We start from the raw sequence: 57,671 nt of genomic DNA, 5'->3' as shown, positions 1-57,671 counted from the left end.
GTTAACTTCCGATTACTCATCAAGGTCACCACAAATGGCTTCGACTGCTTCCCTAACGAAATGAGTTCTGCACCGTTTTGTGGATAGCGACTCGCCACGCGTTTCCCATTAACCGCTAACTGGAGTTTCTGGTTGGGACTAACCCGTTGCAAATCAAGGTACTGGGGTCCCGAAAGGGTTGGTGTTACCCGAACCCGATACTTAAATTGACCCCCCTGCTGGTGCTTTTGTAATGTTTGGACCCGATTAGGGTGGAAAACAGTTTGTTTCGTGTTACTTTCTGCTTGAAAGAGGCGGTTTAAGTTTCCGTACACGTCCTGATTAACCAAGCGGACGTGGGCACTGCCAGCTGCGACGGCATAGCCCAGTCCCGTATTTTGTGCATTTTCTGTAATGGTGCGGTGTCCCTGCTGGTCAATATCAACCTGCCGCCCCACGCTTAACAGTTGTGCCGTGACCGGCGTTAGCCCCCGCACACTAACCCGCCGTTCGTTACGACTGTACAAGCCGAGGTTCGTGAGCGCATCGTGGGTGTGCACGTTTAAGGATGACGTGTAACTGTTGACCCCATAAAAGTTAAATAAGAGTGAGTCATTATACTGGTTGTAATTAATGTTAAAACTATGCGTATAGAGCTGATTATTAACGTCGAGCCGGGTAAAGCGATCGTTCCGTCGGGCGGTCTCCACTAGCCGGGTAGATTGCTGAAAGTGGCGGGCAAACCGAGGTTGGTTCCCATATTCATTGGTCCCACCGAGAGCTAACCAGAAGTTGGTGCCCATTTCCACGGCTACGACCACTAAGATTAATGGCCACCACCGGGGGTGCTTTTGACTAAGCAAAATCACCCCGACCGTAACTCCCAGGAAGACGAGGGCGATAATCCAGTTCCAGTAACTAGTAACGTAAAACGGGGTGGACCAGTGCACGGCACGGGCAATTCGGATTTCTAAAAAGGCCGCTCCGTAGCCCAGCGTCAAGAGCCCAGCTAAAACCACGGCTGCTTGAACCACCACTGTGCGGGATTGAAAGGCCCCCCGTTGCCAGGCTTGGTACCCCAACCAAATCATCACAAAGCTCAACATATAAACTTCCCGGAAGGGGAACCCAGCTGGCATCTGGAACATGTGCCAAATGGTATCAAAGGTGGCAATTAACATCCCAATAAAAATGGCTCCGACTAACCAGACGGACGCCCGTTTTTCGTGCCGAGTAATCCGGGGGCTTAACCAAAAGACCAGCATCCCCAACGCAAAAAAACTACCTACGAATAACGAGGGCTCGTGGTTTAAGCGCCCCACAAAGTTGGTCGCTCCCACGCCGAGGCTCAAAAAGTCCGATGGAAGAAAGCGCACGATGGGGAGGAAACTAACGAAGCTTAAACTCCCCTTACCGGTGGACAGCATCCCCACGAGGGTCGGAACCAAGAGGAATGCTGACAAGGCCCCGCCAAGGAGCGAACTAACGATGTATTTCGCCAGACAGGTTCCCTGCGTCTTGACGTAGGCCCAAAACTTCATGGACTGCGGTTGATGTAAGAGCAGGAGGTAAATAAAGTAAATAACGGAGTAGACACACAGCATGTAGCCCATGTAATAGTTCAAAAGAATGCCAACCAGCAAGGTAAAGGTATACCAGCCCCATTTCCCCTTCGTGAATAGTCGGTCAATGGCGAGGGTCAAGAACGGTAGGACCATCAGCGCTTCGAGCCACATAAAATCGTAAAAGTACATGGCCACGAATCCACAAAGTCCGTAAGCCGTTCCCGCTACTAGTTGGCGCCACTCAAACCGGTGTTCATGCACGCGAAGAAAAATCACCATGCTGAGACTAATCAAGCCAATCTTGATCATGATTAGGGCTTCCATGAGTAAAGGAATCTGTGCGCTCTTCACCAATCCAACCAGTAGATTTAAGGGGCTCATCAGGTAGTAGGTATAGACCGGAATGGTATTATCCCCGAGGGAGAATAAAAAGGAATAGGTACTAATCGTCCCGTGCTGTAACTGCGTGCGTAAAAAATTAAAAAAGGGAAAGTACTGGGTTGCTAAGTCACTTACCAAGAGGTTGTGATTCCCCACGGGAGCAATCCCCCGGCCCGCAAACGCCACGCTTACGATGGCGATGGGAATGAGAAAAGCCGCTACATAGCCCAGGAGGTGCTTCAATTTCTTATTCATTAACTTCAACACTTTCTGTGATTATTGATTCGGATAAATTGCCGTCAATTTTATTTTACTATAAAACCGAGCTCGCCTACCAAATATGATATAATTAAGATTGTATTAAGGACACAATAAGGAGGAAACACTATGTTTAGTTCAGAAAGAAAATTTGATCCATTTACGTTAGTCGTAGGGATTTTATTTGCGATTCTGTCGTTAGTAATTTTGAAATACCCCAACGGTTCTCTGATGGTCGTTGCTTACATCATTGCCTTTGCTTTGATTATGGAAGGAATCTTCAAGTTAGCTGATTTAACTGCCATTGATAAGTCACTGGGGATTAGCAATACTTGGATGATTATCAGTGCCATCCTTGACCTAATCCTTGGAGTTCTGATTATCTTCATGCCTGGTTTGGGTGGCATCTACCTATGGGTAGTTCTCTCCATCTCGTTCATTGTGGATTCACTCTTTGAACTCTGGGCTAGCCGGTACATCAGCAAGAACCACAAAGGTTACTTCTGGTTTACGGTTATCTTAGGAGTAATCGGCTTAATCTTAGGAATTGTGCTGTTATTCAATCCTTTACTGGGTGTAAGTACCAGCCTCTTCTTAATTGCTTTTTACCTCATGTTCTTCGGAATTTTGTTGGTTGTTCGTTCATTCTAAGCAACGACTTAACGGGAGTGGTCTCAGACCACTCTTTTTTTGTTGTAAAATAGGAGGTTCCTCATTATGAAATACGCAGTTACGGCCGCGACCAGTCATTTGGGTCAGTTGGTAGTGAATCACTTACTTACCCTGGTTCCCTTTCAAGACATTGTCATCATTACCCATGATTTAACCAAGGCGCAGGCCCTGTTTCCGGCTGCCCTAGACATCCGGCAGGGGGATTATACTAATCCCGCAAGCCTCCAAACCGCCCTGCATGAGGTTGACCGGGTCCTCATGCTTTCAGCTCATCCCGATGAAACCGTTTCGCGCTTAACTCAACATCAAAACGTGGTGACGGCTGCGGTTGACAATCACGTCCAGTGGCTGGGTTACACCAGTTTCTTTCATGCTGATCAGTGGCATAATCCCCTGATTGACGACCACCGCAAAACCGAACAACTAATTGCAGCCACAGCTGTGCCTCACTCCTTTTTGCGAAATAACTGCTACTTAGAAAACGAACAACCAGCGCTTAAAACCGCCCTCCAGCAACACCAACCCCTCGTTACTACGGCGGGCGACCAGGTCATCGGGTGGGCAGCGGAACGGTATTACGCCCAAGCAGCTGCCGTTCTCCTTAGCAAGGCCACTGAGGAATTGCAACCCGTTTACGAACTAACCGGGGCCTTTCACACGTATACTGATTTAGTGGCAGCGGTGCAGACCGTTACGGGTACCAAACTAGCATTGCAGCAGGTAACCCCAGCTGAGTACCAACGCTGGTTAAAGGACAAAAAGGTGAATGCCACCACCACTCAGTTCCTAACCAATTGGCAGCAACTACTTCGTGCTGGCGCCTTCGGACCACAGATTGACCACCAACCGGTGCAAATGGGAATGAGTCACCAAGAGATTGCCGACATCCAGTCCCAATCTCAGGATCTCCCGCGGCTGCTTGGCCAACCGCTGCCGAGCTTGACGGAGCAAGTTCGGGACTTGTTGACGCCCAAGCCGGGATACCTGTTGTAACTAAACTTGGTGGGAACTGTCCTGATTTGGATACAAAAAAGCTTGTCAGAAATCCCAACTGACAAGCTTTTTTCGTTCTGTAATTTAAATAAGTTAGTCGGTTTTTCGCGACCAAATCAGCGCCACCGTAATAAAGAGGACGGGACCAAGAATCATCCACATCGTAGTGGACCACTGCCCGCTCATCACCGGTGCAATCAAGGTAAACAAGATTGCCGCCCCAACGGTTACTAAGACCACGATCGACGCTAAACGCGCCACGGGATAGCTCTTAAAGAACACGAAGGGATGAGCAATCCGTTTCTTGCGAAACTGCCAAAACGCAAAGGCCACAAACAGGTATGGGAGTGACATTGAAACGTTTGTCATTGAAACAACAATCTGGAAGAACATTTTGGCGTCTTTTCCGCCAAAGGAGACCAGTAAAATGAAGGCCATCACAATGAGGGCTTGCACCTTCATGGCGTTCACCGGTAAGTCCTGTTTCACTTTTCGTAACCACGCTGGCCACATGTGCGCCGGCGTTCCTTCGACTAGTTGCTTAATTGGCGAAAAGACCACCGTCGTAAAGGCCCCCATCAGAGCCAAGAACATGGATAAGCCGATGTAGCGCGCCACCCAGAGGCCCATTTGAACGGCAACCCCATGGGGATAGTGCAGCGCTAGTCCTAATTGATAACCAAAGTTATTCATGGCAATAAAGGCTTCGTTTCCAATGTTGACGTGGTGACCCCCATTGGCATTAAAGACCTGGTTCCAGTTGGTAAACATCCCCGTTACAAAGATCCCGAGGGCATAAACAATCGTAATTAAACTAGCACTAATCGCAATCCCCCGGGGGAAGGTCTTTTGGGGATTCTTGGTTTGATCAACCAGCCCACTAATAATTTCAATCCCCCCAAAGGCAAAGATTGCATAAACGGAAAAACCGAGCACGGCAATTCCCGTTTGGTAGTCTGGATTAGGTGATTTAAAGAAGCTCAGCAAGCTCAACGGTTGAAGGGGATGCCCGTTTAAGAGCAGGATGATACTGCCCCCCACAATCAAAATAAAGCTGGCCAGTAACATGGCGGTACCCCCAATGGAGGTAATCAGTTTAAACTGCTTTAATCCCCGGCTAGCCACAAAAGTCACGAGCGCCACCAGGGCCACTGCCAAGATCCCCAACGTCTGGACGTCGTTAAGTCCAAACAGATGCCAACTCTGGGTTTTATCCACCCCAAAGATGGCCGTGGAGATCGGAATCCAGATAATGGAACTGGTATTTAGCATCCACGTAATGAAGGAGGTATACCACATCACAATCCCCACAAAGGCATACCGGGGGTTAACGGACGCCGCCATCCACGTATAGATTCCCCCCTTGGCGCTAGGATATGCGGACCCAAACTCCGCCACCATAAACGCAAACGGTAGGAAAAAACAAACGGCTGCAATCAGATAAAAAATAATGGAAGCGTAGCCCATTAAGTAAAAGGCCCGCGGAATGTTAACAAAGTTAAAAATCGAAGTAAAGATAATCAATACTAACGAAATTAAAGTTAATTTTCGGTTATTCATCTGTTTAAATTCCTCTCAAAGTTAATGACGGTTATAATAACTCCCTTAACTCTGATTTTGGACTTTGCTCCAGATTACGCAAATAGGTGCGCATGGCGGCGTTGGTACGGTAGCCACGATCATCACCTAGTTCCACCACCCGATGGAGGGGAACCACTAACCACAGCGGACAGGCCTGCATGGCCGCCCGCACCGTGGCTGGGTCAACGCGTAATTGTGCAGCAAGGTCAGCCAGCTTCAGAGTTTTTCCGTATGGAATTGCACTAATCAGCTGCCAGACCTCTTCTTGTTGAGGAGTCCCATCCACAAAGTAATCGAGGGTGAAGCCAAATTGCTCGCTTTTCCCCTTCAAATACCGTTTCAGGGCTTTTCGGTACCCATCCGTCTGTTGGTGATCATGGACGTATTCAAACGGTGCTGCATAAAACCGAAGCACCTGCGAAACCCCACAATCGGGCGAACTAACAAAATTGAGTCCCGCATCGGTAACCGTATAAAAGACCTTTTGGCCATTGATGTTAATTGCATCCCAGTATAACCGTTGCATTAAACTAACTCCTCGTTTCGTTCCAGTGATATGCTTGCTATTTTAGCACATTTAGCGCTCAAAGCCTAGTTACTCCCAATCGCAGCAACGCTGGAGCAGGTGCCGTATGCACAACCATAGTCCTCCAACCAACACCAGGAACCAGGCTCCCAGTGAAATTAATCCAGCTGCTGTAATCCACGCAGCTTGGTGATAAGCGACCGTTGCCTGATTGGTTCCTGACCGCGTGGCCACCTGAATTGCGCCAATCTCAGTTATCGTAAAGTGGTTCGCATCCGCACGTTGTCCCCGCTGTAACGGACGCCCGTTCAACCGAACCCGCGTATCGTGATAGGCCACTACCGGAATGGTGGTCACCGCAGACTGAGGTGCGCGCCAGGCCACGTGTAACTGTCCCTGCCGATCAACGTGCTTGGTAAAGCGGGACGGCCGTGGCATGATTTGGGTTTGATACTGCGTTTGTAAGTGCCGAACGTTGGCACGCCCACTGTTATTAGGTAAATAGTCGGTAATCCCCCGTCGTTCATCTAGTAACGGCTTACTCAGATCAGAACTGGCAAAGTCCGCTTTGAGCCGGGCGTTGGTAACTCCCGGTTGGTAATAATCGTGACGATGCTTGACCGGAGTATAAACCCCGACTTGGGGTGGTTCGGTCTGTCCGTGCCAGTTATTATCGGCTTGAAATTTCACATTGCGCATCCCTAACATCACGGTCATGACGGCTAGCAACCCCACCAGAGCATACACAGACCCATGCCCCCACTGCCACTTGGGCGTGGCCAAAACGGTTGTGAGTGACATTAAAAAGCCCGCCAGAATTAATAAGGCTGCAAACGAAAAAAAGCGGGAGGGAAACTGGAGAAAATGGTTTAAGAACGGCAAGTGCCGCCCCACTAACCGCCAGGGAAAGAGATTTGAGGAAATGTAGAAAAAGAAGAGCCCAATTCCAGTTAGAAAGTAGTTTAAGCGCCGCTGCGGACGCACTAACAGTAACAAGGCAATTTGCCCACTAATAATTACGATAAACACGACTCCAAGGTCGGCCTGCATCCAATTCGGACTTAAAAAATGCATGGCCCCCTGGGCTAAGTTCTTCACGGCAAACGGTGCCACTAAGCGGTTATGCACCATCACGTTCACAAATACCACTAGGTAATTAGCAGTTAGCACAAGCGTTCCAAGCGCATTTAACCCTAAGCGTCCAAGGTAGCGCCACTTCGTTTTCGAGCGCCACCAGCCAACTAGGGCAAAGGGAATCAACAACAAACAGGTCATCACGGCACTCAAGGTGTGCATTTCAATTAAAATTGCAATGACCATTCCGAGTCCCCATGATATTTTAGCAGGACGCCCATCCAATAAGCCTAAGCCCATTAAAACTGCCAGGGGCAGTATCATCGCGCCCCAATCCAGAAAGGCGGCGCTCGTGATCCAGTATGTAATAAAATTCTGCCCTAAATAAATGAGGGCTCCCAGGATTGCTAAGGACCGCTTCACGTGCAACCGGCAAAATAGCACCCAGGCACTAACTCCCGCCCCCACTAAAATTAGGGTGCCGGTCACTAGTTGAAAGCTAAACCAACTACCAGTTAGCCACAACAGGAGCCCTAATCCATACGCAAAGTACGGTCCATAGAGGGCATTAATCATTTGGCCCGATTGTTGGTATCCGTAGTTACTCATGAAGTAGTTAAACCGCCCCGTTTGCAACTGCTGGGCGGCATCATAAATTCGATTGAAATGAAAGAACGTATCGTATCCGAGGATGACGGTATGCTTTTGCCACTGCATTAACATGATCAAGCCCGCTGCGCCACCAATCAGTAACATAGCTAGGCCCCATTCACGGAACTTTCGCATGTAGTCATCCCTCCTTTCGTATTTCCGACTTTTCTATTTTACACCAAAAAAACACCCCTCACCATTACTAGCAAGGGGTGTCATTTTAACGTTGCCGGCGTTTGAAAACATAGTAGAGCGTCACTAATCCGTACGGTAAATAGGTACAAACCACTAGAACGGCTAATAAGACTACTAGCGGCGTTACCGTTTTTTGCACTACATAGGTGATGATTAGCGCCAAGCAGAGTGGCGTAATCGTAATGTTCGCAAAGTGACGCAGTTTTAACAAGCGCTGATCAATTTGTTCTTGAGTCATGCGATCCTCCTACAGAAACTACTGAAAGAGCTTAAAGCGATCCTCATCATCCATAAATTCCTTTGCGTCCGCTGGTTTTTCAATCGAACCAAAGTTCATTTCGGCGCGCAGTTGCCAACTAGCGGGAATCTCAAACCGGGAAGCCACCGCTGCATTAATCAACGGATCGTAGTGTTGAATGTTTACTCCCAACCCGTTTTCTTCGAGTCCCGTCCACACGGCAAATTGGGCGTTCCCCTGCGCCTCTTCAGACCAGTTGTATTCTTGATATTGATAGGTAGCTAACGCCGGATTATCCGTATAGTCCTTAACAACGTCCATATCGGTGTAAAACAAAATGGAAGCGTAGGCATCCCGAAAGCTACTAATCTTGGCCTTCGTCCGTAAGAAGGCATCTGGGGCAACCTTTTCTTCAAGGGTGGTTTCCACGATGTCCCACAGCGCTGCGTGGTGTTCGTTAAACAACACAACGGCCCGGACCGGTTGACTGTTAAATGCTGACGGAGTATAGCGGACAATTTCCTTAATGTAGCGATAAAGCTCCGCTTGGTCGAACTGGACGTTTTTTCCCAAATGATAAATCGTCCGCCGCTGCTTCATTAAATCTAATAATTGGGTGTTCACGAGGGTTCCTCCTACTTAATTTGGTTCTCAGTTTCACCAGTATCAATGGCATCTTGAAAGTTTTGTAAACTAACTTTAATCATGTCCTTAGTAGCTGGTTCCGTGTCATAACCCATGTGGGGGGTAATAATCACGTTCGGGTAGTGTTTCATCAAGCTCAGTAATTCTGGATCCGGAATGTCATCCAAACTATCGAACTGCTTGCCATCAATGGCATTTTCATCTGGGATAACGTCAGCCGCATAACCAGCTAGATTACCATCAGCAAGGGCATCAGCCACGGCAGCCGTATCGATTAATTCACCCCGGGCGGTGTTCACGAGGACAGCTTGATTCTTCATGTTTCCAATTTCAATCGCCCCAATCATGAGGTCGTTTTCTCCTGGGAAATAAGGAACATGGATTGAAACGATGTCTGATTGCATCAACAATTCGTTTAAGGAAACAAAATCAACGTCGGGATTATCGTTGGGCGTGCGTTGGTAGCCTAACACTTCGGCGCCTAAGTTGTGCCACAGCTTCGCCTCGGCTGCTCCCATGTGTCCCACTCCAATGATTCCCACCGTTAAGTGGTCAATTTCGTTGGCAAAGTACCCCTGATGCAGTAAGAAATCACCTTGGTTGGTATTGTCAGTTGCTTCCGTAACGTGGCGAACCAGGTCCAAGCCCAGCGTCAACGCTAATTCTGCCACTGAGTATGGTGAGTAACTTGGAACCCGGGCCACCATAATGTCACGCGCACTCGCAGCGTCTAAATCAATGTTGTTGTAACCCACAAAGCGGGTAAAGCAGTACTTGATGCCCAATCCCTTGAGCGCTGCCAATAATTCTGCATCCGCATTAGTCGTCCCATCGATTAAAACGCCGACTGACCCGTTAGCAGTTTCAACGTTGTCCGCCGTCAATGGTTCTTCCATTAATTTTAATTCAAAGCGATCGTGGTTGAGTTCCTGATACAGCGGTTTTTCAAAGTCACGAACGTTATAAACCGTAATTTTAGCCATGCTTAATCCCCTTCTATTCGTTTACTGGGTACAATGGTGCACCCTTCGTTAATGTGTTAGCAAAGTTTTCAAAACTAATCCGAATCATGTCTTCAACGGCTGGTTCAGTAAAGAAGCCCATGTGCGGAGTTACCAAGACGTTAGGATAGTTTTTCATTAACTCTAGATTAAGGGGGTTCGGCAAGTCATCCAGGGAATCGAATTGTTTCCCGATGATGGCATCTTCGTCCAAAATTACATCCGTTCCGTAACCACCGAGGTGCGAATTACGAACCGCATCCGCCACCGCCTGGTTATCAACGACTTGCCCCCGGGCGGTGTTCACCAAAATAGCCTGATCCTTCATCTTCGCGATTTCAGGATCACCAATTAACTTTCCAGTTTGCCCCGGAATGTAGGGAATGTGGAGTGACACAATGTCAGAAGTGCGTAACAACGTATCTAGATCCACAAATGAAACCACGTCATTATCTGGTTCGGGGTTCCGTTTGTAAGCCACGACCTTGGCACCTAAGCCTCGGTATAACTTTGCTTCGGCCATCCCAATCTTACCGGCCCCAATGATTCCGACCGTTGCACTGTGAATTTCATTGGCATAGTAAGTTGGCAACAAACGGAAATCACCATCGTGAGTATTCACGCTGGCCTTTGACACGTTTCTAAATAACGTTAATCCAAGCGTCAAGGACAACTCTGCCACGGCACGTGGCGAGTAGTTCGGCACGTTGGCAACCTGAATCCCCAGGTTTCTAGCCGCCTTAACGTTAATGTTATTCACACCCACGACCCGGGTGTAAATGTACTTCACGCCCGCATTAGCTAGCTGTTCAACCACTTCGGCATCACAATCATCAAAGGCCGTAATCAGAACTGCATTGGCACATTCGGCCCGATCCACGTTATCCAGCGTGAGCCGTTCCGCTACCAACGTTAAGTCATAGTCATCTTTATTAAGTTTTTCAAACAGTGGGGTTTCGACCTCACGTACGTTATACACAGTTATTTTAAACATATTCATTCTCCTCAGTCGGTCTATGCTTAATTATAAGGTACTTCGAATTTAGATAGCAAGAAATTAGGGAAATCAAAAAAATTTAAAATTTCAATTTCTTTAAGGATGTTAATTTTGTGATTTATTTATGCTTCAAAACAATTATAAATATAAGATTTACGCTTGATAATATATAATTAAATTCAATAATAAAAGAATTTAATTATATATTATAATGGTTAAGAGTCGTAAATTTACTTTTAATTTAAGTACTATAAAAAAGGAGAAATCACTATTACACCTATCAGAAAATTTATTGTTTCCCATAAAAATTTAACGATTATCGCTTTTTTTATGTTTTTAAGTCTTCTCACAATTCTGCCGTTATTCCATTATCCAGCTTTAGCATCTAATCCTGGTTATGATGGTCAGTTCCATGTAGCAAGAATCACTGAAAGTTTTATTAACGTTAAAAATGGTGGCATCTTCAAAGCCTATCCAGATTTAATGACGCATTCTTTTGGATCATTTGGATACCCACAAAATATTTTTTACCCCCTTATTCTTTTCATCCCCGAAATTATAATCCATCTAATTGTTGGAAATGGATATTTAGCCTTTTTACTTTTTACTTTTTTATGCGAATTTCTGATTTTCATCAGCATGTTTTTTTGTTCTTTCAAAATAAGTAAGAATAGAATGCTGGCAATCATTGCAAGTTTATTGTATGGCCTAGGCCACTTCACGCTTAGCATCATTTTTTTCTATAGAAGTTTGGGTGGAATGCTAGATTTCATTTTCCTTCCAATTGTTTTTTACGGAGTATATCAACTAACATTAAAAAATTACCGAAAATGGTGGATTTTAGCATTCGGAATGTCCGGTGTCATTTTAAGTGATCTTCCTGATTCACTCGTTATATTTTCTTTTATTATCTTTTCTTTAGGTTTAGCCTTTCTAGGAAAAAACTGGAAGGAAACCGTTATAAAGAGATGCTCATATTTAATTGTGGCGGGAATTGTAACCCTACTCCTTACTAGTTTTTTCATTATTCCGTTAGTTCAAAATCTGCTTTATATCAAAGACATTACAGTTAATATTAATGATTTATATTCTTCCAGCATTTCAATTATGGATTTAATTTTACCTAAAACCCTTTCTTCTTACGCAATTGGAATACTCGGTGGAATAATAATCATTGGAATCATTGCATTCTGGACAAAGTTAAGTGCTTTTTTCAAATATCTATCAATTGAATTATTATTGTTCATAGTTCTCACTTCAAATGTTTTTCCGTGGCAATTATTGCAACATAATTTTAAATTTCTACAATTCACAGGTAGATTTTTATACGTAATTACATTTTTAATTGCATTTATAGGTGCCAAACTAATCTGTATGGTGCTAACGAATAAATCAGATAGACTGCTAATTATCACAATTCTATCTGTTTGTGGGATTTTGGCGGTAACATCCATTAACCTAAACAATGTAAAAAAACCAGCAGAAAATGGTTTTACTTTAGTTTCATGGAAAGATTTTGACCAGAATTCCCTATCCTGCAATACGTTAGATTACTTACCTAAAGAAACAAATCATGACAAAGACTTGCTATCTAAACATTCGATTCCCGTGGTTAATAAGGGTAAAGATCTTGTCCAATTAGATTATTCTAATTCATATAATAAAATTGATTATAGAATAAAGACAAACCGCAATTATTCTTCTATATATTTACCAGCTGCCTATTATCCTGGATTCCATGTCTATGTTAACGATAAAGAGCAAAAAATAAATGTCGGAAAAAATAAATTAATTAAGGTCAAAGTAAATAAAGGAATTAATGATATCCAAATTAAATATCAAAAGACCACGATACAAAAACTAACAATCGTAATTAGTATTCTAGCTTTAATTTCAACGTTATTTTATATCATGAAAACAAACAAAAAATCTAAATAACATTTTAACTGCATCATAAAATGCTTAATTATTTTATGGTGCAGTTTTTTTAATTAGATTTTAATGTAATCAAAAAGCCGCAGTAAATTGAGATTAACAATTTACTGCGGCTTTTTTTAATACCTAAATCTATGAAAAATTAAAATTAAATCAACGAATTAAATTCTCCCAAAGAAGGTTGGATACATGTTCCATGAAGCAACTGTATCAATGGTAATTCCTTTACCGTTAGATGACAAGAAGTATCCATTACCAAGATAGATTCCCACGTGTGTCATTGAGTATAGAGCATAATTACTACCATCATCATAAGTTCTAGAGAAGAAGATTAAATCTCCAGCCCGAGCTTCATCCTGGCTAATGTGCTTAGTAACTCGCCATTGATCCTCACTAACTCGTGGTAAAGTAACTCCAATTTGCCCATAAGACCATTGAGTTAAACCAGAACAATCAAAGCCAGTCCATGGCTTACTACCACCCCAGCTATATGGTTCACCGAGATATTGATCTGCCACTCTAATTGCTCCTAAATAAGGAGTATTTTCCGGAAGATTAATTCCAACTTGCGGAACATAGTGAACCCCATTCTTATCAGAGTAACGCATCCAAGTTACTCCGTCCTTAACATAGGTTGAATCATAGTGCAAAGTCCAACCAGGACGGAACCAATTCTCACTTGTGGATTGAAATGAGGGTGCGTCATCATAAATTGTAGCCCCTTGATTAAAGGTCCATGTCCCACCTTGAGTACTATTTAAATAGTTTTGGACATTAAATCCAACAGCGGGAACATAGTGGACACCCTTACCATCGAAATAACGCAACCATGTAGTTCCATTAAAATCAACTGTTCCAGTGTAATTAACCTTCCAACCGGGAAGAAATGCTCCATAATGTTCTGCTTGTGCGGTTGGGGCTCCACTATAAATTGGTGCTGCCTGGCTGAATTCCCAGGTTCCATTCTCATCCTTAACTGGAAGATCATTAACATTAACTCCAACTTTGGGAACGTAATGAACCCCATTCCCGTCAAAGTAACGTAACCATGTAATGCCGTTAAAGTCAACGGTTCCCGTGTAATCAACTGTCCAACCCGCGTGGAAATCGCCATAATGATCAGCTTGATCAGATGGGGCTCCACTATAAATTGGTGCCGGTTCACTAAATGTCCAAGTTCCGTTTTCATCTTTAACCGGAAGGCTGTTTACGTTAACCCCAACTTTGGGAACATAATGAGCACCATTACTATCAAAGTAGCGTAACCACGTAGTTCCGTTGAAATCAACCGTTCCAGCGTAATTAACCGTCCAGCCAGCATGAAATTCTCCATAATGATCAGCTTGATCAGATGGGGCTCCACTATAAATTGATGCTGGTTCACTAAACGTCCATGTTCCATTTTCGTCTTTAAGTGGAAGATTGTTTACATTAACCCCGACTTTAGGAACGTAATGAACCCCGTTGCCGTCAAAATATCGTAACCAAGTAGTTCCGTTGAAATCAACCGTTCCAGCATAATTAACCGTCCAGCCGGCATGAAAATCTCCATAATGATCAGCTTGATATGAAGGCGCACCACTATAAATTGGCGCTGATTCACTAAACGTCCATGTTCCACTTTCGTTGTTCAGCGGAACACTACTTACATTAAAGCCTACCTTAGGCACATAGTGAACCCCGTTGCTGTCGAAGTAACGTAACCATGTAGTCCCGTCAAAATCAATTGTACCAGCATACTCAACGGTCCAACCAGCATGAAATTCACCATAATGATCCGCTTGTTCAGATGGAGCCCCATTATAAATTGGTGCAGTCTGACTAAATGTCCATGTTCCACTCTCATTATTTAATGGAATACTATTTACATTAAAGCCTACCTTAGGCACATAGTGAACTCCATTCCCATCAAAATAACGTAACCATGTTGTCCCATCTAGATCAACTGTTCCAGAATATTCGACGGTCCAACCAGGTTTAAATTCGCCGTACTGATCTGCTTCATGGGAAGGTGCTCCATTATAAATTGGTGATGATTGGCTAAACGTCCACGTTCCACTTTCATTCGTATTAACGTTCACATCATTAACGTTAAAACCATAGCGAGGTACATAGTGCGTTCCATTACTATCGGCATAACGTAACCAAGTTAAGTTATGTTCTTGGTCATACCAAGTCCCATTGTAGTGAACTGACCAACCAGAGTGAAATTCACCGTATTTGTAAGCATTTTGAGAAGGCGCCCAGTAAATTGGGGCTGATTGACTAAACGTCCAGTCCCCATCAGCATTGGCAAACTTTTCTGCATTAATAACAAAATCGGCCTGCGAATCATATTGGTCCAATTTATTATAACGAATAATCCCAATTAGAGATGAAGCATAGTTAGGATCGGTGGCATAGCCGTCAGCCTGCAATAATCTAGCCACTTCTGCATAGTTTCTATTATGCAGCAAATTAGCATACCGTGGGTTATTGGCTAAAAAGGCTCCGTGGTCTAAAATACTTTCTTTAAATGATGGGTAAGCACGAAACCGATCATAAATTGTAACGTACCGACCATTAATCCATTCCCGCGTTTGAACAGTTACATATTGACCATTATAAGAACCCTTAATTCCAAATAGATTATTTCCGGGAGTGCTACTTCCCCAACCACTTTCTAAAATTCCTTGTGCAATCGAAATACTAGGCAAAACCCCATACCGATGCCAAGTTTCGATTGCTCCAGCAGCCAACGAATCAATAAACTGCCGATAATTAGTAGAAGCCAAATTAGTGTGTAATTGACTACTTAAAACCGGATCAATTTTAACGCTAGTAGCATTATTTACTGGTTGTGATTGTTCAGATTGTTTATTTTCCGGTTCAGTACTTGCTACTGGTAATTTGGTATCAGCTTGCTGCGTCGACTGGGATTCACTTTCATTAGCCGTAGTAGCTTGCTCACTAGTTTTATCTGTTTCCTTTGGGTTAGAAACGGTTTGTGAACCAGCTTCTGCTTGCTCCTCACCCGATTGTGGCTGGTCGTCCTTAGTCTTTTGCTGACTATTCACTGAATTAGTTTCATCAGTAGTTGCTTTTACATCACTATCTTTAGTTTGCTGAGTAGTGTTTGTTGATGTAGTGGTGTTATCAGGTTCATCGTTCTGCTTAACTTCAGCTTGTTGTTGCTCAGCGGTCGCATCTGGAGTTTGTTGTTGTTCTGATGCTTCACTCTTGGTCTGTTGTTGATTGTCTAAATGATTATCTGTTGGTTCAGTCGTATTATTTACTTTAGTTTCGGTAGTTGGGGAGGTTTGTCCGCCGTTGTTTTCTGCAACTACCGGATCGGCCGCTTTCTTTCCGTCAGCAGAACTTTGTGTTGTAGTTACTTCCTGATCATTTTCAGGTTTACTGCCATTTACTTGGTTATCAGTAGTGATAGCTGTGCTATCAGTTGGTGCTGGTGCTGGTGCATTTTGATTGTTAGCTACCGATTGTTGTTGGGTAGTCGCTACCCCCGTCTGATCCGCTGAAACAGTTAGATTTCCAGTTCCAAAGGCTAATCCAACAGCAAAAATCGTACTTAAAGAAAAGGTTAACCACCCTTTCTTACTTTTAACTAATTTATGCCTTAATTTTTCTTCTCTAGTGTCATTAATCATTAATTGCCGATTCCTTTGATACTGCTTCATTTTAGTCTCCTTTTTATTAATAACCGAATGCATCCTTCGATTTAAACTGTCATAATCCTTAAATTTTGATTATGTCATAATGACCCCTTCACTCGAAATAATCCCAATTTGAATTTATTTAATTACTGCCTAATATGCAGCATTAGGCTTTATCATAATTTTAACCGTTTTTATAATAATTAGTAAGTCAAATTTGAAACTACTTTTTTTAATGTATTCTAAGTCAATTCGAACGGCCCCGTTAAAATCCGTATTATTACGTTCTGTGACTTGCCATAGCCCTGTACATCCAGGCTTTACCCACAATCTTTGCCGATCGTAATCAGTATAGTCAGCCACTTCACTTGGTAACGGTGGACGAGGTCCTACTAATGACATGTCACCTTTAATCACGTTAAAAAGTTGCGGGAGTTCATCTAAACTGTATTTCCGAATGAATTTTCCCACTTTTGTAATTCGCGGATCCTCTTTAATCTTAAACATGGCGCCGTTAACTTCATTCTTGTTTTTTAAAGTCTGCAACTTTTGATCCGCATCTGGGATCATTGAACGAAATTTATACATTCTAAATGGTTGCTCGTTCAAGCCAACTCGCTCTTGAACATACAAAATCTTGCCATGTGATCCATCAAATTTAACTAGTATGCCCACAATTAAAAACACTGGACTAAGCAAAATTACTCCAATTACACTTAAGAATAAATCAGTAATTCGTTTAACCGAAAAATAAAACGGCCGATCTTGTACCGCTTTTTTATCTAACCAGATTTTATTTTCATGATTTTCTTTCAAGATATTCACCTATATTCAAGCCCAATTAGTAGTATCTTCATCATACCAAAAATAAAGCCGTAATTAAAATTAATTTAGCGGCTCCACATCAGCACTGCCTTTATTTATTCCCACGTTACGTAAAACAATTAAATCTAAAAAAACCGTCTAGCTCAGACGGTTTAACTACTTAAATTTTATCGTTTGTTACGAACCTTCGCAATGGTTTCACGCACTAATTTTGGCCTTAAAATCAGTAGAAATCCTAGGTAACATACCATCCCAACCAAGATTTCTAAAATCAGCATTGTCCAAGTTGATTTTAATTTAACTCCTAAACCAAATACCAACCAAAACATGACAAGCCCTGCAAATAAGTATTGCCAGTATCCAGAGAATAAGCGTGTCATACTAACCTGATTTCGGATTGAATATAATTGGTAAGCAGTAACTGCAATTTCTGAAATCACCGTTGCAATTGCGGTCCCAACTGCTCCCCATAAAATAATAAGCGGAACGTTTGCAATAATATTGCAAACGGCACCAATAATTACAGAATAATTATACTTAGCATTTTGACCAGTTGGAACTAAATATTGAACTCCAATAACGTTACTCCAGCCAATCAAAAGCACCACTCCTGATTCAATCATTAATAATGGAATGACAGCCGTAAAGCGACTAGAAAGAAACAGTGGAACTAAAACTGGGGCAATCGCAGCAATTCCGCACGCCAATGGAACAGCGATGGCTGTCACAAATTCAAAACTAGTGTACAAATACTTTTGGACCTTAGCGTGATCACCATTTTTATACGCGTTAGAAACATGCGGTAGCATCACTAACCCGGTTGCCGTTACAACCGCTAATGACATTTTAACAATTTTATCGGATTGACCAAAATATCCAGAGGTCGTTACATTCGTCATAACTCCAAGCATCGTTTTATTCACATATAAGTAAATTTGCGTTGCAATTTCTGGAATAAAAAGAACCAACGAAGGTAAAAAATGGCGAAATAATCTCAATTTATTCCATTGGGGTTTCCCAATAAATCGTTTGAGACTAGGAAACATCGTTAAATTCCCGGCCAGTAAAGAAAGCGATAGAATTAAAATATACAAAAAGAGATCATCATACGATTTAACAAAGGTAAAAATCAAAACTAACGTGGTAATTTTCACTAAAAAATTACGGACCACGGTAACAGCGAAATCTTCTACTCCCTGAAAGAACCATGAAATGTCAAAAGCTGCTGCTAATAATGCAAAAGATTGCGCCAAGTAGTACTGGCGAAATCGATGAATTAACATTAAAAACACAAAGAAAGCAATATATGCAATCCCAACCGTGATAATCTTCATGAAGAAAATTTCATAAAAAGTATTCGTTAACTTTTGGCGGTTTTCCCTTACATAAGCAATTTGGCGGTTCCCATAAATTGCTACTCCGATACTACCGAAAATAATAAAGTACTGCATGTTAGCATTGGTAAACTCATTAATTCCAACTCCGTGGGGCCCAAGGACTCGAGCTAAATACGGAGTTGTTAATAATGGCACCAGCAAGACAAAAATTTGATAAAAAGCATTATATAAGTAATTTTTAATTACTTTCATCCTAATTACTCACCAAATTCCGTTTTGACCAAGCGCAAGGCAGCCATAATTGTTTGATCCATGTTGTAGTACCGGTATTGACCTAAACGGCCCCCAAAGACCACGTTTTCAGCTGCTTGGTTGGCTAGATCAGTGTACTGTTTGTATAAAGAGCGATTCTGTTTGTTATCAATTGGATAGTAAGGTTCGTCACCCCGACTCCAGTCCTTGGGATATTCGTGAGTGATAACCGTTTTGCCCTTGTTTCCTTTGCCAAACTCAAAGTGCTTGTGCTCAATCACCCGCGTAAAGGGAGTTTCTGCGTCGGTATAGTTAACTACCGCGTTTCCTTGGTAGTTATCAACGTCCTTCACTTCGGTTTCAAACCGTAAGCTCCGGTACTCTAATTCACCGAGGGCATAATCAAAGAATTGATCAATCATTCCCGTGAAAATAATCCGTTTCCCGGACTGCAGATACTCATCTTTGTGGTCAAAGAAATCCGTATTAACCTTCACGTCAATTAAATCACTGGCTAACATCTTTTCAATGATCTGCGTGTAACCCCCCTTGGGAATTCCCTGGTAGGGATCACTAAAGTAGTTATTGTCATAAATAAACCGGACGGGAATCCGCCGAATAATAAACGATGGCAGGTCAACTGCCTTGCGTCCCCACTGCTTTTCGGTGTACCCCTTGATCAACTTTTCGTAGATATCCGTCCCCACTAAGGAGAGCGCTTGTTCTTCTAGGTTAGTCGGTTTCTCCGGTACGTTAGCGTTTTGCTTTTGTTCTTCAATTTTAGCCTGAGCTTCAGCGGGCGTCCGGACCCCCCACAGTTTGTTAAAGGTGTTCATGTTAAAGGGCAGGTTATAAATTTCACCATGATAGTTGGCCACCGGACTGTTAATGTAGTTATTAAATTCCGCAAATTGCTGTACATATTCCCAAATATCTTTCATTTTAGTATGGAAAATGTGGGCGCCAAACTGGTGAACCTGGATCCCTTCCACTTCTTTAGTGTAAATGTTACCGGCCACGTGATCCCGTTTTTCAATCACTTCCACGTGGTTCCCGCGTTTCGCCGCTTCGTATGCAAATGTTGAGCCAAATAATCCCGAACCAACTACTAGATAATCAGTCATAAGTTAAAGTTCCTTTCTTACTCAAAATAATGTTAAGAATAAATAAAATTGAATTAAACCCGACACTTAAAATCATAGAAGAAAAGGTTCCTTCGATGAAAATAATCACTAAGATCAAGCTGAGGGCTGTATAAAGTGGCTGGTTCTTCTTAATGATTAAATAAAAAGCAAACTGAATAACAATGTATAAAAATATAAATGCAAACAATCCGTTTAAAAATAACACTCTTGAAAAAGAAGAATCAATGTAAAAGTAATGCAAGACCGGCTTGAGTGAGTTTCCATTCCCATGTTCGACAATGTAGCGCCCTAAAAATTTGATTGGATATTTAATTGTCGCCTCTGAAACTAACGACAACCGATTACTAAAGAGCTGATTCAATTTTTGCCAAGCTTCACTTTGGGGATTGAAAAAATAGGCAGAGATTAGGGTCCATAGAAACACCAGTGCTGGTGAGATCAAGATAAATCCTCTGACAAATTTATTCTTCAAGAAATTACCATAATACCGCCACAAAGTTACAAATGACAGCAATAACATACAAATTAAATCAGTTCTCGTATCAGTAATTTGATATACCACGAACGATAGGAGAAAAATTAGACTAAAAATCATAATGATCGTTTTTTTATTTCGACTCGCTAAATTAAACGCAGCAATAGAGGCCAAAATAAAGAAAATGATTGAAGAAAGCACCGTGGTGTACCCTTCACCTAGCGAAAACCGGAAAATTCCGTTACGCACGTAAATTAAATTAATAATCAATCCACTTAGAGCAGCGACCACCGTAAAGACCAGTGCAATCGTCATATACACAAATGATGTTTTAAAAATCTTTCTGAGGCTAATTCCAGTTGAGGCACAAATGAAAAAATAGGAATTAACCAAATCATGTGACTTTGAAATTTTAGCAGATATAACTAGTAGCAAACCAATTACAACAAAAATCACTTTTTGTTTTCGGGTTAAGTTGTCCAAAAACAACGTCTTGCCCACCACTAACAAAATCGAAAAATATTCCAACACAACACACACTTTAGTGAATCCAGCAAATGTGTGGGGAAACGTCGTATAACGAAAATTGGCACTAATAACTAACAAAGCAAAAGCAACAAGAAACAATTGATTTTTGACGCTAATGGTTTTCAGCTTATTCAAGATCTTCAACTAATCAATTCCTTTCCTAGATTTAAATGATATCTATCGTTTAGATACCTCTCCATTAACTTTCGCCTTATTCAAAAAATTAACTTCATCTTTCGCATTCTTGGTTTCGGGGAAATTAGAATAATTTTTATATTTCATTTTAAACGGATGAACCCAAACGTTAACTGGATCTCCAACTTGTAAATCAAGTAGAGTATTCCGATTGAGACTTAGACCATCGTACATAAAAACTGGTTTGGGCGAATATGGTAATACCAACCGACCATTTAACTTGGCAAGCAGCGGTCGTTGCCGTTTTTGAGCATTAGTAGCGATTAACACTGCCCCGTCTTTTCGGTCAATGTCAACCACCCGTCCCCGGGTTGCTAGTACCCGTTTCGAATCATTAGTAATCGTTGCCGGGCTATCAACTCGAGAAACAATTGACTTAACCGTAAAAATTCCAAATACCAGAATTAGTGGAATTAGAATCATCGCTAATTCTTTCTTATCAATTTTGTTATTTTTACGACCATGTTTGTTCTTCGCCGTTGGCTCATCGTTATCCAAAAAAACGGGACCGTTGTTCCAAATGTCATAGCTAAAGAAAATGACAAATCCAACCATCATAATGATAGCCACGATAATAATCAATGAGCGTCCACTTAAGATGTTCGCCAACCTGAATAAAAAATATTGCAAATTAGAATATTCCATTTAACCATATTCTCCTTTAATTCAAAGCAATCTTTCCAGTGGTTGCACTTGGCAAGTCAAGACTGTTACGAATCTGGTTGGTTGTTTTTTGCAACTCATTTTGGGGAGTAACTTCCATATCCTGACCATCAATCATTTCACCTGATTGACCACTTAAATAAGTGTTCTCAATGTTTTTCCGTCCGGATAAGTAACCGGTCGCAATTGCCGATAAATCAGAAAATTGTAAGTCGGTTTGGGTGTTTTGGGCAATTGAATCAATGAAACCTTGGTTTAACAATGAAGTAACCGAACCACTCTTGGTAACGACTCCCTCAAGCAGCTGGCGTTGCCGTTGTTCCCGACCAAAGTCACCGCGCGGATCATCGTACCGCATCCGGGAGTAAGCAAGCGCCTTTTTCCCGTCCATCTTGGTTGGTTGCCCCTTCGTGAAGTGGTAGCCCTCGTAATCGAAAGTTAATTCGGGTTCGATGGTCACTCCCCCCACTTGATCAACAATTTGGACGAGTCCCTTCATATTAATCATGGCGTAATAATCAATCGGCACGTTTAACATTTGTTGCACCGTTTGAATTGCGGTCTTGGCACTTCCGTAAGCGTAAGCGGCATTGATTTTAGCTGGTGATTGATCAGCAAATCCAGGGATGTTAACGGCCGTATCCCGCGGAATACTAGTGATTAACGTTTTGTGTTGCTGGGGGTTAATGGTTACCACCATCATGGTATCCGTCCGACCTTTATATTTCCGTCCCAGTTCACCGGTATCCGTTCCCATTAATAGAATTGAAATGGGTTTTTTGTTCTTAAGGAGGGCCTTTGTGTCCCGTTCTTTTTTCATTCCTGCGCTGTTATAAGATTTGTCAACGGCGTTCTTAACGGCAAAGTATTTGTAGGATCCAAATGCTACTACCCCTAACAACAGGACCAGAATAATCGTCAAAATAATATTTCTAGTATGATGCGATTTCTTCGGCTGTTGATCTCGCTGTAACCGACTTTCTTCCATCCTGAAAATCTCCTTTATCTACTTATCTGTAAACGACAATACTTACAGTTTACCAAACTACGGCAGTTTTTAAAACATTCAATTCCCGCGGGTCTTGCGAGCATCATTAACTTATGTTACTTTGACATTTCAAAAATTTGACCTTTTTTGACTTTTTTGAGCTAAATCCTGTTCTTTTTGGTTAAAATTGGTTAAAATTAAGTCAGAGGTTGAGATAAACCTCAGACGGTAGTGATTAAAACTACCTGGCAACTAACTTAGGAAAGAAGGATTTTTCTATGGCAAACAATTTTGGAAACGATCCATTTGGAAACAACGGAATGGATGACTTATTTAACAGCTTCTTCAACAACATGGGTAACAACCCGAACGCACGTTACGTGGTTAACGGGCACGAGCTTACCCCTGAACAAGTTGCCGAAATGCGCCGGACGGGCCGGATTCCAGGTCAAAATGGTCAGCATAACGCTACTCCTAACCAAGCAAATCAAGCAAATCAAGCAAATCAAAAACAAGAAAGTTATCTTGACAAAATCGGTCGTAATTTGACTGATGAAGCTAAGCAGGGCTTATTAGATCCTGTTATTGGTCGTGATCAAGAAATTCAAGAAACGGCAGAAATTCTAAGTCGTCGGATTAAGAACAACCCGATCTTAGTTGGTGATGCCGGAGTTGGTAAGACTGCGATTGTCGAAGGCTTAGCCCAAAAGATCGTGAAGGGTGAAGTTCCTGCTACGATTAAGGACAAGGATATCATTTCGATTGACTTATCTTCATTAGAAGCCGGAACTCAATACCGTGGTGCTTACGAAGAAAACATTCAAAAATTAGTTAAGGAAGTTGAACAACGTAAAAACGTCATCCTCTTCTTTGACGAAATTCACCAAATTGTTGGGGCTGGTGCTTCCGGTGATGAAAATGGAGGCAAGGGTCTGTCAGATATTCTGAAACCAGCATTGTCTCGTGGTGACATCTCCGTAATCGGTGCTACTACCCAAGACGAATACAGAAACACCATCATGAAGGACGCTGCTTTAGCACGACGGTTCAACGATGTTACGGTAAACGCTCCTAGCAAAGAAACTACCTTTGAAATCTTGCAAGGAATCCGTAAGTCTTACGAAGATCACCACCAGGTTAAATTACCAGATGATGCTTTAAAGGCTGCGATTGATTACTCCGAACAATACATTCCACAGCGTTCTTTACCAGATAAGGCTATTGACCTCGTTGATATGACGGCTGCTCACTTGGCTGCTAAGCACCCGGTTACTGACAAAGTTAGTCTTGAAAAAGAACTCAAGGCTGCTAAGGACCAAAAAGACGCTGATGCTAAAGCTGAAAACTACGAAGCAGCAGCTAAGGACAAGGAAAAGATTGAAGAGTTAGAAAAACAACTCAATAATCAGTCTGACAACTCCGAAACTCCCGTTGCTAAACCAGCTGACATCGCTGAATCAGTTGAACGATTAACTGGAATTCCGGTTTCACAAATGACTTCTGATGATATGGAACGGTTGAAGGGCATGGGCTCTCGGCTCAAATCACACATCATTGGTCAAGATGAAGCCGTTGATGCTGTAGTTAACGCTATTCGTCGGAACCGAGCTGGTTTTGACGAAGGTAACCGTCCAATTGGTTCCTTCCTCTTCGTTGGACCAACTGGGGTTGGTAAAACGGAATTGGTTAAGCAATTAGCTAAGGACATGTTCAACAACCAGGACTCCATCATCCGGCTTGATATGTCAGAATACCAAGACGAAACTGCGGTATCTAAGATGATCGGGGCCACCGCTGGATACGTTGGTTACAACGATAACGGTAACACGTTAACGGAACGAGTTCGTCGGAATCCATACTCAATCGTGCTACTTGACGAAATTGAAAAGGCTAACCCACAAGTAATCACCCTCCTACTCCAGGTAATGGATGATGGTCGGTTAACTGATGGCCAAGGAAACGTGGTGGACTTTAAGAACACAGTGATTATTGCTACTTCCAACGCCGGCTTTGGTAACAACGCCATGTCAAATGACGAAGAAAAGAACCAAAGCATCATGGATCGCTTAGCTCCTTTCTTCCGTCCCGAATTCCTAAACCGGTTTAACGCCATTGTTGAGTTCTCTCACCTATCTAAGGAAGACTTGGGTCAAATTGTCGACTTGATGATTGAAGACCTCAACAACACGTTAGCTCGCAAGGGGATGAAGCTTTCCATCTCCCAAGACGTGAAGGATTGGTTGATGGAACAAGGTTACGATGAAGCCATGGGCGCTCGTCCAATGCGGCGTGTCATTGAACAACAACTTCGTGACAAGATTGCCATGTACTACCTTGATCACCAAGATGTGAAAGATATCAAGGCGGTCCTTGATAAAGAAAACAATACGTTACGGATTGAAGAAGATCACGTTGCTGAAAAAGCAACTAAATAGTGCTTCAATTAGCTTTAAAAAGAACTCGTCTCGCGACGGGTTCTTTTTTTTTTCTTAATTTTACATTTGCTATTGTAACGGCGTTCACACGGTTATATCATTAAAGGCGTGTCAAATAAATTTTGCAAAAGAGGTTTCCCCAACTATGCCAACTGAGCGTCCTAACTATCGCTTTATTACCGGATTTACCGGTCTACGAGCGTTAGCGGTAATTTGCGTGATTCTGTATCACTTCAATCCCACCATCTTTAGCGGTGGTTATTTAGGGGTCCCAGTCTTCTTAACCCTGTCTGGTTATCTAGTTACCGATCACCTCTTAAACGAATATCACACCACGGGTCAATTTCATTACGGTCATTTTTGGTATAAACGCCTTAAGCGGCTCTACCCCACTTTGATCGTCATGTTATTTGCAACTGCCGGTTACATTACGTTCTTTCAACGAAACCTGCTTGCCAACCTGTGGCAGAGTATTCTAACCAACTTAACTTACGTTTACAACTGGTTTGAGATTGCCAACGGGCAATCCTACTTTCAAAAATTTGCCGGTTCCGAATCACCCTTTACCCACCTCTGGACGCTCTCAATCGAAGGTCAGTTTTATCTAATCTGGCCACTGATCGTCTTATTCCTGCTCCGCTGGTTTAAAAACCGCCGTCAAAGCAATCGTAGTGTCCTCATAATTGCCCTCCTCCTTTCCATCGGGTCCGGCATCTTAATGGCGCTCCTGTTCCATCCGGGTGTAGATCCTAGTCGCGTTTACTACGGAACGGATACCCGCATGTTCTCGATTCTACTTGGAGCCGCATTAGCTGTCCTTTGGCCTAGTAGTCATGTGCTTCAGCACCCGAACCACCACCAACGCCTCTTCTTTGCCCTGGTTGGTGCCCTAGGAATCGGTGGAATGGCGCTCATCATCCTCACGGTTGGTGCCCAATCGGCGTTCCTCTACCGGGGCGGCATGTTCCTCTTCTCGGTCTTAACCGTGCTCGCAATGTGGGCCATTGTTGCTATCCCTGGCATGTGGAACCGCGCACTAACCAATCCGGTCTTTGACTGGATTGGGTCACGAAGCTATGAAATCTACGTCTACCAACTTCCGGTCTTTGTCTTTTTCGGTGACAAGGTGCCAAACTTGGCTGCCCACCCGTGGTTGTATGCTGGAATCGAAATCGCTCTCGTCCTCGCCATCTCCGAATTATCGTATCGGTACGTGGAGGTCCCTTTCAGCCACTATGACTACCGCAACGCTTTACGGCGTTTATCCGCTTTCTTCGCCCAAATCACCTTCAGACGACTTCTACTAGCTTTCATTATCGTGTGTGGGAGCGTAGGCGTCATCCAGTCAACCATTGTGGATCCAAAGGTCGCCAACCACTCTCCCCTTGCCAAACAAATTCAGAAAAATACCAAACAAGAAAAGCAGTATAACAAAAAGCTGGCCCAGCAAATTAAAAGCGGAAAAAAGGTTAAAAGCACCTCAACTGATGCAGCCAAGATTCAAAAGGACGGCCTAACTAAGGCGCAGTTAAAACAAGCCCAACAACTTTCTGGAAGTGCCGTTGGTGATTCCGTTATGCTAGCAGGACGCGATGATCTCCAAAAGATTTTCCCGCAGCTCTACATTGATGCGCAGGTTTCACGCCAGCCGGATGCCGCCATTGCTTCCCTAAAAACCATGGAAAGTCAGGGATTACTGGGAAAAAATGTTATCATTGGATTAGGAACTAATGGTGCGATTAAACCAGAAACAATCAGTGAAGTTTGTAAAATTGCTGGCCCCAACCGCCACGTTTTCTGGATTAATAACCACATTCCTTCCCAACCTTGGCAAAATCAAAACAACGAGTTGCTTCAAAAAACACAGCAGAAACAACCCCACTTCTATGTCATTGATTGGAATGATTACGTTGCTAAGCACCCTGACTGGCTCTATGACGATCAGGCTCATCCCAATCAAACAGGAGTACCAAAGTATGCTACCTTCATTGCCAAGCAAGTTTTGTAACACGCCGTTAAATAATGAGGACCCAAAGGACTAGTTATGCATTTTCCCCATTTTCGTAAAATTACACTCTTAAAAACGGGCGCCGTTTTACTCGGGCTCTTACTGTTATTGTTAATCTTTAAGGACTATCAGCCCCAAATCAAGATGATGTTCAATCCAGCAGAACGCCCCCGGGCCATCCATGAAATTCGGAGCCACGGAGCAACCGACATCACCCTGGTGATGCTGTTACTCTACCTTGGAACGGTGGTCCCGGGGATCCCAGTCATGCCGATCGCCGTCTTGGCAGGAATATGCTTTGGAACCCTTCCAGGCACAATCATGAATGCAATCAGCATTGGCCTAGGGAACTTAACCGCCTTACGGCTAATCACCTTCATGAAAAACGATTTAGAAAAGCAATATCGCCACAATCGCTTTGCTGATCACCTTAAACACAGTAAGAATCCCCTGATGGCACTCGTGATTGGCTATGCGATTCCCATCATTCCTTCCTACCTCGTCGATTTACAGGCTGCTAATGATGAGAAACAATTCGGTCCCCAACTGATTGCGGTGTCCGCTTGTTTGGGAACGATTCCGCTCTCAATCATCTATGCATTAGGTGGGAATAGTATCTTTCAGGGGAACTGGTTGGAACTAATTTGTTTACTAATTTTTATGGCTATCTTTTTCAGTGGCGCTAATTGGTTCCTGAAAAAACTGGCGACTCACTAATTTACTAAATTCAACAGCGAAACTATCCTAAAATAAATTGACCAGTTACTTATCTAAAAAATAGTAGCTGGCCTTTTTAAGTTCGGGTCTCATTCAATTGGTATCTAACTTTTCCGACCAAAAAATGATAAGATTAAGAATGGAAATTAATTGATTCGAAAATGGAGGACTCCGTTTGAAAACTAAAATTCTTGTTGCTACTCACAAAGCTGCACCCATGCCATCAGATCGAAACCTGTATCTCCCCATTCTAGTTGGTGCTGATCAAAATTTCGCTGGGCAAACTGGCTTTCAATTAGATAATACTGGGGATAACATTTCTAGTAAAAATCCTAACTACAATGAATTAACCGCGATTTACTGGGCATGGAAAAATCTGAATCATGTTGATGCAATTGGTCTTGTTCACTATCGCAGATTTTTTAGTAAACATCATCGGCGCACCCTAGAGGCAGTTTTAACTGAAGCACAAGCAACTGCCTTACTGAACAAAGCCCCGGTTGTCTTGCCACGGAAACGACATTATTACATTGAAACGATTAAATCACATTATCTCCACTCTCATCATCGAAAACCACTGGAAGTCACCCGCGAGATTATCAAACAAGAAAAACCAGACTATCTCCAAAGTTTTGATACCGTGATGAATCGCCGTTCTGCCCATATGTTTAATATGTTCATTATGAAAACAGACTACTTTAATCAATACTGCGAGTGGCTCTTCCCAATCCTATTTAAACTAGAAGATTGCATCGATATTTCGCATTATTCCCCCCAAGAAGCACGGGTTTTCGGGTATATCTCTGAATTATTGCTAGATGTTTGGGTGGATACCAATCAAATTTCATACACCGAGTGCAATTGGATTCAAATCGGAGATCGACAACTTGTAAAGAAGGGAATTGCTTTTCTAAAAAGAAAATTTTCTAGCAAAGTTGGTAGTGATCAGACTCATTTCTAATAAAGGTGGTCAATTTGCAAAAAAAAATTAACAATCTTGCCATTAAATATTTTAAAAGCACGCTCTTCATCTCCAAGGTTTTACGCAGAACTAAAATTTGTCCTAATTCAATTCAAAAAAGCTATAACAACGCTCGGCAAAACCAAATTGTCCGGCTTTTATCCCGAAAATATGCAGATATAATCCAGCAATATCAAGTTCCTCTCAGTGAGGAGCATCAACTGGGGAACTATGTGTGGCTCTTTTGGTGGCAGGGAATTGAAACCGCTCCTCAAATTGTTCAAGATTGCGTTGCTGAAACTAAAAAAGTATGCGAAAAAAATCAGCGTAAATTAATAATCATCAATCAAGATAATTACACAGACTATGTTGATTTACCGAGTTTGATTGTTAATAAATTTAAAAACCATAAAATGCCAACTTTTCACTTTGCCGATATTTTACGCTTCAAACTAATTTATCAACACGGTGGTTTGTGGATGGATGCTACTAACTTTATTACGCCCCAATTTGATTTTAGTAAAACGGAGCATGATTTTTATAGCATTCAATCCCCGAACCCCCAGTATTATGACGTCTCGCATGGCAAATGGGCTACTTTCATTCTTTCGGGAAGTGTGCATTCCCCTTTGTTTAAATTTGTGTATGAATTTTTAGTTGACTATTGGAAACATAATGATCGTTTACTAGATTACTTTTTAGTTGATTATGTGCTCCGCATTGCCTATACAAATAACATTGACCAGTTCCCAGCAAAAATTAATCATGATACTACCTATTATTCCAATCCCTACTTTTTCCTTGGCAAAATGAATGCTGAAATGGAGCCACAAAGGTTCAAGGCAATTCTTGAAGCTTCTGATTTTTACAAACTGACCTATAAATATCAACAAATCCCTGGAACTAATCGAATTGATAATCTTTTCAATCAGGAAGTGAGACAAAGTGGAAACAACCACTAACCAACCAGTTGTTAGCATTGTAATGCCAACCTATAATTCTGAAGCAACCCTCCCCAACACCCTAGATTCCCTTTTACAGCAATCTACTAATTTTTCATATGAAATTATTCTAGTAGACGATGGTTCAAGTGATAATACCAACCAAATTGAAGCAAAATATGCCAACCAGTACCCTAACGTTAAGCTTTTTCAGCAAAATCACCGCTTCCAGGCCGAAGCGCGTAATCTGGGGATCAAAAATGCCCAGGGTAAATACTTAATGTTTTGTGATGACGATGACTTATACCAACCCACTTTTGTGGATCAAATGGTCAAAAGTGTCCGTGGCCAAAAATTAGTAATTGCAGGAATCGAAAAAAAATTTGCTGATAATCATGTCGTAATGGAAACTCACTCGGCTCTAGAAAATAGCACCAGTAACGTCGAATTAATTGGTAATTATTTAACTAAAAATGCCGAACTGGACGTTGGCTTGTGGAACAAAATTTTTCGGCTTGATCTCATCAAAAAAAATTCCGTTATCATGAGTAATGATAATTTTTTTGAGGATAGTCTTTTCGTGTTAAACTACTTGCAACTGATTAATTATCAAGAGATTGCTTACCTCCACGAACCTCTTTACATTTTAAATAAGCATCAAGGGTCGACTACGAATTCTTACGACCCCTCCCTCTTAACCAAATGTGAAAATTACATTCAAATGGTGGAAAAAATGTTGCAACGGCAACCAAAGCTTTTCGCTTATTTCCCGGGCTTCCAAAATCGAATCTACCTGTTTTATCTACACAGAAATATCTTGAATAATCCCCAATGGGACATTCGTAAAGAGACCCACCTATTGCAAACATCCTGGCAGAGCCTAAAGTATCTACCCAGAAATTATCAAGTGGCAATTATTGGAATTAAATTATTTCCAAGGCTCTATAGTCACCTTTACCAAACAAAGAATGGGGTAAACCGTGAAAAAATTCATTAATAACCATCCCACCCTCTATGCCATTTTTCATGTGCTGGCCAATTTAAAAACTATCATTTTGTTTCAATTTTACCGCCCACCATTCACACCTAAAATTGAAAATTCCAGCACTACCATCCAAAAAATTCTTGATGAACATCTTTCGGTAAGCCGTTATGGCGACGGAGAGTTGAATTGGATGGTGGGAAATGACGACCAGACCTCCTTTGAAATTCAAAGCGACCAATTACAACGACGGTTACAAGAAATTATTTCATCAAACTTACAGCATCATATTGTCACCCTCCCGATGGCACTTAAAACCCTTGACGATACAACGTTTAAAAGCATCTATTTTTGGGAAAAACAGTTGCTTAAGAACGGATCAAAGTGGTTTAAATACATTGATCCCCAAAAAACCTATTATGACACCAATATTACCCGGCCATACATTGATAAAAAAAATAAACAAACCACCGGACAAATCTTTCGGTTACTGTTGCAAATTTGGTCGCAACGCGATGTTCTAATCGTAGAGGGTACCAAAACTAGATTTGGGGTTGGAAACGATTTATTGAAAAATGCACGAAGTATTCGTCGTGTCGAATGTCCACCAAAGAATGCTTTTGAAAATTATGAAACTATTTTAAAAACGGTTACTAAGGTAGCTCGTCCAAATGATATTATCTTAGTGGCCCTAGGACCAACAGCAACCGTACTTGCTTATGATCTATGTAAACAAGGTCTGCAAACTATTGACATTGGGCATGCTGACATTGAATACGAATGGTTTAAGCAGGGGGCCACCGAAAAAACGGCTGTTACTGGCAAATATGTTAATGAAGTTACTAATCATGTTAATGGAAATCTTGACACCCCCGATTTAAAAACGTACCAAGCCCAGATCATTGCAACAATTTAGGAGACCCAATGGAATCTAGAATGGTAAAGTTCAAAAATAAATTAAAACAAAACCAAGCAATTGTCTCTCTTTATACCGCCTTTATGAAACAAAAAACTAACTTACAATTTGCTTTCTATCGCCCCCCATTTCGACCGAAAATTATTGATGCTGATGCTACGTTAGCGCTAATTAGCAAAAATCAGCTTTCGATTAGTCGTTATGGTGATGGTGAACTCAATTGGATGATTGGTGACGACGGTTTTGAATCATTTGAAATCGGCAGTTCAAAATTGCAAAATCGACTTGCTGAAATCATTAAATCCAACCTACCCAATCATTTAGTCGGAATCCCTGGTAATTTAACCGATCCTAATCAGGTAAACGATGAAAGTAGCTTTTTTTGGAAAAAGCAATTATGTAAAAACGGCTCCAAATGGTTTAGTTATTTAGATCCACACAAAACCTATTATGATGCTGACATTACTCGTCCCTACATCGAAAAACGCGACAAGCGCAACAGCGAAAAAACCTTCAATTTATTAAAGCAGGTTTGGAATAATCGGGATGTTTTAATTGTCGAGGGACAAGAAACTCGTTTTGGGGTCGGAAATGATCTCCTTGCTAATGCTCATTCAATTCGTAGAATCGAATGTCCCGTTACTAATGCCTTTGAACGCTATGATGAGATCTTGAAAACAATTAAAAAGCATGTTAAACCAAACGACTTAGTTTTAGCTGCTCTGGGCCCAACAGCGACGGTGCTCGCTTTTGATTTATGCAAAAGCGGCTTTCAAACTATCGACATTGGGCATGCTGATATTGAGTATGAATGGTTCAAAAACGGCGCTACTGAAAAAGTTCCTGTAAGTGGTAAATATGTCAATGAAGTTAGCCATGAGGTAATTGGTGAAATTGATGGTTCTGTTTTAAAGGATTACCAAGCGCAAATTATTGATAAAGTTGAGGTTTAAAATGAATACTTATAACGTATCTTGTGTTATCGTCACCCACAACCGATTAGAATTACTCCAAGAATGTATCCAACATCTACAAGCGCAAACCTATCAATTATCGCATATTGTCATTGTTGATAATGATAGTGATCAACCAACCAAACAATACTTAGAGAGCATTAAAAGTAGCCAAATTATTGTTTATACTTCCACCCAAAACCTTGGTGGTGCTGGTGGCTTTGAAATTGGTCTTAAGGAAGCTTTTAATCAAACTAATGATAATTATTTCTGGATCCTGGATGATGATACCATCCCGACTGAAACAGCTTTAGAAGAATTTGTTAAAGCTAGTTCAGCCATCCACCAACAATTTGGCTTCTTATGTAGTGACGTGCGCTGGACCAATAGTGATTCTTGCAACGTCCCAGTTCCAGTCAATGATTGGAATGAGCAGATAGCCAACGGCTTAATTGGGGTTAAACAGGCAACCTTTGTTTCTATCCTAGTTAGTAGAACTGCAATTGAAGCAGTGGGCTTCCCCATTGGTTCAATGTTTATCTGGGGTGATGATACAGAGTATACTAGGCGTCTCAGTCGCTACCAGTCTTCTTACTACGTCATCAAAAGTGTCGTGGTGCACAAAACTGTCGCAAATGTTTCCACCGTTAACATCTTCAACGATACCCCGGCCCGAATTAATCGCTATTTTTATCTTTACCGCAACGTCTTCTTTATTTCCAAAAAATACGATGGTAAGTTAAAAACCTTTAAACTCTTCCTTCATGATGTCTGTGATTTAATTGAAATCCCGTTTAAAGCTAAGAACTATCGCTTTAAACGGTTTATGACCACTTTCAAAGGGATTATTAGTGGAATTACATATAATCCCAAGGCAGATCTTCCTAATAAACCAAGTAAGTAATCACTCTCTAAAAACCAAAAAAGACGACTTCCACATTATTAGTGGAAATCGTCTTTTTTATTAAACTATGCGTTCAATTAGCAGCCAATCACACCGTCCATCTTGGTGTCATCAACGCCCTTAGTAGCGTCGTTCGTGGTCATTTGACCATCTAACAACTCACTGTCACTCTTTAATTGTAACCAGTTGTGGTTAAAGTCGATCTTCATTCCCTTATCAAAGAAGGACATATCATTTTCACTCGTGTAGAATGGAGCATCTTGGTTGTTGTCCATTTTAATCTTGTAAGGATCTTCTAGTTCTGATACCCCTACTACTTGGAAGGTATCACCAACTGTACATGATCCACCACCCTTAGAGTATTGGTTGGAACCATCGTCAGTTGCTAATAGGTAATACTTTGCGTTTGGTAACCGTTTTTTGATGTAGTCCATTGCTGCATCCGTAATCGTTAAGTTCATAATAATTCCTCCTTTAAATAGCTTACTAACTTATTCTAACAGCTTCTATTTCTGAACCCTAATATTTAGCTCACAAAATTTAATTTTCAACAATTTAAATTCTAACAGTTCCCCTCTCCATTCCAAAATTAAATGTGTTAAAATTAAGCTATCTCAAACAGAAAAGGAGAACTAGTATGGTTATGTACAAAGATCTTGAAGGCAAAACTGCCGTAATTACAGGGGGAGACTCTGGAATTGGAGCAGCAATTGCCGAACGACTCGGCCAAGAACACATGAACGTGGTGATCAACTACCACAAAAATGAAGCCGCTGCTAATGACACCGCTGCTAAAGTAGAAGCTGCTGGTGGTAAAGCAACCATTCTCCAACACGATATCAGTAACGAAGCCGCTGCTGATGCGTTGGTTAAAAAAGCCGTTGATACCTTTGGTGGCATGGACGTCTTCTTCAACAACGCCGGAATGGAAAAAAGTTGTCCTACTGATCAAATCGAACTTAATGACTGGAATGCCGTCTTGGGCGTGAACTTAACGGGGACTTTCTTAGGAACCAAAGCCGCTCTTGACTACTGGTTAGCTAACAAGAAAAAGGGAGTTGTGATTAACACTTCTTCCGTGCACCAACAGATTCCTTGGCCTAACTTCGCAAGCTATGCTGCAAGTAAAGGTGGGGTTAAACTCTTCACTGAAACGACCGCAATGGAATACGCTAACCAAAACATTCGGATTAACCAAATTTGTCCCGGTGCGATTGATACCCCAATCAACGCCAAAAAATTTGCTGATCCAGAACAATACGCTTCAACGGTTTCCATGGTTCCGATGAATCGCGTTGGAACGCCAGCTGAAGTAGCTGCTGGGGCTGCTTTCTTAGCTTCTGACCAAGCTAGTTACATCACTGGGGTTTCGCTCTACATTGATGGTGGAATGACTCTCTACCCTGCTTTCAAAGACGGTAAGGGTTAAAGTTCTTATTTACCAACTAAAAAAGCCAATTGTGAATTTCACAATTGGCTTTTTTGTTAGGTTATTGATCTAATTCTTGTGCTAATTTGATGATATAATCCTTCAAATCAGCGCTTAGTTCGGGCCGTTTCAACCCAAAGCGGATGTTCGTTTCTAACCAACTGAGCTTGTTCCCAGTATCGAAACGTTCTCCCTTAAATTCGTGTGCATAGACCTTTTGCGACTTGTTCAGGGTATCAATCGCATCCGTTAACTGGACCTCATTCCCCTTCCCCGGCTTCGTTGTTTCCAACACATCGAGGATTTCCGGGGTAAATAAGTAACGGCCAATAATGGCCAAATCACTAGGCGCGTCGTCAGGATTGGGCTTTTCCACGAATTGCCGGACTTGATACGTTTCGTCATCGAGCTTCTCTACGGGATCAATCACCCCATATTTTGAAGTATCTTCATGTGGAACCCGCATCACGGCTAACGTTGAAGCCCCCGTCTTTTCGTAACTATTAATGAGTTGCTTCGTTAATGGAACTTGATCAGTCATCAGGTCATCACCAAGCATTACTACAAACGGTTCGTCTCCAATAAAGCTCTTCGCCGTTAATACGGCATCACCTAAGCCCTTGGGATAGCCCTGCCGGACAAAATAAACCTTGACGTCGTCAGTCGCCCGAACTGCTTTTAGCATCTCGAGTTTCCCCTTACGCTCCAGGTTATCTTCTAACATGAAGTTCGGTGAGAAGTGGTCTTCGATTTCATTCTTGCCACTCCCAGTTACAATGACAACGTCCGTAATCCCCGAGGCCTTGGCTTCTTCTACAATGTATTGAATCGTTGGAGTATCAATGACTGGTAACATTTCCTTCGGTACGGCCTTGGTTTCTGGGAGAAACCGGGTTCCTAATCCCGCGGCGGGAATCACCGCTTTGGTAACTTTTTTCATTTTCTAATCCACCTTTTATTTTTTAGCGACCGTTGGCGCTAAACCACGCCACGATGCTTTTTGAACCTCAAAAACTTTCTTTTAGCATACCAATTCTCGGCTCTTTTGTAAATATTGGCTCGAAGCGCTACTTCCCCAACTGCTTTGCGGGTTGCGGGTTAAACCACCGTTCTGCAAAGGCCTGGGTTCTTTGTTGGTATTGTTCGGGTTCCAGCGAGCGGGATTGGGCATGACCGGCCCCCTTCACAATCCAAAGTTCCTTGTTTTTCCCACCGTTATTGCGAAAGTTCTGGTAGGCAAACTTAGTGGGTACAAACGTATCCCGGTCCCCATGAATAATGAAGAGTGGAATTTGATTCTGCCGTAACGTCTGCTTGGTATCGGCTCTTTGGAAGTTATATTTAGCAAAGAGCTTGGAGTACACACTGGCAATTTGCAGAATCGGAAATGACGGCAGTTTGAACATGGTCTTTAGCTGGAAGGCTAACTCGGCACTGATGCTCGTATAACCACAATCGGCAATCGCAAACTTAACGTTATGCGGAGCCAGGGGCAAGGTGTACAGCACCTCGGCGGCGCCCATGCTGACCCCAAACATCCCGATTTCAGCATGCGGATTATACTGGTTTAGCTGCTTCATCCAGTGGGCCAGGTCACTTCGATCTAGCCACCCGTACCCAATGTAGTGCCCCTGACTTTGGCCAAAGGTTCGGTTATCGGGAGCTAGCACGTTGTAGCCATCGTTATGAAACATCCGAATGTAGGAGCTCATCTTCCGGGCTGAGCCTCCATAGCCGTGCACCACCACGATGGTCTTGTTCGTCGGCTGGTCCGCCGTGAAGTAGTGAGCCTTGAGCGTTAGGCCATCCTTGGTTTTCTGCGTCCACGTTTGGGAAGGCGTCCGGTCATAAAATTCGGTATTAATGTTTTGTTCCTGGCGCGAGGCAAATCCACCCCGTTGGAAGGCAAAGTTAAAGAGGAAATAAATCATCACGCCCCCAATGATGACCAAAATAACCAGGACACTGATTAGGACCCTGGGCCAGATCCGTTTTTGTTTTGGTTTTGGTTGCTTAGTTGCTGTCATGTCTACCTATCTTTCTAATCGAAAAAGCGCACTCCTTCCGTACGCCCACTTTAGTGATGTTGCCGTCCGCTGGCTCTGCTCTAAGTAGCTTCTACAAGCTAGCGATTAACTGGGGCTGTGAACCACGGCACGTTTAATTGACTAAGTCCCATTTTACCACATCTCTGAATCCCAACTAAAAATGATACAATGAATACCAGTTGAAAATGAAGGGGTTAAAATCATGAAAAAATCATCCCAACTCTCATTTACAAATCTAAAGTTAGTTGGAATCAGTGCCATCATCGGGATCATTACTGGGGGAATCATCTCCGCTTTCCGAATTTTAATTGATCACGGAATGCGCCTTAGTAGTTCCCTCTATCAAAGTCTTCACCAGCAGTGGACCGTCCTCTTGATCGTCATTCCAGCGGCCCTGATCATCGCCTGCATCGTCGGGCTTCTCGTTCGCTCGGAACCAAACATCCGGGGCTCGGGGATTCCGCAGGTTGAAGCCCAACTGGCGGGTAATTTAGAAATGTCGTGGCCCCAAATTCTCTGGAAAAAATTTGTGGCAGGAGTGCTCACGAACTCCACCGGGGTCTTCATGGGCCGGGAAGGTCCTTCCATCCAATTAGGGGGAGCGCTCGGCCAAGGAATCGCCGCTGGACTCCAGCAACAGGGTGGAGCCCGCCGGCTCTCAATCGCCACAGGAGCGGCAGCAGGGCTATCGGCCACGTTCAGTGCCCCCTTGGCTGGGACCTTTTTTGTGCTGGAAGGGATCTATCGAAATTTTCAACCGTCGATCTGGATCTCGTGCTTAACCGGCTCTTTATGCTCGAACTTTGTTTCTGAAAAGGTATTTGGCTTAACTCCCGTCCTCCCAATTTCTTATCACATGCTCTTTCAGCCGAATATGTACTGGCAATTGCTACCCCTAGGCATGCTCCTAGGGTTGTTAGGTCATTGGTATAACCTCGGCATCTTGAACGCGGGTAGTTGGTACGCCAAGCTCAAATTTATCCCAAGCTGGTTGTACTGCGTGGTCCCGCTCCTCTTGATCATCCCCATTGGAGTGTTCTTTCCAGAAACCATCGGGGGCGGAAGTCAAACGATTATGTTAGTGGCCCACAACCACTACGCCATCATGTTACTGTTAGCCTGGCTGGCCCTGCGCTTTGGCTTTGGGCTCGTTTCTTACGGAGCCGGACTCCCTGGGGGCTTTTTCATGCCGATCCTGACCCTGGGAGCGTTAATTGGGGTTATCTACGGGAGCGTCATGAATCAATTCGGACTACTGTCGGCCGGCTTAATGAATAACCTCTTGATCTTTGGAATGGCTGGCTGTCTAACGGCCGTGTGTAAGGATCCCTTTACCTCCATCATTTTAATCACGGAATTAGTCGGCAGTACCAGAAACTTTATGTCCCTCACCATCGTAGTCTTGATTGCCTACCTCACGAGTGACTTACTGGGCACCCAACCAATCTATCAGGTTCTCGCTGAACGACTAACCAGCGTCAAACGCTACTTAGATTCCCTAGAGGACACCGACCAACTGCAGGTTCCCGTCTTTGACTTCAGTGAAGTCGCTAACCACCAGGTCAAAGACATTACCTGGCCAGCGAATACCATTTTAATTACGATTAAACGAGGCAACTTAACCATCCTCCCCCACGGGGCCACGGTAATTAAACCGGGTGATAATTTAATTTTCTTAGTCCACAAAGATACCCGGGGCTATTTGTATCAGGAATTAAGTCACATGACTACTAACCAACAAGAAAAAATTTAATTGTAAGGACTGGCAACGCAGTTACCGGAGAACAGGTAATTAACGGCCACCACTTGTACTTCGATCAAAATGGAATTCAAATAAAGGGCCAAACCGTTCCCAACCCTGATGGCACCACCAACTATTACGATCCTAATTCTGGTGAATTAATTAAACCCACTAATTCCATTAACATTACTAAGTAACCGGTTCAATCGTTACGACGCCAACTAAAAACCCCCACCTAAGGATTTAGGTGGGGGTTTTCGTGTTACTGAAGGTCTAGCTAAACTGAATTAATCAACGACCACAATGTGTTCCGCGTTCAATTTGAACGCTTCCTTTTTTTGACTCTTCATACTACGAACCTGAAAGTTAACCTCGACCACGTTCCCAGCTTCTCGTAACTGCGCGGCCTGTGCTAACGCGTCATCGAAAATCCGGTTGATGGTTTCTGGATCCTGATCCTTCGTGTCGGTACAAATAAAGTAGTCAACGGCATGTTCCTTCGCAGTGGCTTGGACCACCGTTGCAAGCCGTTCTTCTCCAAATGCGAAGCCGACTCCCCCCATTTCGGGGCCACCAAATTCCTGGACCATGTTGTTATACCGACCGCCGGCACAGATCGTGGTGTATTCATCCCCAAAGGCTGGGGCCTTGGCTTGGATTTCAAACACAGTATCGGTGTAGTAGTCTAAGCCCCGAACCAAACGATCATCAACGGTATAGTCCACGTGTAACACGTCTAAGGCCTGCTTTAGGGCCGCAAAGTACCGTTGGGACCGTTCGTTCAGACTCGCCTCTAGTTTCGGTGCTCCTGCCACGATTGCTTGATCATGCCGATCCTTACTGTCTAAAATTCGCAGTGGGTTCTGCGTCAGGCGCCGTTGCGAGTCCGAACTGAGTTCATCCCGGTACTGTTGAAAGTATTCCACCAGGGTCTCTCGGTAGGCAGCCCGACTTTCATCATCACCAAGGGTGTTAAGTTCCACCCGGAGATCCTGGATGTCTAATCCTTGAAAAATATCAATCGCGAGGCGAATGACTTCAGCATCGATTTGGGGACTAACCGCCCCAATCGTTTCGCAACCAATCTGATGAAATTCCCGGTTATGCGTGGCTCCGGGGCGTTCGTATCGAAACATTTGTCCCATATAATACGTTTTGACGGGTTTGGGGTGCTCTGGACCAAACAACTTGTTTTCCACAAAGGAACGCACGATTCCCGCGGTCCCTTCTGGGCGTAACGTGATGCTCCGGCCCCCTTTGTCTTCAAATGAATACATTTGTTTTGTCACGATATCAGACGAATCTCCAGATGTACGACTAAAAACATCCGTTTTTTCCACTAAGGGCGTGCGAATTTCGGCATAGTTATACCGGGCGAAAACGTTCCGAGCTGTGTCTTCGATCCGTTGCCAAATTGCCGTTTGCTCCGGCAGGATGTCTTCCATTCCGCGGACTCTTTTAAATTTTCCGTCCATTCCTTCAACCAACTTTCTTTTTGAACTGTTTAGTTAAATTCTACCATTATTCCACGGTTTTTAATAATCTCATTCCCAATTCCCATTGGATAATCAAGCAAAAATGGGGACGTACGTTTTTTGGTAAAACAGAAATTAGTGTTCGTGATTTTCTTTGATTTTCCGCGTCCTTTCTGCTATTCTAAGATATTAATAACGACAACTTAATACTTAGGGGGATTCCATGAATAATTGGGAAAACAAGTTTGGCCAACACGAAGCACTCACTTACGATGACGTGCTTTTGGTACCGGCAGCAAGTGATGTCTTGCCCTACCAGGTCGACTTAAAAACAAAATTAGGCAAAAACCTTCTGCTAAACATTCCGGTTCTTAGTGCCGCCATGGATACGGTAACGGAAGCGGACATGGGGATCGAAATGGCCAAGCAAGGTGGGCTTGGCGTAATCCACAAAAACATGACCACGGCGGAACAAGCCGCTGAGGTGGCAAAAGTGAAAGCTGCGGAAGTCACTGGTGACCAAGCTGCGGTAGATGACCAAGGTCGCTACCTAGTCGCTGCGGCCGTTGGGATTAACGACGAAACCTTTTCGAGAGCCCAAGCCCTCTTTGATGCGGGTGCTGATGCCATCGTCTTGGACTCTGCCCACGGACACTCGAAGGGCGTTCTGACTAAAATCTCAGAGATTCGGAACCAATTCCCCGACCAGACCCTGATTGCTGGAAACATCGCAACGGCAGCGGGGGCGCGGGCACTCTTTGAAGCCGGCACCGATGTCGTTAAAGTGGGCATTGGCCCCGGATCAATTTGTACAACCCGGGTGGTCGCCGGTGTCGGCGTGCCGCAAATCACCGCCGCGTTTGAATGTGCCGCCGTTGCCAAGGAATACGGTCGCCAAATCATCGTGGACGGCGGGATGCAATATTCCGGTGACATTGCTAAGGCCCTAGTCGCTGGTGGTGACGCCGTCATGCTCGGTAGCATGCTGGCCGGAACAACGGAAGCCCCCGGTAAAATTCTAGAAAGTGCCGATGGCAAACAGTTCAAAGTTTACCGGGGCATGGGCTCCATTCCAGCCATGGAAAAGGGCTCGTCCGATCGGTACTTCCAAGGCGAAGTAAAGTCAGAAAAGAAGCTCGTTCCTGAAGGAATTGAAGGGAAAACGGCATATAAAGGTGACGTTTCTACCATCCTTTACCAAATGATGGGTGGACTCCGAGCCGGAATGGGTTACGTCGGTGCTCCGACCATCGCTGCCATGAAAGAGGCCCAATTCGTGCGCATTAGTAATGCCGGCCTTCGCGAATCACATCCCCACGACGTCCTAATTACCAAGGATGCCCCTAATTATCACAAATAGGAGGACTGAGATGCCAAACCCGACTAAAAAACATGACTCCGTCGTTGTTTTAGACTTCGGAAGTCAATATAACCAATTAATTACCCGCCGGATTCGGGAAATGGGGGTTTATTCCGAACTTAAACCCCACACCATGTCCGCTGCAGACATCAAAAAAATGGACCCAAAGGCGATCATCTTCTCAGGAGGACCCAACAGTGTCAACGGTCCCAACGCTTTGGGCGTAGATCCAGAAATTTTCAACCTGGGGCTCCCTATTCTTGGGATTTGTTACGGAATGCAACTCATGGCCCACGACCTTCCTGGTGGTGAAACCGTCACTGCTGACAACAGCGAGTACGGGCAAGCCAACATCGATGTCACCGACCATGATTCCGAGTTTTTCAAAGACATGAACAACACCCAACGGGTTCTAATGAGCCACGGTGATTTTGTCACCAAGGTGCCCGATGGTTTTTCAGCAACCGCCACCAGCGCTTCGTGCCCCATTTCAGCCATGGCCGATCCCGAACGGGGCTTTTATGCCGTGCAATTCCATCCGGAAGTGAACCTCACTACGGAAGGTCGCGAAATGTTGCGCCACTTTGTCTTTGACATCGCGGGTGCAAAAGCCAACTGGTCAATGGACGACTTCATCGAAGATGAAATTCAAAACATTAAGGACACCGTGGGTGACAAGCGCGTCCTCCTCGGTCTTTCTGGTGGAGTTGACTCATCCGTAGTGGCGGTCCTGTTACACCGAGCCATCGGTGATCAGTTAATCCCCGTGTTCGTCGATCACGGTCTGTTACGAAAAGACGAAGCCAGTCAGGTCCTCAAATCACTGGGTGAAGACTTCGGTCTCAACATTGACTTCGTCGATGCTAGCGAACATTTCCTCACCAAGCTCAAGGGCGTTACCGATCCCGAACAGAAACGGAAAATCATTGGTAAAGAATTCATTGAAACCTTCTCCAATGAAGCCCGTAAGTTTAAAGACGTGGACTTCTTAGCACAAGGAACCCTCTACACCGACGTGATTGAATCGGGAACCGATACAGCGCAAACCATCAAATCACACCACAACGTGGGCGGATTACCAGCTGACCTCCAGTTCAAACTAATTGAACCCCTCAACAAACTCTTTAAGGATGAAGTTCGGGAACTCGGAGAAAAGCTGGGAATGCCAAAGGAACTAGTTTGGCGTCAACCTTTCCCTGGCCCGGGATTAGCCATTCGGGTAATCGGAGAAGTTACTCCAGAACGCCTGCGGATGGTGCGCGATTCCGATGCCATTCTTCGGGACGAATTTGCCAAAACTGGATTGAATAAAACGGTTTGGCAATACTTCACCGCTCTCCCCGGTATTCGGAGCGTAGGGGTCATGGGCGACGAACGGACTTATGAAGAAGCCGTTACGATTCGAGCCGTTACCTCGGTCGACGGGATGACTGCTGAATTTGCCGAAGTTCCCTGGGAAGTATTAGGAAAAGTTTCTAAGCGAATCGTAGACGACGTTGCCGGAGTTAACCGCGTCCTCTATGACATCACGGGCAAGCCCCCTGCAACCATTGAATATGAATAAGCAAAAAAGCAGACTCATTTTCTGAGTCTCCATTACCTCAAAACCCTCATCCCAAGCTAGGATGAGGGTTTTTATTTTCCAACCATCCGTGGCGAACCCGCTTACCCACAATTATATTTTATAAACTCAGCATTCTCCGGTATAATTAAATTATTAATTACTTTTAAATAGGAGGACTTTCCATGGGCATTTTAGAAGCCGTGCTTATTTTGCTCGGCCTAGTTTTAATTTCCAACGTTGCCAGTCATTACATTACCTTAGTGCCAGTTAGTTTGATCCAAATCGCACTAGGGGTTGGAATGGCCCTCTGTTTCAACTTTAAAATCGATCTGGATACCACCTGGTTCCTCTTACTGTTCATCGCCCCATTGCTCTATAACGATGGACGTGAATTTCCCAAAAAGGAACTCTGGGAACTCCGGGGACCAATCTTTGAAAATGCCATTTGGTTGGTTTTTTTCACCACCATTGTTGGTGGGTTCCTGGTTAATTGGTTGATCCCATCGATGCCACTCGCCGTTTGTTTCGCTTTAATTGCGATCTTATCACCGACCGATCCGGTTGCGGTTCAGTCAATTTCAAAACGAGTTAACTTGCCCAAAAGCATCCTACACCTTGTCAGTGGTGAAAGTTTGATCAACGATGCAAGTGGTTTGATTGCCTTTAAATACGCCGTTGCCGCCGTGGTAACCGGCTACTTCTCGATCTACAAGGCGGCGGGAGACTTCATTTATATGTCCCTGATGGGCCTCTTCATCGGGTGGCTCCTCATGCAGATCCTTCTGTGGGTGCGCAATAAACTTGATAGTGTTCATTTTCATGACGCCATCTTTAGCGTGGTGCTGCAGTTACTGACCCCCTTTTTAATCTACGTGGTCGCTGAAGACTTCCTCCACGCCTCCGGAGTAATCGCCGTGGTGACAGCTGGAATCTTGGATCACATCCAAAATAAACGGGTGGCGGGTCAAACTCCTGAAATTACCCTGCTTACTAACCGGACGTGGGACATCATTGTGTACTGTCTAAACGGGGTGGTGTTCCTGATTCTCGGAATCGAGTTACCCCTAGCCATGAAGAGTGTGATTAAGGGGAACAAGTACGGAACCTTACAATCCATTGGGTATGCCTTTCTCATTTGGTTCCTGATTCTGGCCATTCGGGTCATTTGGATCTTAGGGTACCAATCCTTCTCATACTACGTGACCAAGAAGGAAAAGAAAAAGCCGAATTTTAAAACCGGTCTACTAGCCGGACTATCTGGAGTGCGGGGTGCCATTACCATGGCCGGGGTGCTCTCCGTTCCTGCTGTGATTGACACCGGGGCGCCCTTCCCCGACCGGGCGCTCATGCTCTTCATCGCCGCGGGCGTAATCGTGATTAGTTTAGTGGCGGCCTCCGTGACCCTCCCGTTAATTGCGCCGGGACATGGAACGCTTGAAACCCGGGCTTCGAGCATCAAAGATGATGAACCAGAAGATGACAACGAAGAGGATAACGAAAAGGAAAACAACGAATACGTTAGCTACGGGGTGGCCAAACTCTACATGATGAACTCCGCGATTGCGTACTTGGAATCCAACAAAACCGAATCAAACCAACGTGCTGTTTTCGATATCATCATGGACTACGAAATGGCAATTCGTAAGCAACAACGTCGGTTCCATAACCGGCCCGAAATGACCAAAAACCTGAACGAAACGATTGCGCTCCGTCGGGTAGCCCTGCGTGGAGAACGGAATTCGATTGAACAACTGTACGAACAAAAGTTAATCGGCCCAGACGCCTACTGGATTGCCTCTCGACGGCTGAATCAAGAGGAATTCCGCCTTTCCCAAGCCACTGGTGCTAAACAAACGAAAATTAAAATTCACCACCTGAGTTTGTTAGCCCGCTTCCTCCGGCTCGTTAAATTCTGGCAGTGGAACCAACGAGAAAGTCAAAAAACCAAGGCCGATCTGCGCTTGATTCAAAAAGTTGGCTCGCAGGGAGCCATTAACGCTCTAAACCGCTTCTTGAACCGGGATGATATCAACCGTAAGGACTTTTCGGCTCAAAACGTCCACTTCTTACAGGTGTACTACCAAAACCAAATTCAAGAAGCAAAATCGTTTGGCGATACGGAACAAGAGGAACAGAAGTACGATCGCCAGGTCTTGGAACTTAAAACCCAAGCCCTCGAAGCGGAACGGAAGGCCATTGAACTGTTGATTGAAAACGGCCACATTTCGCGTAACATGGGCTTACACCTCCGGCAAAACGTTAACTATGAAGAAACGATCCTATTAAATGATTACAAAAAGGAAAGTGAATAGTTGGTTCCTGACTGTAAAAGGCTAAAAAGCAGTATCATGACAATGATTTTAGTCATAACCAACCTAATTTGTAAAAACTAATCCCCTTGCTTAGATTGTTATTCCAATTTTAAATTTTATAGGTTATAATTACTTAGTGCTTTGTAAGTACAAATTACGCTTGTGCTCTGAATTTTCAGAGTAAAAAAATATTTTAGGAGGTCTTCATTTATGAAGAAGAATAAGCTTATCCTTAGTGGAGTTGCTTCATTTGCCGCTGTTCTTGGTTTAGCCGCTGCAGTCCCTGCTGTACACGCTGCTCCAACAGTTGACAATAGTGAACTACCACAAAACACTAGTACCACGATGAACGACAAAACGGGTAGTGTTTCTGCTAAGTCAAACGCTCACGTAGCCGTTCAAACTGGTTACCTATCTTTAAACTCAGTTCCTGACTTGAACTTTGCCCCAACCAGTCAATCAGATTCAAATCAAACTCAAGGTTTGTTGAACAACAACACTGGTGCCCGTCAAAGTGCCATCTCAATTACTGATAGCCGGAACACCAAAGATGCTCAAAACGGTTGGACGTTAGACGCTGCGCTTGGTCAATTCAACAACGAAGCTGGTCAAGCTGCTGCTAACCCCGCTGCCTGGGCAATTAACTTGAACAACACAAATTACACTAACAGCCAAGGTTCACGGGTTAACATTAACTCAAACGCCCGGATTACTGCTGGTGGTCAAGGTGCCAACGTAATTACTGCTACTGACGGTCAAGGTCTTGGAAACACGACGGTTGACTACGGTCGTCAAGGTAAGGACGTTGCAAGCTTAGTAGTTCCTGCTGGTACTACTCCAGGTGCATACGACGCCCCAATTACTTGGACGTTAGCTGCTGGAACACCAACTAACCCTACAAACTAAGAGTTAACTAATGTTTCAATAGTTACAAAAAGGGAACCACTTATTCGGATGAGTGTTTCCCTTTTTTACTAATTAGATAGAAATTGAGGAAGAATATGATTCTAAAAAACCATAAATTACGCTTATTAATTGGCTTTGCATTCTTTTCCTTCCTGTTTGCTTTGTTTGTCCCCACTGTCCATGCGACCCCGGGACCTGGTGTAGCAGTAAAACCGAACTATCCTAGTACCCAAATCCAAAATAGTGGATCGTTCTTTTTTAAGACTAAGCCTGGTGAACCCCAGACAATTACTGTGGATCTAGCAAACTTAGCCAACTACTCGCAAACTTTAGACATCGAACCCACGACGGCATACACATCTAAAGATGGTGCAATTACTTACAAACCAGGTAAGATGCCGTCCGATCGTACTTTAAAGTACAAAATGCGGAATTTAGTGAAAGAAAAGAAACAAACCGTGACCCTGGGTGCTAACCAAACCAAAAAGGTTAGTTTTACGGTTAATCCCCCTAAAAAGGACTACAAGGGAATCATTCTGGGTGCTTTGTACATCAAAACAGAAAGCAAAAACGACAATGTCAACGCCAACAACGTAAACTTAAACAACAAAGTGGCCCTAGTAATGCCACTAATGATTAAATCCCAGGATAAAAAGGTTAATCCTAAGTTAACCGTTCCAAAGATTGCGCCCAATAAGAGTGGTGCTCAGACCATCATTGACACCACGTTAGCTAACGAACGGCCTACCACAATCAAGGGAATGGAAGTTAAAGACCGGATCTACCGGAAGGGTAACCCCAAGAAAACCCTGGCTAAAAACCATCAATATCAACTCAGTATGGCGCCGAACTCCAATTTCAAAATGCAAAATGACTTTGGAAAGAATGCTTTACTACCAGGTACATATCATTTAAGCCTCCAAGCTCACGATATGAACGGAAATCACTGGAAAATTGAAAAGGACTTTAACGTCTCCATCAAGGATTCAGTAATTTACAACAACAACAACTGGTGGTGGATTGCCCTGCTTGTCGCCCTCTTCTTAATCATCTTGCTGCTGCTGTACTTAATCTACAGACAAAAGCGCAAACAGAAAAAGCTTCTAAACGACCGAACTAAATATGTAGGTGATTAGATGAAATTCGATAAACAAAAGGCTTTCTTATTTGCCATTTTGGGCTTAGCTTTAATTGCGGTGATTTTTGGGACTAGCAGCATTTACGCTGATAACCAATTCAGTAGTGGAACCTCTAAACAAGGTTCGGCCGGTTTAAACATCAGTCCCAAGAAAACGAACAAGGAAAACAAGAACAAGGAATCTAAGCAACACCAAAAATCCAAACCATCCACTAAAAATGACAACGAAGGTAAGGAATCCCCGATGGCAAGTGTCAAGCCCGCTCCGGTAACTCAACTGCCCCAAACGGGACAATTCTTACACGTGGGGGTAACTGCAACTGGAATCGTGGTCCTTTTCCTGGTTAGTTTAATTGTCATCAACAGTCACTTTCAGGCGAAGTTAAAAGCTTTAGATGAACAACATGACCAATAAGCGACTCCGTTACTTGATTGGCATTCTGTGTGCCGGGGTTTGCTTATTAGCAACCCCATCCACTAGTTGGGCGCAAAATACTCCCGACGCCCCCGATAATTTTTCGGTAAGTCCCCTCCTAGGCGATTTACCATTACAGCCGGGGCAACGCTATTTTGCACTGCGTTCACAGGATAATACGACGTACAAGCTCCCCATCTTAGTCAAAAATGACAGTGAGTTGCCCATGAAAGTCACCACGAACTTTAACAACGCCGTGACCGCTGATAACGGAACCATTAGTTACACTAACCACCAGGCCCAACCCCGGGGACGTAACAGTCTCACTAACAAACTAAGTGGCTCCCGCACACGGCACCTCACGTTGGAACCGCATTCCAACCAAGTCGTGATCTACGAGCTTCATACTGGGCGACAAGGTACCGGGGTAACCCTAGGCGGAATTACCGCCACCTCAATGGTTGACCGCCAAGGTGAGATTAAAAATACCGTAACCTTTGTTAATGGAGTTGAGTTGAACAGTGGACAGAACCGGCCCGTGCTGTCCTCGTTACGATTGCAACGCGTGTTTGTGGCTCCTCGCTCAGACGGTGCCATTGTGGTGGCAAAGGTTGCCAATCCAAAACCCCAATTATTGCAACATCTGCGGGGCAAAATTACGGTAAAACAGGGGAAGCGAACGATCCTCACGCAACCATTAAAGGACGTTAGCATTGCTCCCAATTCAACGGTTAAATTTACCCTGCCCCCGAAGCAAATGCCCGCGGGGAACTACCAAGTGGTGCTCCAGTTACACAAGGGTCACCAAGCAACATCGCTCCATCGGAACCTCGTGATTAAACGAAGCCTAAACTAACCTTGGGACGCGTGGTTCCGCATCCTCTTATTGAAAGGAGGTTAATTAATTACAATGCTGAAAAAATTGCTCGTGAGTAGTGCCCTCACGCTCGTCACCATAGGAAGCTTGCTTTCCAGCGGTGGGTTACTGACCCACGCCAGTAACACGTTAGGAATTCCCGCGCCACCCGAATCTGGCCCTAGTATGAGTAACTTTACTTACAAAGATAAGCCGCCGGCCGCGGTCGATTATCCGAACGTCCAGGTCGTTACTGACAATAATCCAGGTCAATCTCGGGGGCTCTGGTGGAAAAACAAGGTCGATTTAACCAAACCATTTACTTTAAAGTACTATATTTACATTGCTTCCAATGATCCATCATCAGCTGCAGATGGATTAACTTTTACTTTACAGAATGATAAAGATCAAATAGATAATGCTAAAAATGGATCTGTCGCAACTGGTACAAATGGGGAATCTTTGGGTGCTTATGGTGATTTCAGAACTCCCATTTTCAATTTTAATCCGAGTAACATTTTAGATGACGCTAAAGAAGCTTATGATAATACCCATAGGATTAAGAATTCATTATCACTAGAATTTGATCCTTATTTTAATAGTGATTATTCAGATGCCTTTCAATTACCAAGCAACGCAAACGAAAAATCTCATTTAGCATTTACGATTCCTGATAAAAACCACATCAACGTTCATAATTGGAGCAATGGGAGTCGTAATTACAATCTAATGGGAATTAATCATTATGGTGCTAATAAACAGTGGTATGACAATCTTCCAAACGGAAGTAGCTCGCTCAAACCATATCCTAACAATAGGACCAGCCCCAATTACGGAGCGCTTTCTGCTCCTAACCTAGTTGGGAGTAGCAATAGTTCCGACTTTAACAAAGCTCGATGGGAACCGGTCGTTTACAAGTGGACTCCAAATAGTACCGGATCTTATGGAAGTGCAACAGCAACATTTGGATATCCTGATTCATCCAAAAACACAGGTGGTTTCCCACAGCTAACCCTATCATCTCCGAGGGTTAACATTGCTGGAACCTTTGGATCAGACAAAACTGCTTATTGGGGAATGACTGGTTCTACTGGTCAAAAATACATGGTTAGTGCCATCTCAGCCACTGATATTCCAGGAAATCCTGGAGTTAGTAAGACCGCCGCTGATCTAACCAAGTTAGGAAAACAGGGACTCCGGATTAGTAAAGCCAGCGGTGGAAAAGTAGTCTCTAAGAATGCTCCGGGCGCCTTGATGCCGGATGACTCCACCCTAACGAGTGAGGAACTCATGCGCGCCCTGCCATTTGATGCCCAGTTTACGGGTGATGATGGCAATAAGTATCCAGTTTTTCGGAATAAAATTTATGATGCGGATGTGGGTGATATCTTCCTGTATCGGGCTGATATCTATAACTACTACGATAGTATCTTTAACGAAAAGAATCCAGATATCGGAAACCACTGGTACAACGTGCACGTCAAGGATAGTTTGCCAAATCAACTAAGATTGCTAGACGGAAGCAAGGATGTTGACCTGTACTTCGAAGATATCCCACCAATCAAAAAGGATACTCCGAGCCCAACACCGCAGTCCCACGGGTTCAAAGCGGCATTAGTTTCCGATAAGTTTGATGATAAGAACCAAAAGGCCGTAATTAATACGGTGAGTGCGTCTGGATCAAACTTTGCTGACAAGACACCGGTTGAATCCAGTGCGGTCCAAGTGATTCCAAGTGGTAAAACGCCCGGCAAACCATCCTTCTACATTAACAACCAGATGCAAAACGTTACCCAAAACATGACGGATTGGTCTGATACTTTAAACAACGTTGGTGATTACGATGCCATTAACTACCGGATTCCCCTGTATAACTTCAGTCAGGTTCCGTTAACTAATGGTCAGTATACTTTCCACCTCCCTAGTGTTAAGAACAACGATCCCAACAGTTTGAAGCTCCAGTTTGAAGGTCAAGATATTCCGTATGACGCGAGTGATACCACGAAGGGCTTGCATTACACCATGAGTGATGATGACGTCACCCAGAGTGATGGCTCGACCTACAAGAACGCTAAAAAGATTGTCATTAAAGGCTTACCGACGCTCGACGCGTACTCCACGAAGAACATCACAGCCAACGTCAACCTCGGTGCTAACCAGGGAAAATCCTTTGCTAGCACGCCAACGTTGACGGGTCAGGTTAATCGGAGTTCGGAGACCGTCAGTTACTACGGAAATAAGGAAGTTTATAACTTAAACTCCGGGAGCGTCCAGATTGCACCGAATAGTTTTGAATACGGAACGCACGCCTTCTTCACAGAAAATTCGTATATGTTACCTCAGAATACCTATTCCTTTGATGAGGCTGGCAATCCGGTTCCAACTACGCCGCGCATTGATCCAAGACGCGGTTATCAAGCCTTCTCCATTAAAGACACCCGCAAGGGAGCGGCCCGTAAGGACTTCAAAGTTAGTCTCTCGCAGGCCAAAGATAACAGCCAAAGCGCTGGTCGTGACCAACTCAAGAATGCCGATATTATTGGTGCCAATGATTCACCGTTCCAGTTAGTCTTCTTTGATGGTAAAGGAGCTAAACATCCGTTAACCCCTGGAAACAACGATAACGTGATGGTCTACTCGTCAGGTGATGATTTACCCGACTTGAAGAGTGTGGTTTGGAACGATCGAACTGGTTTAAAGCTGAACGTCAGAAAGACCCCAAATGCCCCAGAAAGTGGACATCAGGATTACGGCGCCACCTTAAACTGGACGATTAACTCCACTGATACTCCGTAAATTTAGTGCAGAACCACCACTAAAAAAGCGCCCCCAGAGAAAGGATTCTCTGGGGGCGCTTTTTTGTTTAGCTAATTAATTAAAGCTTTCAGAATATGAATTAGTTCCACGTCATTAAATGTATAGAGGTGCACCCCGACTCCCTGTTGGCGTAAAAAGTTAATTTGCGCCCGGGCGAGCCGAATCCCGAAGGCCCGAACGGCTGACTCATCAGGACAAGCGGCAAATTGGCGCACCAGTGCCGGTGGTAAGGTGTGACCTGCTAACCGCTCTGCCTGGCGTAAGCGATCCCGACTGGTCAGGGGTAAAACCCCCACAATTACTGGGACCTGAAGCTGGGCGGCTTGTAACCGAGCCAACCACGTCACGAGAGCGTCGTCATCAAAGCAAAACTGGGTAACCAAAAACTGCGCCCCCGCCTGGACCTTCGCCCGCAGGTAAAATAGTTCTGTGCCCCACGTTGCCGATTCCGGATGACGCAGCGGGTCCGCGGCCGCCCCTAATGTGAATCGAGGATCGCGGTGTAGCGCGCGGAGTAAGTCCGTCGCGTGGGGATAATAACCGGTGGGCCGGTGGTTCACCTTTCGATCCCCTCGTAACACTAAGTAACGCCGCACCCCTAACGCCGTCAGGGCTTGGACGCGTTGCTTCAGACCCCCAGGAGTTTGGTACAACCCCGTTAGATGGGGCAGCACCGGAATTCGAACAGCCGTAAGCCGCTCGACCATGTCAAGCCACCCCGGTGCCAGAACCTGACCACCAGTTCGATCGGTAATGGTCACAAATGCCGGCCGGAGTGTTGTTCCGAGCCCGCTCCGAGCTAGCCAAGCTTGGTTCGCCGCTGGCGTTGCTTGTGCTGAAATTTCAATGCCAACTGGAACTGACATTTTAGTCCCTCCTTTAAGGATTGCGCTACCTCCCACTGGGCGGCTGAATCCGATTCAATTGCCACTCCAAGCAGTTCCACATCCCATCGATGATTACCGCGGTTAAAAAGAACGACGCCGTAACGTCTGAGAGAAAGTGAGCCCCAATGGCAATCCGACTAATGCCAATCCCAACGCTATAAAGCACACCCAGACCCCAAACCCACCGGTGTCCCTTTCCGGTCACAAACCAGGAAAAGACCACGGCCAGCGTAGCCGCCATGGTATGTCCAGAGGGAAATGATCGATGCCCGTTGGGACCGTTAATGTGATCCCAACGGGTAAACTGCTGCAGGTGGCCGAACACTTCGTACGGCCGATACCGCCCCCAGATTGTTTTCAAACCCACGTTGACGGCTAACGCTAGTAGCACGGTTAAGCTGGCAAAGATGGCAATCCAAAATAACTGGTGCAGGCGCGCTTGGGACTGATGGGCTAACCACCACTGGGTCAATAACGTTATCAGGAGTACGATCAATACCCAGCTGAGGTTAAGTTCCCAACTAGTGGTCCCCCGACCCCCATCGTTCAGGGCCTGACTAGGGGCTCCCACTGGTAAACCAGACCGGACGTTAGCAAGCGCCCGTAGTCCGTACGAACTGGTTTCGTTGACCAGTTCCTTTACCTGCCAGCTGACCAGTCCCAAGCCCCCCACCAGCTCGAGGAGTCCCAGCCAGCGTCGGGACTCGTGCAAACCCACTGCCAGCATAATTTCACCGCTGATTGCTAACACGAGATACAGGGGCGCTGAGCCAATGGTCTGTCCCACCGTCCCCCAGTAGCTCTGATAGTTCACCACTGCCTGACTCAGGGGTAAATCCAACCATAATGAACTGAGCATGAGGACCACCATGATAAGGCTGGCTCCCAATAACAGCCAGTGTTGCTGCCGTTTCGTCATTTTCATCCTCCCGTCTGTTTTTGCCATACGTTCATTTTTTCAATCTGCCCTTCTGAAACTTGCAGTTGTGCTTCTCATCAACATTTGGTAAAAATAAATAATGAGGAACTATTTTACGAGCAACAACCGAACGAAAGGGAGTCGATCCATGTCTACCACTAATCCACTTGATATTTTGGTTACTTGTAACCAAAGCTACATTCCACCCCTGCGGGTAATGTTATACTCGCTGCGCTTAAATAATCCGGGAGTGCCCTTTCGAGTCTGGTTTCTACAGTCAGACCCCGATGCTACCACGAACGAACAACTTCACAATTATGCTAAGCAGCTTGAGTTGGAGCTTCACATCATCCAGATGGACGAACACCTCGAACTCCCTGCGTCCTTTTTGAGTGCCTATCATTATCCACAAGAAATGTACTTCCGGCTCCTGTGCGCCAACGTGTTACCCCCGACGCTGCATCGGGTGCTCTACCTAGATCCCGACCTACTGGTCACAAACGACCTGCGCCCCCTCTGGAACACTGATTTAGCGGGCAAAATGTTTGCTGCCGCTGTCCATAAGGGGCTCACAGACATCATGCGCTCCGTCAACAACCTCCGCCTCGGAACGGACGGGGGCTACTATAATTCAGGCGTCATGCTGATGGACTTAGATCAGATGCGCCACAAAGTTAAGGTTGATGATCTTGTTAATACGATTGAGAAGTACCACGATTACCTCATTTTGCCGGATCAAGACATCCTAAACTACCTCTATAGTAATGATACCAAGGAGATTTCAGAGGATCTCTGGAACTTTGACGCGCGCAAATCATTGCTCTATCTAACCCGCAGTGGGGGTACCGAAAACCTAGCTTGGGTCATGGCCAAGACCGCCATCATCCATTTTTGCGGGAAACCCAAACCCTGGCAGTCCGGGAGTAGTACGCCCTATACAGCTCTCTGGCTTAATTACCAACAAATCGTTAATACCCAGTTTATCTAACTAAGAACCCGACGTCACGTTCAACGTACGCCGGGTTTTTTCATGCTATAATGAAGGTGCCACGAAAGCGTGGCCCAGTCGTTCTTTGAAAACTGCAGAAAGGAGCTTGATCCGATGCGAAATCACGAACCCACCTACCGCAGTGTCAGCGTTGGCATGGTTACGGTTGGCATTCCAGCCGATGGCGGTCAGATTATTGCTAAAGTAATTGGTAATAATGTAATTGCGATCGACGAACAGCTGAACCGTGCCACGGTTACGGGTCCTGATCGCGCCGGGCGGTACGCTATTGGTGACTTTGTCTACTTTAAAACGGACAAACGGAACCGGCATACTGCTGTTGCGGCGACAACGGTGGCTCACCACCTAGATGACTAGGTAAGTTAAAGACCCTGAGGAATGCCTCAGGGTCTTTTTTTATTCTAACTGATAAGCGGTTAGGTCGACGTTCACTGGTGCATCAGCCGTGAGGGTCACCTGCGGGTTCACCTCTGGATAAAACCGTTCGCTAAACACTGCTTCTCCGTGGTTTACAAAGATCTCAACCGAACTGGTATCGGTCCAGACGTGCACGTCGAGCGGCTCTGTGGGCCGGAGCTGCGCAAAGCGCTGTGCATCCGCTCCGGCTCGTTGTAATACTAATTGCTGCGTGCGGGAATAGTAGATCAGCTGTAAATCCTGTTGTTCCGCGTGCAAGCGCAGGGTCACCTGGCGTCCCTGCCAGCCCGTTAGTTCTGTTTGCAGGTGCAGTTCTAAGTGACGGGCGTCTGGAACCGCTAACAACCGTTCCGTACCCTGCCAGTGGTCAGCAAGCACCTGCTTTGTGCGCAGTTGTTGCACCTCGGTCACCGGAAACATCATTAACTGGTCGTGTTGGAGCGTTAGTTCCCGCGGGAGCGTCATCGTCCCGGCCCACCCGTCAGCTTGTTCTGGAAATGGTGCTTCCCACATATCCAGCCACCCAATCACGATTCGTCGACCATCGGGGGCCAACATGGTTTGGGCAGCGTAAAAATCATGGCCGTGGTCCAATTCTCGTAGTTGATCATGAGTATACTTGCCAGTGGCAAAGTCGAATTGTCCTAGGTAGTAGCTTGTTTGGTAGAGGTTTAAATTAGTTTGTTCCCCCGCCGGAATCCCTTGGGGTGACATCAGTAAGACGTCCTGCCCGTTCACGCGGAACAGGTCGGGACATTCCCACATATAACCATCGTCAGGTGACTCAGCCGCCGTGACGACCCCCTGAAATTGCCAATCCACGAGGTTCTGCGACCGGTACCTTAACACCCGGCCGGTGCCAGTCTGCGCCGCTTGACTCCCTAACATGAGCTCGTACTCTCCGTCGTGCTCCAATACCTTCGGATCGCGAAAATGTTGACTGTTATCCGCCGGCGGTTCCGCAATGACTGGATTCGTAGCTAGTTTATAAAAATGAATGCCATCTTCACTCACGGCCACGTTTTGGGTTTGCCAAAAGTCATCGGGCTGACTGGCATCTGGAACGTGATGACCCGTGTAAATGAGGAACAAGCGGTGATCTTTCACAATCGCACTTCCCGAAAAACAACCGGATTCATCGGCGGCGCTATCTGGTGCCAGTGCCGGCGGTAACGTTTCCCAGTGGACTAAGTCGCGACTGCGGGCGTGCCCCCAGTGCATGGGACCCCACTCCACTCCATAAGGATGATACTGGTAAAACAGGTGGTAGTAACCTTGAAAGTAAGTAAAGCCGTTGGGATCGTTCATCCAACCCTGCGGTGGCATTAAATGATAGTGCTGCCGAAAGCGGGGGTTGGTGACTTGGGGCATCCGATGCTGATCGAGTTCCATGCATTTTCCTCCTTTGGTTGCGGTATCTACTTAATTTTAGTCGTCGGCTGGCTGGTGCAAATACGTTGCCAACGCTTGCCCCGTCAGTGACGTGGGTGTGGTTAACGCTCCCTGCGGAGTCCCACTGTACATTACCTGGCCCCCGTAGCTCCCAGCGCCCGGCCCAATGTCAATTAGCCAGTCAGCCTGACTAATCACATCTAGGTTATGCTCAACGAGGATCAAACTGTTCCCAGCTTGAACTAACTGTTGAAAGAGCTGAATCAGTTGCGCGGTATCCTTTAGATGCAGACCCGCGGTTGGTTCGTCTAAAAAGTAAATTTGGCCGTTTTCGCCGAGCGTTTGGGCTAACCGAAGCCGTTGTAACTCTCCACCAGAAACCGTGGTTAAGGCTTGGTCTAAGCCCAGGTAGCCGAGTCCGACCTTTTGCAGCCGTTGTAACGGTTGTGCTAACTCCGGCTCTTCAGCAAAGAAAGTTACCGCCTCGTCGACGGATAAGGCGAGCACGGCCGCAATGTCCTTTCCGTGGTACTGGTACTGTAAGGCTGTTTGGCTATACCGTTTTCCACCACACACCTCACAGACCTGCTTAACCGGATCCATGAACGCCATGTCGGTAATCGTGATCCCTTTGCCTTTACACCGCGGACACGCCCCCTTTCCGTTATAGCTAAAGAGCTGGGTGGAAACGTGATTGGTTTTTCCAAAGAGCCGCCGAATTGGATTCAAGAGGTTTAAATACGTTACCGGCGTCGAACGAATGCTAATCCCTGCGACTTGCTGGGTTAGATCGACGTACTGCCCGTTCAGTTTCTGTTTTAAGGCCGTAGCCAAAGAACTCTTCCCAGAACCAGCTACCCCCGAAAACACCGTCATGATGCCGAGCGGGACCTTAACACTAACGTCCTGTAGATTATGCAACGAGACGTGTTCCAAGTTCACAAATTCATGAGGAGTCTGGGTCGTTGCCAACTGATGCGGTTTTCGTAACCACTCTCCCGTAAGCGTTTTAGAATCCCGCAGCTCTGGATACGTTCCGGTAAAAGTGATTTTCCCGCCGGCCGCTCCGGCTTCCGGACCAACTTCGACCACATGGTCGGCAATCGCAAAGAGGGCGGGATTATGGTCCACGACAAAGATGGTGTTCCCCTTGGATTTCAATTTCAATAACGCTTTTTTAATCAACTGAATGTCGTGGGGATGGAGACCAACACTAGGTTCATCAAACACGTATAGCAAGTCCGATAACGAATTCGTGAGGTGTTTAGCGATTTTGATCCGTTGCACTTCCCCACCCGATAACGTGCTGGTCGTCCGGTCTAACGTTAAATAGCCCAGCCCAATTTCCACTAGGGGCTGTAACTTAGTGGTTAAGCTCCGAATGATTTCGTCCCCCAGTTTGGCGTGAATCCCCTTA

General features: G+C 44.5%; 48 protein-coding genes (2 of these 48 running past the window's edge). 25 read left to right on the top strand and 23 right to left on the bottom strand.

Annotated features, from left to right (window positions below):
• A protein-coding gene (locus M3M35_RS05405) for a YfhO family protein (protein WP_252749646.1) crosses the window boundary here: on the bottom strand, positions 1-2,180 show its 5' portion. Its footprint begins 418 nt before the window's first position; the window shows 2,180 of its 2,598 coding nt (coding positions 1-2,180); its start codon is at positions 2,178-2,180; its stop codon lies beyond the left edge, outside the window.
• A 132-nt stretch (positions 2,181-2,312) separates the two neighbouring features.
• On the opposite strand from M3M35_RS05405, the gene M3M35_RS05400 reads away from it, so the two are divergent.
• On the top strand, positions 2,313-2,834 hold the full coding sequence (locus M3M35_RS05400; RefSeq protein ID WP_252749645.1) for an HdeD family acid-resistance protein: 522 nt from the start codon (positions 2,313-2,315) through the stop codon (positions 2,832-2,834).
• A gap of 66 nt (positions 2,835-2,900) precedes the next feature.
• Positions 2,901-3,848, top strand: a complete 948-nt coding sequence (locus M3M35_RS05395; protein ID WP_252749644.1) for an NmrA family NAD(P)-binding protein — start codon at positions 2,901-2,903, stop codon at positions 3,846-3,848.
• 93 nt (positions 3,849-3,941) lie between these two features.
• Here the strand turns inward: M3M35_RS05395 and yjeM are convergent, their stop codons facing one another.
• The 7 genes from yjeM to M3M35_RS05360 all read right to left on the bottom strand — a co-directional run bounded on the left by yjeM (position 3,942) and on the right by M3M35_RS05360 (position 10,753).
• Complete coding sequence (yjeM, locus tag M3M35_RS05390; protein ID WP_252749643.1) at positions 3,942-5,408, bottom strand: glutamate/gamma-aminobutyrate family transporter YjeM; 1,467 nt, start codon at positions 5,406-5,408, stop codon at positions 3,942-3,944.
• Between the two features lie 31 nt (positions 5,409-5,439).
• Positions 5,440-5,955: a methylated-DNA--[protein]-cysteine S-methyltransferase gene (locus tag M3M35_RS05385; protein ID WP_252749642.1), complete on the bottom strand. Its 516-nt coding sequence runs from the start codon at positions 5,953-5,955 to the stop codon at positions 5,440-5,442.
• 69 nt (positions 5,956-6,024) lie between these two features.
• Positions 6,025-7,815 carry an MFS transporter gene (locus M3M35_RS05380; protein ID WP_252749641.1) on the bottom strand — a complete coding sequence of 597 codons (1,791 nt, stop codon included), beginning with the start codon at positions 7,813-7,815 and terminating at the stop codon, positions 6,025-6,027.
• Between the two features lie 85 nt (positions 7,816-7,900).
• Complete coding sequence (locus tag M3M35_RS05375; protein WP_252749640.1) at positions 7,901-8,113, bottom strand: hypothetical protein; 213 nt, start codon at positions 8,111-8,113, stop codon at positions 7,901-7,903.
• An 18-nt stretch (positions 8,114-8,131) separates the two neighbouring features.
• Positions 8,132-8,737: a nitroreductase family protein gene (locus tag M3M35_RS05370; protein ID WP_252749639.1), complete on the bottom strand. Its 606-nt coding sequence runs from the start codon at positions 8,735-8,737 to the stop codon at positions 8,132-8,134.
• Between the two features lie 11 nt (positions 8,738-8,748).
• Positions 8,749-9,741 (bottom strand): NAD(P)-dependent oxidoreductase, encoded by a 993-nt coding sequence (locus tag M3M35_RS05365; protein ID WP_252749638.1) that lies wholly within the window; start codon positions 9,739-9,741, stop codon positions 8,749-8,751.
• Positions 9,742-9,754: 13 nt separating this feature from the next.
• On the bottom strand, positions 9,755-10,753 hold the full coding sequence (locus M3M35_RS05360; protein ID WP_252749637.1) for an NAD(P)-dependent oxidoreductase: 999 nt from the start codon (positions 10,751-10,753) through the stop codon (positions 9,755-9,757).
• 333 nt (positions 10,754-11,086) lie between these two features.
• Between M3M35_RS05360 and M3M35_RS05355 the strand changes: the two genes are divergently transcribed.
• Positions 11,087-12,694, top strand: coding sequence for a YfhO family protein (locus M3M35_RS05355; RefSeq protein WP_252749636.1), 1,608 nt, complete (start codon positions 11,087-11,089; stop codon positions 12,692-12,694).
• A 158-nt stretch (positions 12,695-12,852) separates the two neighbouring features.
• Here the strand turns inward: M3M35_RS05355 and M3M35_RS05345 are convergent, their stop codons facing one another.
• The 7 genes from M3M35_RS05345 to M3M35_RS05315 form a co-directional block, all read right to left on the bottom strand.
• Positions 12,853-16,368: a glucosaminidase domain-containing protein gene (locus M3M35_RS05345; protein WP_274706346.1), complete on the bottom strand. Its 3,516-nt coding sequence runs from the start codon at positions 16,366-16,368 to the stop codon at positions 12,853-12,855.
• 129 nt (positions 16,369-16,497) lie between these two features.
• Positions 16,498-17,160, bottom strand: coding sequence for a sugar transferase (locus M3M35_RS05340; RefSeq protein WP_252749635.1), 663 nt, complete (start codon positions 17,158-17,160; stop codon positions 16,498-16,500).
• Positions 17,161-17,336: 176 nt separating this feature from the next.
• A complete protein-coding gene (locus tag M3M35_RS05335) occupies positions 17,337-18,758 on the bottom strand; it encodes an oligosaccharide flippase family protein (RefSeq protein WP_252749634.1) in 1,422 nt (473 codons plus the stop codon).
• Between the two features lie 5 nt (positions 18,759-18,763).
• Positions 18,764-19,882, bottom strand: a complete 1,119-nt coding sequence (gene glf, locus M3M35_RS05330) for a UDP-galactopyranose mutase (RefSeq protein WP_252749633.1) — start codon at positions 19,880-19,882, stop codon at positions 18,764-18,766.
• A complete protein-coding gene (locus M3M35_RS05325) occupies positions 19,875-20,906 on the bottom strand; it encodes a hypothetical protein (RefSeq protein ID WP_252749632.1) in 1,032 nt (343 codons plus the stop codon). The genes glf and M3M35_RS05325 overlap by 8 nt, the downstream gene beginning before the upstream one ends.
• Before the next feature lie 177 nt (positions 20,907-21,083).
• A complete protein-coding gene (locus M3M35_RS05320; protein ID WP_252749631.1) occupies positions 21,084-21,710 on the bottom strand; it encodes a hypothetical protein in 627 nt (208 codons plus the stop codon).
• Between the two features lie 52 nt (positions 21,711-21,762).
• Positions 21,763-22,752 (bottom strand): LCP family protein, encoded by a 990-nt coding sequence (locus tag M3M35_RS05315; RefSeq protein WP_252749630.1) that lies wholly within the window; start codon positions 22,750-22,752, stop codon positions 21,763-21,765.
• Between the two features lie 278 nt (positions 22,753-23,030).
• On the opposite strand from M3M35_RS05315, the gene M3M35_RS05310 reads away from it, so the two are divergent.
• From M3M35_RS05310 to M3M35_RS05270, 9 genes are all read left to right on the top strand, one after another.
• Positions 23,031-25,187 (top strand): ATP-dependent Clp protease ATP-binding subunit, encoded by a 2,157-nt coding sequence (locus M3M35_RS05310; RefSeq protein WP_274706345.1) that lies wholly within the window; start codon positions 23,031-23,033, stop codon positions 25,185-25,187.
• Positions 25,188-25,332: 145 nt separating this feature from the next.
• Positions 25,333-27,195 carry an acyltransferase family protein gene (locus tag M3M35_RS05305; RefSeq protein WP_252749629.1) on the top strand — a complete coding sequence of 621 codons (1,863 nt, stop codon included), beginning with the start codon at positions 25,333-25,335 and terminating at the stop codon, positions 27,193-27,195.
• Positions 27,196-27,231: 36 nt separating this feature from the next.
• A complete protein-coding gene (locus M3M35_RS05300) occupies positions 27,232-27,912 on the top strand; it encodes a TVP38/TMEM64 family protein (protein WP_252749628.1) in 681 nt (226 codons plus the stop codon).
• A gap of 175 nt (positions 27,913-28,087) precedes the next feature.
• Entirely contained in the window at positions 28,088-28,873 is a 786-nt protein-coding gene (locus M3M35_RS05295) for a DUF4422 domain-containing protein (protein WP_252749627.1), read from the top strand.
• 14 nt (positions 28,874-28,887) lie between these two features.
• Entirely contained in the window at positions 28,888-29,835 is a 948-nt protein-coding gene (locus tag M3M35_RS05290; protein WP_252749626.1) for a capsular polysaccharide synthesis protein, read from the top strand.
• A complete protein-coding gene (locus tag M3M35_RS05285; RefSeq protein WP_252749625.1) occupies positions 29,819-30,811 on the top strand; it encodes a glycosyltransferase family 2 protein in 993 nt (330 codons plus the stop codon). Before M3M35_RS05290 ends, M3M35_RS05285 begins: the two co-directional genes overlap by 17 nt.
• Complete coding sequence (locus tag M3M35_RS05280) at positions 30,795-31,712, top strand: GT-D fold domain-containing glycosyltransferase (protein ID WP_252749624.1); 918 nt, start codon at positions 30,795-30,797, stop codon at positions 31,710-31,712. The genes M3M35_RS05285 and M3M35_RS05280 overlap by 17 nt, the downstream gene beginning before the upstream one ends.
• Before the next feature lie 8 nt (positions 31,713-31,720).
• Positions 31,721-32,665, top strand: coding sequence for a GT-D fold domain-containing glycosyltransferase (locus M3M35_RS05275; protein WP_252749623.1), 945 nt, complete (start codon positions 31,721-31,723; stop codon positions 32,663-32,665).
• Between the two features lies 1 nt (position 32,666).
• Positions 32,667-33,569, top strand: a complete 903-nt coding sequence (locus tag M3M35_RS05270; protein WP_252749622.1) for a glycosyltransferase family 2 protein — start codon at positions 32,667-32,669, stop codon at positions 33,567-33,569.
• A 77-nt stretch (positions 33,570-33,646) separates the two neighbouring features.
• On the opposite strand, the gene M3M35_RS05265 is transcribed toward M3M35_RS05270, so the two are convergent.
• Positions 33,647-34,030, bottom strand: a complete 384-nt coding sequence (locus M3M35_RS05265) for an iron-sulfur cluster biosynthesis family protein (RefSeq protein ID WP_252749621.1) — start codon at positions 34,028-34,030, stop codon at positions 33,647-33,649.
• Between the two features lie 182 nt (positions 34,031-34,212).
• On the opposite strand from M3M35_RS05265, the gene M3M35_RS05260 reads away from it, so the two are divergent.
• Positions 34,213-34,998, top strand: a complete 786-nt coding sequence (locus M3M35_RS05260) for a glucose 1-dehydrogenase (protein WP_252750702.1) — start codon at positions 34,213-34,215, stop codon at positions 34,996-34,998.
• Positions 34,999-35,059: 61 nt separating this feature from the next.
• Here the strand turns inward: M3M35_RS05260 and galU are convergent, their stop codons facing one another.
• Both galU and M3M35_RS05250 read right to left on the bottom strand, forming a co-directional pair.
• The gene (gene galU, locus M3M35_RS05255) at positions 35,060-35,938 is read right to left on the bottom strand and encodes a UTP--glucose-1-phosphate uridylyltransferase GalU (protein ID WP_252749620.1); all 879 of its coding nucleotides are present in this window, start codon (positions 35,936-35,938) and stop codon (positions 35,060-35,062) included.
• Between the two features lie 127 nt (positions 35,939-36,065).
• The gene (locus tag M3M35_RS05250; RefSeq protein WP_252749619.1) at positions 36,066-37,025 is read right to left on the bottom strand and encodes an alpha/beta hydrolase; all 960 of its coding nucleotides are present in this window, start codon (positions 37,023-37,025) and stop codon (positions 36,066-36,068) included.
• Between the two features lie 223 nt (positions 37,026-37,248).
• Here M3M35_RS05250 and M3M35_RS05245 point away from each other — a divergent pair, with 223 nt between their 5' ends.
• Together M3M35_RS05245 and M3M35_RS07385 are read left to right on the top strand one after the other, a co-directional pair.
• Positions 37,249-38,799, top strand: coding sequence for a ClC family H(+)/Cl(-) exchange transporter (locus M3M35_RS05245; RefSeq protein WP_252749618.1), 1,551 nt, complete (start codon positions 37,249-37,251; stop codon positions 38,797-38,799).
• A complete protein-coding gene (locus tag M3M35_RS07385) occupies positions 38,799-38,984 on the top strand; it encodes a hypothetical protein (RefSeq protein WP_420842394.1) in 186 nt (61 codons plus the stop codon). The genes M3M35_RS05245 and M3M35_RS07385 overlap by 1 nt, the downstream gene beginning before the upstream one ends.
• A 90-nt stretch (positions 38,985-39,074) precedes the next feature.
• Here M3M35_RS07385 and hisS read toward each other — a convergent pair whose 3' ends face one another.
• A complete protein-coding gene (hisS, locus tag M3M35_RS05240; protein ID WP_252749617.1) occupies positions 39,075-40,262 on the bottom strand; it encodes a histidine--tRNA ligase in 1,188 nt (395 codons plus the stop codon).
• A 223-nt stretch (positions 40,263-40,485) separates the two neighbouring features.
• Between hisS and guaB the strand changes: the two genes are divergently transcribed.
• From guaB to M3M35_RS05200, 8 genes are all read left to right on the top strand, one after another.
• Positions 40,486-41,622 (top strand): IMP dehydrogenase, encoded by a 1,137-nt coding sequence (guaB, locus tag M3M35_RS05235; protein WP_252749616.1) that lies wholly within the window; start codon positions 40,486-40,488, stop codon positions 41,620-41,622.
• 10 nt (positions 41,623-41,632) lie between these two features.
• Positions 41,633-43,186 carry a glutamine-hydrolyzing GMP synthase gene (guaA, locus tag M3M35_RS05230; RefSeq protein WP_252749615.1) on the top strand — a complete coding sequence of 518 codons (1,554 nt, stop codon included), beginning with the start codon at positions 41,633-41,635 and terminating at the stop codon, positions 43,184-43,186.
• A gap of 182 nt (positions 43,187-43,368) precedes the next feature.
• The gene (locus M3M35_RS05225) at positions 43,369-45,498 is read left to right on the top strand and encodes a cation:proton antiporter (RefSeq protein WP_252749614.1); all 2,130 of its coding nucleotides are present in this window, start codon (positions 43,369-43,371) and stop codon (positions 45,496-45,498) included.
• A 210-nt stretch (positions 45,499-45,708) separates the two neighbouring features.
• Positions 45,709-46,404 (top strand): WxL domain-containing protein, encoded by a 696-nt coding sequence (locus tag M3M35_RS05220; protein ID WP_252749613.1) that lies wholly within the window; start codon positions 45,709-45,711, stop codon positions 46,402-46,404.
• Between the two features lie 95 nt (positions 46,405-46,499).
• Positions 46,500-47,540, top strand: a complete 1,041-nt coding sequence (locus M3M35_RS05215) for a DUF916 domain-containing protein (RefSeq protein ID WP_252749612.1) — start codon at positions 46,500-46,502, stop codon at positions 47,538-47,540.
• Positions 47,541-47,957, top strand: a complete 417-nt coding sequence (locus M3M35_RS05210) for a hypothetical protein (RefSeq protein ID WP_252749611.1) — start codon at positions 47,541-47,543, stop codon at positions 47,955-47,957.
• Positions 47,938-48,813 (top strand): WxL protein peptidoglycan domain-containing protein, encoded by an 876-nt coding sequence (locus M3M35_RS05205; protein WP_252749610.1) that lies wholly within the window; start codon positions 47,938-47,940, stop codon positions 48,811-48,813. Before M3M35_RS05210 ends, M3M35_RS05205 begins: the two co-directional genes overlap by 20 nt.
• 54 nt (positions 48,814-48,867) lie before the next feature.
• Positions 48,868-51,609, top strand: coding sequence for a lectin-like domain-containing protein (locus M3M35_RS05200; protein WP_252749609.1), 2,742 nt, complete (start codon positions 48,868-48,870; stop codon positions 51,607-51,609).
• A 71-nt stretch (positions 51,610-51,680) separates the two neighbouring features.
• On the opposite strand, the gene M3M35_RS05195 is transcribed toward M3M35_RS05200, so the two are convergent.
• Both M3M35_RS05195 and M3M35_RS05190 read right to left on the bottom strand, forming a co-directional pair.
• Positions 51,681-52,496: a methylenetetrahydrofolate reductase gene (locus tag M3M35_RS05195; protein WP_252749608.1), complete on the bottom strand. Its 816-nt coding sequence runs from the start codon at positions 52,494-52,496 to the stop codon at positions 51,681-51,683.
• A 25-nt stretch (positions 52,497-52,521) separates the two neighbouring features.
• Positions 52,522-53,442, bottom strand: a complete 921-nt coding sequence (locus M3M35_RS05190) for a phosphatase PAP2 family protein (RefSeq protein ID WP_252749607.1) — start codon at positions 53,440-53,442, stop codon at positions 52,522-52,524.
• A 142-nt stretch (positions 53,443-53,584) separates the two neighbouring features.
• Here M3M35_RS05190 and M3M35_RS05185 point away from each other — a divergent pair, with 142 nt between their 5' ends.
• Together M3M35_RS05185 and M3M35_RS05180 are read left to right on the top strand one after the other, a co-directional pair.
• A complete protein-coding gene (locus M3M35_RS05185; protein ID WP_252749606.1) occupies positions 53,585-54,424 on the top strand; it encodes a glycosyltransferase family 8 protein in 840 nt (279 codons plus the stop codon).
• A 114-nt stretch (positions 54,425-54,538) separates the two neighbouring features.
• Entirely contained in the window at positions 54,539-54,802 is a 264-nt protein-coding gene (locus M3M35_RS05180) for a hypothetical protein (protein WP_252749605.1), read from the top strand.
• A gap of 39 nt (positions 54,803-54,841) precedes the next feature.
• Here the strand turns inward: M3M35_RS05180 and M3M35_RS05175 are convergent, their stop codons facing one another.
• Together M3M35_RS05175 and M3M35_RS05170 are read right to left on the bottom strand one after the other, a co-directional pair.
• Entirely contained in the window at positions 54,842-56,254 is a 1,413-nt protein-coding gene (locus M3M35_RS05175) for a glycoside hydrolase family 32 protein (protein ID WP_252749604.1), read from the bottom strand.
• A 36-nt stretch (positions 56,255-56,290) separates the two neighbouring features.
• Positions 56,291-57,671, bottom strand: the 3' portion of a protein-coding gene (locus tag M3M35_RS05170; protein WP_252749603.1) for an ATP-binding cassette domain-containing protein. The gene runs 893 nt beyond the window's last position; the window shows 1,381 of its 2,274 coding nt (coding positions 894-2,274); its start codon lies off the right edge, out of view — the gene reads right to left on this strand; its stop codon occupies positions 56,291-56,293.

The sequence above is a fragment of the Fructilactobacillus myrtifloralis genome (genome assembly GCF_024029335.1).
Lineage (GTDB): Bacteria > Bacillota > Bacilli > Lactobacillales > Lactobacillaceae > Fructilactobacillus > Fructilactobacillus myrtifloralis.
Note: the sequence above shows the minus strand (reverse complement) of the source record. Positions and strands in the feature narration are given on the sequence as shown.

Bases quoted from the DNA above. Each gene is read 5' to 3' on its own strand.
- M3M35_RS05400 (WP_252749645.1), top strand. From the start codon at position 2,313: ATGTTTAGTTCAGAAAGAAAATTTGATCCATTTACGTTAGTCGTAGGG.
- M3M35_RS05395 (WP_252749644.1), top strand. From the start codon at position 2,901: ATGAAATACGCAGTTACGGCCGCGACCAGTCATTTGGGTCAGTTGGTA.
- yjeM (WP_252749643.1), bottom strand. From the start codon at position 5,408: ATGAATAACCGAAAATTAACTTTAATTTCGTTAGTATTGATTATCTTT.
- M3M35_RS05385 (WP_252749642.1), bottom strand. From the start codon at position 5,955: ATGCAACGGTTATACTGGGATGCAATTAACATCAATGGCCAAAAGGTC.
- M3M35_RS05380 (WP_252749641.1), bottom strand. From the start codon at position 7,815: ATGCGAAAGTTCCGTGAATGGGGCCTAGCTATGTTACTGATTGGTGGC.
- M3M35_RS05375 (WP_252749640.1), bottom strand. From the start codon at position 8,113: ATGACTCAAGAACAAATTGATCAGCGCTTGTTAAAACTGCGTCACTTT.
- M3M35_RS05365 (WP_252749638.1), bottom strand. From the start codon at position 9,741: ATGGCTAAAATTACGGTTTATAACGTTCGTGACTTTGAAAAACCGCTG.
- M3M35_RS05360 (WP_252749637.1), bottom strand. From the start codon at position 10,753: ATGTTTAAAATAACTGTGTATAACGTACGTGAGGTCGAAACCCCACTG.
- M3M35_RS05355 (WP_252749636.1), top strand. From the start codon at position 11,087: ATGTTTTTAAGTCTTCTCACAATTCTGCCGTTATTCCATTATCCAGCT.
- M3M35_RS05345 (WP_274706346.1), bottom strand. From the start codon at position 16,368: ATGAAGCAGTATCAAAGGAATCGGCAATTAATGATTAATGACACTAGA.
- M3M35_RS05335 (WP_252749634.1), bottom strand. From the start codon at position 18,758: ATGAAAGTAATTAAAAATTACTTATATAATGCTTTTTATCAAATTTTT.
- glf (WP_252749633.1), bottom strand. From the start codon at position 19,882: ATGACTGATTATCTAGTAGTTGGTTCGGGATTATTTGGCTCAACATTT.
- M3M35_RS05315 (WP_252749630.1), bottom strand. From the start codon at position 22,752: ATGGAAGAAAGTCGGTTACAGCGAGATCAACAGCCGAAGAAATCGCAT.
- M3M35_RS05310 (WP_274706345.1), top strand. From the start codon at position 23,031: ATGGCAAACAATTTTGGAAACGATCCATTTGGAAACAACGGAATGGAT.
- M3M35_RS05305 (WP_252749629.1), top strand. From the start codon at position 25,333: ATGCCAACTGAGCGTCCTAACTATCGCTTTATTACCGGATTTACCGGT.
- M3M35_RS05300 (WP_252749628.1), top strand. From the start codon at position 27,232: ATGCATTTTCCCCATTTTCGTAAAATTACACTCTTAAAAACGGGCGCC.
- M3M35_RS05275 (WP_252749623.1), top strand. From the start codon at position 31,721: ATGGAATCTAGAATGGTAAAGTTCAAAAATAAATTAAAACAAAACCAA.
- M3M35_RS05270 (WP_252749622.1), top strand. From the start codon at position 32,667: ATGAATACTTATAACGTATCTTGTGTTATCGTCACCCACAACCGATTA.
- M3M35_RS05265 (WP_252749621.1), bottom strand. From the start codon at position 34,030: ATGAACTTAACGATTACGGATGCAGCAATGGACTACATCAAAAAACGG.
- M3M35_RS05260 (WP_252750702.1), top strand. From the start codon at position 34,213: ATGTACAAAGATCTTGAAGGCAAAACTGCCGTAATTACAGGGGGAGAC.
- galU (WP_252749620.1), bottom strand. From the start codon at position 35,938: ATGAAAAAAGTTACCAAAGCGGTGATTCCCGCCGCGGGATTAGGAACC.
- M3M35_RS05250 (WP_252749619.1), bottom strand. From the start codon at position 37,025: ATGACAGCAACTAAGCAACCAAAACCAAAACAAAAACGGATCTGGCCC.
- M3M35_RS05245 (WP_252749618.1), top strand. From the start codon at position 37,249: ATGAAAAAATCATCCCAACTCTCATTTACAAATCTAAAGTTAGTTGGA.
- hisS (WP_252749617.1), bottom strand. From the start codon at position 40,262: ATGGACGGAAAATTTAAAAGAGTCCGCGGAATGGAAGACATCCTGCCG.
- guaB (WP_252749616.1), top strand. From the start codon at position 40,486: ATGAATAATTGGGAAAACAAGTTTGGCCAACACGAAGCACTCACTTAC.
- guaA (WP_252749615.1), top strand. From the start codon at position 41,633: ATGCCAAACCCGACTAAAAAACATGACTCCGTCGTTGTTTTAGACTTC.
- M3M35_RS05225 (WP_252749614.1), top strand. From the start codon at position 43,369: ATGGGCATTTTAGAAGCCGTGCTTATTTTGCTCGGCCTAGTTTTAATT.
- M3M35_RS05220 (WP_252749613.1), top strand. From the start codon at position 45,709: ATGAAGAAGAATAAGCTTATCCTTAGTGGAGTTGCTTCATTTGCCGCT.
- M3M35_RS05215 (WP_252749612.1), top strand. From the start codon at position 46,500: ATGATTCTAAAAAACCATAAATTACGCTTATTAATTGGCTTTGCATTC.
- M3M35_RS05210 (WP_252749611.1), top strand. From the start codon at position 47,541: ATGAAATTCGATAAACAAAAGGCTTTCTTATTTGCCATTTTGGGCTTA.
- M3M35_RS05205 (WP_252749610.1), top strand. From the start codon at position 47,938: ATGAACAACATGACCAATAAGCGACTCCGTTACTTGATTGGCATTCTG.
- M3M35_RS05200 (WP_252749609.1), top strand. From the start codon at position 48,868: ATGCTGAAAAAATTGCTCGTGAGTAGTGCCCTCACGCTCGTCACCATA.
- M3M35_RS05195 (WP_252749608.1), bottom strand. From the start codon at position 52,496: ATGTCAGTTCCAGTTGGCATTGAAATTTCAGCACAAGCAACGCCAGCG.
- M3M35_RS05190 (WP_252749607.1), bottom strand. From the start codon at position 53,442: ATGAAAATGACGAAACGGCAGCAACACTGGCTGTTATTGGGAGCCAGC.
- M3M35_RS05185 (WP_252749606.1), top strand. From the start codon at position 53,585: ATGTCTACCACTAATCCACTTGATATTTTGGTTACTTGTAACCAAAGC.
- M3M35_RS05180 (WP_252749605.1), top strand. From the start codon at position 54,539: ATGCGAAATCACGAACCCACCTACCGCAGTGTCAGCGTTGGCATGGTT.
- M3M35_RS05175 (WP_252749604.1), bottom strand. From the start codon at position 56,254: ATGGAACTCGATCAGCATCGGATGCCCCAAGTCACCAACCCCCGCTTT.